Origin of the sequence: Kitasatospora sp. NPDC058444 (assembly GCF_042721415.1) — a bacterium.
Taxonomy (GTDB): domain Bacteria; phylum Actinomycetota; class Actinomycetes; order Streptomycetales; family Streptomycetaceae; genus Kitasatospora.
Genome location: NZ_JBHXLL010000001.1, coordinates 506,324 through 562,460, shown reverse-complemented (window position 1 = coordinate 562,460; position 56,137 = coordinate 506,324). Strand labels below are relative to the sequence as shown.

49 protein-coding genes (1 of these 49 only partly in view) are annotated in these 56,137 nt (G+C 74.1%); 22 read left to right on the top strand and 27 right to left on the bottom strand.

The genetic code is table 11. From position 1 onward, the window contains the following. From ACFWP2_RS02565 to ACFWP2_RS02545, 5 genes are all read left to right on the top strand, one after another. On the top strand, positions 1–1,150 hold a 1,150-nt coding region (locus tag ACFWP2_RS02565), incomplete at its 5' end, for a sulfate adenylyltransferase subunit 1 (protein WP_380447465.1). 246 nt (positions 1,151–1,396) lie between these two features. Beyond that, positions 1,397–2,560: an aliphatic sulfonate ABC transporter substrate-binding protein gene (locus ACFWP2_RS02560; protein ID WP_380447463.1), complete on the top strand. Its 1,164-nt coding sequence runs from the start codon at positions 1,397–1,399 to the stop codon at positions 2,558–2,560. Positions 2,561–2,777: 217 nt separating this feature from the next. Further along, a complete protein-coding gene (locus ACFWP2_RS02555) occupies positions 2,778–3,581 on the top strand; it encodes an ABC transporter ATP-binding protein (RefSeq protein WP_380447518.1) in 804 nt (267 codons plus the stop codon). Next, the gene (locus tag ACFWP2_RS02550) at positions 3,568–4,485 is read left to right on the top strand and encodes an ABC transporter permease (RefSeq protein ID WP_380447461.1); all 918 of its coding nucleotides are present in this window, start codon (positions 3,568–3,570) and stop codon (positions 4,483–4,485) included. The genes ACFWP2_RS02555 and ACFWP2_RS02550 overlap by 14 nt, the downstream gene beginning before the upstream one ends. 10 nt (positions 4,486–4,495) lie before the next feature. Continuing rightward, positions 4,496–5,230 carry a sirohydrochlorin chelatase gene (locus ACFWP2_RS02545; RefSeq protein ID WP_380447459.1) on the top strand — a complete coding sequence of 245 codons (735 nt, stop codon included), beginning with the start codon at positions 4,496–4,498 and terminating at the stop codon, positions 5,228–5,230. Between the two features lie 47 nt (positions 5,231–5,277). Here the strand turns inward: ACFWP2_RS02545 and ACFWP2_RS02540 are convergent, their stop codons facing one another. The 5 genes from ACFWP2_RS02540 to ACFWP2_RS02520 all read right to left on the bottom strand — a co-directional run bounded on the left by ACFWP2_RS02540 (position 5,278) and on the right by ACFWP2_RS02520 (position 11,883). Further along, complete coding sequence (locus tag ACFWP2_RS02540) at positions 5,278–6,048, bottom strand: ricin-type beta-trefoil lectin domain protein (protein ID WP_380447457.1); 771 nt, start codon at positions 6,046–6,048, stop codon at positions 5,278–5,280. A gap of 323 nt (positions 6,049–6,371) precedes the next feature. Beyond that, positions 6,372–7,085, bottom strand: a complete 714-nt coding sequence (locus ACFWP2_RS02535; RefSeq protein WP_380447455.1) for a ricin-type beta-trefoil lectin domain protein — start codon at positions 7,083–7,085, stop codon at positions 6,372–6,374. Positions 7,086–7,433: 348 nt separating this feature from the next. After that, positions 7,434–9,107, bottom strand: a complete 1,674-nt coding sequence (locus ACFWP2_RS02530) for a DEAD/DEAH box helicase (protein ID WP_380447453.1) — start codon at positions 9,105–9,107, stop codon at positions 7,434–7,436. Between the two features lie 160 nt (positions 9,108–9,267). Then, positions 9,268–9,474: a cold-shock protein gene (locus ACFWP2_RS02525; protein WP_030060364.1), complete on the bottom strand. Its 207-nt coding sequence runs from the start codon at positions 9,472–9,474 to the stop codon at positions 9,268–9,270. Positions 9,475–9,768: 294 nt separating this feature from the next. Beyond that, positions 9,769–11,883: an MMPL family transporter gene (locus ACFWP2_RS02520; RefSeq protein WP_380447451.1), complete on the bottom strand. Its 2,115-nt coding sequence runs from the start codon at positions 11,881–11,883 to the stop codon at positions 9,769–9,771. Between the two features lie 636 nt (positions 11,884–12,519). On the opposite strand from ACFWP2_RS02520, the gene ACFWP2_RS02515 reads away from it, so the two are divergent. From ACFWP2_RS02515 to ACFWP2_RS02505, 3 genes are all read left to right on the top strand, one after another. Further along, the gene (locus ACFWP2_RS02515) at positions 12,520–14,754 is read left to right on the top strand and encodes an MMPL family transporter (RefSeq protein WP_380447516.1); all 2,235 of its coding nucleotides are present in this window, start codon (positions 12,520–12,522) and stop codon (positions 14,752–14,754) included. A gap of 262 nt (positions 14,755–15,016) precedes the next feature. Continuing rightward, positions 15,017–15,910, top strand: coding sequence for a phosphotransferase enzyme family protein (locus tag ACFWP2_RS02510; protein ID WP_380447449.1), 894 nt, complete (start codon positions 15,017–15,019; stop codon positions 15,908–15,910). Between the two features lie 173 nt (positions 15,911–16,083). Beyond that, a complete protein-coding gene (locus ACFWP2_RS02505) occupies positions 16,084–17,157 on the top strand; it encodes a polysaccharide deacetylase family protein (protein ID WP_380447447.1) in 1,074 nt (357 codons plus the stop codon). A gap of 82 nt (positions 17,158–17,239) precedes the next feature. Here the strand turns inward: ACFWP2_RS02505 and ACFWP2_RS02500 are convergent, their stop codons facing one another. The 3 genes from ACFWP2_RS02500 to ACFWP2_RS02490 form a co-directional block, all read right to left on the bottom strand. Next, the gene (locus ACFWP2_RS02500; RefSeq protein ID WP_380447445.1) at positions 17,240–17,365 is read right to left on the bottom strand and encodes a hypothetical protein; all 126 of its coding nucleotides are present in this window, start codon (positions 17,363–17,365) and stop codon (positions 17,240–17,242) included. After that, positions 17,362–18,063 carry an exonuclease domain-containing protein gene (locus tag ACFWP2_RS02495; protein WP_380447443.1) on the bottom strand — a complete coding sequence of 234 codons (702 nt, stop codon included), beginning with the start codon at positions 18,061–18,063 and terminating at the stop codon, positions 17,362–17,364. Before ACFWP2_RS02495 ends, ACFWP2_RS02500 begins: the two co-directional genes overlap by 4 nt. 284 nt (positions 18,064–18,347) lie before the next feature. After that, on the bottom strand, positions 18,348–19,538 hold the full coding sequence (locus tag ACFWP2_RS02490; protein ID WP_380447514.1) for an SAV2148 family HEPN domain-containing protein: 1,191 nt from the start codon (positions 19,536–19,538) through the stop codon (positions 18,348–18,350). Positions 19,539–20,102: 564 nt separating this feature from the next. Between ACFWP2_RS02490 and glgX the strand changes: the two genes are divergently transcribed. The 3 genes from glgX (at position 20,103) to treZ (ending at position 26,735) form a co-directional block, all read left to right on the top strand. Next, positions 20,103–22,226: a glycogen debranching protein GlgX gene (gene glgX, locus ACFWP2_RS02485; RefSeq protein WP_380447441.1), complete on the top strand. Its 2,124-nt coding sequence runs from the start codon at positions 20,103–20,105 to the stop codon at positions 22,224–22,226. Between the two features lie 166 nt (positions 22,227–22,392). Continuing rightward, the gene (gene treY, locus ACFWP2_RS02480) at positions 22,393–24,942 is read left to right on the top strand and encodes a malto-oligosyltrehalose synthase (RefSeq protein ID WP_380447439.1); all 2,550 of its coding nucleotides are present in this window, start codon (positions 22,393–22,395) and stop codon (positions 24,940–24,942) included. Further along, a complete protein-coding gene (gene treZ, locus ACFWP2_RS02475; RefSeq protein WP_380447437.1) occupies positions 24,942–26,735 on the top strand; it encodes a malto-oligosyltrehalose trehalohydrolase in 1,794 nt (597 codons plus the stop codon). Before treY ends, treZ begins: the two co-directional genes overlap by 1 nt. A 17-nt stretch (positions 26,736–26,752) precedes the next feature. Here treZ and ACFWP2_RS02470 read toward each other — a convergent pair whose 3' ends face one another. After that, positions 26,753–27,646: a transketolase family protein gene (locus ACFWP2_RS02470; protein ID WP_380447435.1), complete on the bottom strand. Its 894-nt coding sequence runs from the start codon at positions 27,644–27,646 to the stop codon at positions 26,753–26,755. Between the two features lie 143 nt (positions 27,647–27,789). After that, a complete protein-coding gene (locus tag ACFWP2_RS02465; protein ID WP_380447433.1) occupies positions 27,790–28,506 on the bottom strand; it encodes a thiamine pyrophosphate-dependent enzyme in 717 nt (238 codons plus the stop codon). A 57-nt stretch (positions 28,507–28,563) separates the two neighbouring features. Between ACFWP2_RS02465 and soxR the strand changes: the two genes are divergently transcribed. Continuing rightward, positions 28,564–29,202 (top strand): redox-sensitive transcriptional activator SoxR, encoded by a 639-nt coding sequence (gene soxR / locus ACFWP2_RS02460; RefSeq protein WP_380447431.1) that lies wholly within the window; start codon positions 28,564–28,566, stop codon positions 29,200–29,202. A gap of 43 nt (positions 29,203–29,245) precedes the next feature. Further along, positions 29,246–30,211, top strand: a complete 966-nt coding sequence (locus ACFWP2_RS02455) for a phosphotransferase family protein (protein ID WP_380447429.1) — start codon at positions 29,246–29,248, stop codon at positions 30,209–30,211. Here ACFWP2_RS02455 and ACFWP2_RS02450 read toward each other — a convergent pair. The 4 genes from ACFWP2_RS02450 to ACFWP2_RS02435 form a co-directional block, all read right to left on the bottom strand. Next, a complete protein-coding gene (locus tag ACFWP2_RS02450) occupies positions 30,208–30,729 on the bottom strand; it encodes a GNAT family N-acetyltransferase (RefSeq protein ID WP_380447427.1) in 522 nt (173 codons plus the stop codon). The genes ACFWP2_RS02455 and ACFWP2_RS02450 overlap by 4 nt on opposite strands. 35 nt (positions 30,730–30,764) lie before the next feature. Beyond that, positions 30,765–31,295, bottom strand: coding sequence for a GNAT family N-acetyltransferase (locus tag ACFWP2_RS02445; protein ID WP_380447425.1), 531 nt, complete (start codon positions 31,293–31,295; stop codon positions 30,765–30,767). Between the two features lie 157 nt (positions 31,296–31,452). Then, on the bottom strand, positions 31,453–32,076 hold the full coding sequence (locus tag ACFWP2_RS02440; protein WP_380447423.1) for a formylglycine-generating enzyme family protein: 624 nt from the start codon (positions 32,074–32,076) through the stop codon (positions 31,453–31,455). Positions 32,077–32,150: 74 nt separating this feature from the next. Continuing rightward, a complete protein-coding gene (locus tag ACFWP2_RS02435) occupies positions 32,151–32,606 on the bottom strand; it encodes a hypothetical protein (protein WP_380447421.1) in 456 nt (151 codons plus the stop codon). A gap of 180 nt (positions 32,607–32,786) precedes the next feature. Here ACFWP2_RS02435 and ACFWP2_RS02430 point away from each other — a divergent pair, with 180 nt between their 5' ends. Continuing rightward, positions 32,787–33,362, top strand: a complete 576-nt coding sequence (locus tag ACFWP2_RS02430) for a helix-turn-helix domain-containing protein (RefSeq protein WP_380447419.1) — start codon at positions 32,787–32,789, stop codon at positions 33,360–33,362. A gap of 117 nt (positions 33,363–33,479) precedes the next feature. Here ACFWP2_RS02430 and ACFWP2_RS02425 read toward each other — a convergent pair whose 3' ends face one another. From ACFWP2_RS02425 to ACFWP2_RS02410, 4 genes are all read right to left on the bottom strand, one after another. Next, positions 33,480–34,400 (bottom strand): dihydrodipicolinate synthase family protein, encoded by a 921-nt coding sequence (locus ACFWP2_RS02425; protein ID WP_380447417.1) that lies wholly within the window; start codon positions 34,398–34,400, stop codon positions 33,480–33,482. Position 34,401: 1 nt separating this feature from the next. Beyond that, positions 34,402–35,202: an aldolase gene (locus ACFWP2_RS02420; protein WP_380447415.1), complete on the bottom strand. Its 801-nt coding sequence runs from the start codon at positions 35,200–35,202 to the stop codon at positions 34,402–34,404. A gap of 229 nt (positions 35,203–35,431) precedes the next feature. Beyond that, positions 35,432–37,522 carry a HelD family protein gene (locus tag ACFWP2_RS02415; RefSeq protein WP_380447413.1) on the bottom strand — a complete coding sequence of 697 codons (2,091 nt, stop codon included), beginning with the start codon at positions 37,520–37,522 and terminating at the stop codon, positions 35,432–35,434. A gap of 355 nt (positions 37,523–37,877) precedes the next feature. After that, positions 37,878–38,369 (bottom strand): MarR family transcriptional regulator, encoded by a 492-nt coding sequence (locus ACFWP2_RS02410; RefSeq protein WP_380447411.1) that lies wholly within the window; start codon positions 38,367–38,369, stop codon positions 37,878–37,880. Positions 38,370–38,475: 106 nt separating this feature from the next. Here ACFWP2_RS02410 and ACFWP2_RS02405 point away from each other — a divergent pair, with 106 nt between their 5' ends. Further along, a complete protein-coding gene (locus tag ACFWP2_RS02405; RefSeq protein WP_380447409.1) occupies positions 38,476–38,859 on the top strand; it encodes a 4-oxalocrotonate tautomerase family protein in 384 nt (127 codons plus the stop codon). Between the two features lie 484 nt (positions 38,860–39,343). Further along, positions 39,344–40,111 carry a hypothetical protein gene (locus ACFWP2_RS02400; protein WP_380447407.1) on the top strand — a complete coding sequence of 256 codons (768 nt, stop codon included), beginning with the start codon at positions 39,344–39,346 and terminating at the stop codon, positions 40,109–40,111. A gap of 155 nt (positions 40,112–40,266) precedes the next feature. On the opposite strand, the gene ACFWP2_RS02395 is transcribed toward ACFWP2_RS02400, so the two are convergent. Together ACFWP2_RS02395 and ACFWP2_RS02390 are read right to left on the bottom strand one after the other, a co-directional pair. Then, positions 40,267–40,830, bottom strand: coding sequence for a GNAT family N-acetyltransferase (locus ACFWP2_RS02395; RefSeq protein ID WP_380447405.1), 564 nt, complete (start codon positions 40,828–40,830; stop codon positions 40,267–40,269). Positions 40,831–40,895: 65 nt separating this feature from the next. Beyond that, complete coding sequence (locus tag ACFWP2_RS02390; RefSeq protein ID WP_380447403.1) at positions 40,896–41,795, bottom strand: LysR family transcriptional regulator; 900 nt, start codon at positions 41,793–41,795, stop codon at positions 40,896–40,898. 70 nt (positions 41,796–41,865) lie between these two features. On the opposite strand from ACFWP2_RS02390, the gene ACFWP2_RS02385 reads away from it, so the two are divergent. Beyond that, positions 41,866–42,639 carry a hypothetical protein gene (locus ACFWP2_RS02385; RefSeq protein WP_380447401.1) on the top strand — a complete coding sequence of 258 codons (774 nt, stop codon included), beginning with the start codon at positions 41,866–41,868 and terminating at the stop codon, positions 42,637–42,639. Positions 42,640–42,646: 7 nt separating this feature from the next. Here ACFWP2_RS02385 and ACFWP2_RS02380 read toward each other — a convergent pair whose 3' ends face one another. Next, the gene (locus tag ACFWP2_RS02380) at positions 42,647–43,201 is read right to left on the bottom strand and encodes a GNAT family N-acetyltransferase (RefSeq protein WP_380447399.1); all 555 of its coding nucleotides are present in this window, start codon (positions 43,199–43,201) and stop codon (positions 42,647–42,649) included. 102 nt (positions 43,202–43,303) lie between these two features. On the opposite strand from ACFWP2_RS02380, the gene ACFWP2_RS02375 reads away from it, so the two are divergent. Then, the gene (locus ACFWP2_RS02375) at positions 43,304–44,587 is read left to right on the top strand and encodes a sensor histidine kinase (RefSeq protein WP_380447397.1); all 1,284 of its coding nucleotides are present in this window, start codon (positions 43,304–43,306) and stop codon (positions 44,585–44,587) included. Between the two features lie 88 nt (positions 44,588–44,675). Here the strand turns inward: ACFWP2_RS02375 and coaE are convergent, their stop codons facing one another. Together coaE and ACFWP2_RS02365 are read right to left on the bottom strand one after the other, a co-directional pair. Continuing rightward, the gene (gene coaE / locus ACFWP2_RS02370; RefSeq protein WP_380447395.1) at positions 44,676–45,275 is read right to left on the bottom strand and encodes a dephospho-CoA kinase; all 600 of its coding nucleotides are present in this window, start codon (positions 45,273–45,275) and stop codon (positions 44,676–44,678) included. Positions 45,276–45,365: 90 nt separating this feature from the next. After that, a complete protein-coding gene (locus tag ACFWP2_RS02365) occupies positions 45,366–46,007 on the bottom strand; it encodes an MBL fold metallo-hydrolase (RefSeq protein WP_380447393.1) in 642 nt (213 codons plus the stop codon). Positions 46,008–46,069: 62 nt separating this feature from the next. Here ACFWP2_RS02365 and ACFWP2_RS02360 point away from each other — a divergent pair, with 62 nt between their 5' ends. Together ACFWP2_RS02360 and zapE are read left to right on the top strand one after the other, a co-directional pair. Beyond that, entirely contained in the window at positions 46,070–46,501 is a 432-nt protein-coding gene (locus tag ACFWP2_RS02360) for a MarR family winged helix-turn-helix transcriptional regulator (RefSeq protein WP_380447391.1), read from the top strand. 55 nt (positions 46,502–46,556) lie between these two features. Continuing rightward, positions 46,557–47,666: a cell division protein ZapE gene (gene zapE, locus ACFWP2_RS02355; protein WP_380447389.1), complete on the top strand. Its 1,110-nt coding sequence runs from the start codon at positions 46,557–46,559 to the stop codon at positions 47,664–47,666. Here zapE and ACFWP2_RS02350 read toward each other — a convergent pair. Further along, positions 47,663–49,900: an MMPL family transporter gene (locus tag ACFWP2_RS02350; RefSeq protein ID WP_380447387.1), complete on the bottom strand. Its 2,238-nt coding sequence runs from the start codon at positions 49,898–49,900 to the stop codon at positions 47,663–47,665. The genes zapE and ACFWP2_RS02350 overlap by 4 nt on opposite strands. Before the next feature lie 212 nt (positions 49,901–50,112). After that, positions 50,113–51,603 (bottom strand): 30S ribosomal protein S1, encoded by a 1,491-nt coding sequence (gene rpsA / locus ACFWP2_RS02345; protein ID WP_316520647.1) that lies wholly within the window; start codon positions 51,601–51,603, stop codon positions 50,113–50,115. A gap of 415 nt (positions 51,604–52,018) precedes the next feature. On the opposite strand from rpsA, the gene ACFWP2_RS02340 reads away from it, so the two are divergent. Continuing rightward, a complete protein-coding gene (locus tag ACFWP2_RS02340; RefSeq protein ID WP_380447385.1) occupies positions 52,019–52,903 on the top strand; it encodes a class I SAM-dependent methyltransferase in 885 nt (294 codons plus the stop codon). Positions 52,904–52,911: 8 nt separating this feature from the next. Beyond that, a complete protein-coding gene (hrpB, locus tag ACFWP2_RS02335) occupies positions 52,912–55,434 on the top strand; it encodes an ATP-dependent helicase HrpB (protein ID WP_380447383.1) in 2,523 nt (840 codons plus the stop codon). Position 55,435: 1 nt separating this feature from the next. Here hrpB and ACFWP2_RS02330 read toward each other — a convergent pair whose 3' ends face one another. Together ACFWP2_RS02330 and ACFWP2_RS02325 are read right to left on the bottom strand one after the other, a co-directional pair. Continuing rightward, positions 55,436–55,582 (bottom strand): hypothetical protein, encoded by a 147-nt coding sequence (locus tag ACFWP2_RS02330; protein ID WP_380447381.1) that lies wholly within the window; start codon positions 55,580–55,582, stop codon positions 55,436–55,438. 129 nt (positions 55,583–55,711) lie between these two features. Further along, positions 55,712–56,137, bottom strand: partial view of an NUDIX hydrolase gene (locus tag ACFWP2_RS02325; protein ID WP_380447379.1) — the 3' portion only. 42 nt of this gene lie beyond the right edge of the window; 426 of the gene's 468 nt are visible here — the last part of the coding sequence; the start codon falls outside the window, past its right edge; the stop codon is at positions 55,712–55,714.

Sequence of the window (56,137 nt, the reverse complement as noted above, 5' to 3'; positions counted from 1 at the left end):
CACGCCCGACCTGGCACTGCTCACCGACGGCCTGCGCGCCGAACGCGAACAGGGCATCACCATCGACGTCGCCTACCGCTACTTCGCCACCCCCCGGCGCCGCTTCATCCTCGCCGACACCCCCGGCCACGTGCAGTACACCCGCAACATGGTCACCGGCGCCTCCACCGCCGAACTCGCCGTCGTCCTCGTCGACGCCCGCAACGGCATCGTCGAGCAGACCCGCCGCCACGCCGCCGTCGCCGCCCTGCTGCGGGTGCCGCACGTCGTCCTCGCCGTCAACAAGATGGACCTGGTCGACCACGCCGAGCCCGTCTTCGCCGCCATCGCCGCCGAGTTCACCGCCTACGCGGCCTCGCTCGGCGTCAAGGACGTCCTCGCGATCCCGATCTCCGCCCTCGCCGGGGACAACGTCGTCGAACCCTCCGCGCACATGGACTGGTACGGCGGCCCCACCCTCCTGGAACACCTGGAGACCGTCCCCGTCGGCACCGACCCCGGCGCCGAACCCGCACGCTTCCCCGTCCAGTACGTCATCCGCCCCCAGACCGAGGAACACCCCGACTACCGCGGCTACGCCGGCCAACTCGCCTCCGGCGTCCTACGCGTCGGCGACCCCGTCACCGTCCTGCCCACCGGCCACACCACCACCGTCACCGGGATCGACGCACTCGGCCGCGAGGCGGAACTCGCCTGGGCCCCGCAGTCCGTGACCGTCCGCCTGGCCGACGACCTCGACATCTCGCGCGGCGACCTCATCGCCGCCGGCCCCGCCCCCGTCCCCACCAAGGACATCGAGGCCACCGTCAGCCACCTCAACGAGCGCCCGCTGCGCGCCGGGGACAAGGTGCTGCTCAAGCACACCACCCGCACCGTCCGCGCGCTCGTCAAGGAGATCTCCTACCGCATCGACATCGACACCCTGGAACAGCGCTCCGGCGCCGACGGGCTCAATGTCAACGACATCGGCCACGTCGTCCTGCGTACCGCCGAGCCGCTCGCCCTCGACCCGTACACCGACAACCGCCGCACCGGATCGTTCCTGCTGATCGACCCGGCCGACGGCACCACCCTCACCGCCGGCATGGCGGGCGAGGCCTTCGACACCGTACCCACCACCGGCACACCCGACGAGGAGGACTGGGTCTGATGCCCAGCGAGGCGTTCTCGGGCATGGACAAGGAAGGCGGCCGCATCGGCAGCGGCGTCCTCGGCAGCGGCCAGGGCGGCCTGACCCGATGTGCGGGCCGACAGGGCTGAGTACGCCCTGTCACCGGGCTGTCTTCCCCCCACAGTCGCCCGGCTTGCCCCGGCACACCGCTGCCGCGCGCACCACCTTCCCGTACCTTCCGCCCGGGACCGCCTCCTGACGGTCCGTCCGCGAACAGGACTCACCATGGCACCGAACCAGGCACCTTCGCATACCCAGGCCCGCCCCGGCGCCGGCCGGATCAGACGCACCGCGGCGGCCGCCGCGGCCGGTCTGACCGCCGTCGCCCTGCTGTCCGCCTGCGGCTACGGTTCCAAGGCGGACGACAAGTCCTCCGACGCCAAGGCCAACGCCGCTGCCACCGCCGGGAATTCCGGCGCGAAGCTGTCCGCCGACACGGTGAGGATCGGCTACTTCGCCAACCTCACCCACGGCACCCCGCTGGTCGGCCTCCAGGAAGGCATATTCCAGAAGGAACTCGGCTCCACCCAGGTCAAGGCCCAGGTCTTCAATGCCGGGCCGGCCGAGATCGAGGCGCTGAACGCCGGGTCCATCGACATCGGCTGGATCGGCCCCTCCCCCGCGATCAACGGCTACACCAAGTCCGACGGCCAGTCCCTGAAGATCATCGGCGGTTCCGCCTCCGGCGGCGTCAAGCTGGTCGTCAACCCGGACAAGATCGCCTCCCTGGACGACCTCAAGGGCAAGAAGATCGCCACCCCCCAGCTGGGCAACACCCAGGACGTGGCGCTGCTCAACTACCTCGCGGGCAAGGGCTACAAGGTCGACGCGGCCTCCGGCGCCGGTGACGTCTCGGTGGTGCGCACCGACAACAAGGTCACCCCCGACGCCTACAAGTCCGGCTCCATCGACGGTGCCTGGGTGCCCGAGCCCACCGCCTCCAAGCTGGTCACGCTCGGCGCGAAGGTCCTGCTCAACGAGAAGGACGTCTGGCCGGACAAGAAGTTCGTGATCACCAACATCATCGTCTCGCAGAAGTTCCTCAAGGAACACCCGGACGTGGTGGAGGCCGTGCTGCGCGGCTCGGTGAAGACCAACGCCTTCATCAAGGCCGACTCCGACAAGGCCAAGGCCGACGCCAACGAGGCGATCAAGAAGGAGGCCGGCAACTCCCTGGAGCCGGCGATCCTCGACCCGGCCTGGGCCGACATCGACTTCCTGGACGACCCGCTGGCGAACACCCTCCAGGCCGAGGCCGACCACGCCGTCACCGCCGGGCTCCTCAAGAAGCCCAACCTGAACGGCATCTACGACCTCACCCTGCTGAACAAGGTCCTCGCCGCCCAGGGGCAGCCGACCGTCGCGGACGCCGGGCTCGGCGCCAAGTAGCGCCCGCGGCACCGCCGTTCGTCCCGACTCCGCGGTCCGGCCCCGCCCGCCCGGTCGATCCCCGATCGATGCCCACCGGGACGGGCGGGGCCCGGGCCCCGGCCCCGCCCCGCAGGCCCCACAGGCCTCGCAGGCCCCGCAGGCCCCGCAGACCTCTCCCTCCTGGCCCGTCCTCGGGCAGGAGGGGCCCATGACCACTCACGCAGGAGGTGCCCGGATGACCCCGGCACTGACCACCTCGGCGGACGCCCCCGGCGTCGACGCCCAGGGCGGCGCGCCCGCCGTCCGGATCTCGCACGTGCACAAGTCCTTCGGCCGCCCCGGCGCCCAGACCCACGTCCTGGACGACATCACCCTCGACGTCGCCCCCGGCGAGTTCGTCACCCTGCTCGGCGCCTCCGGCTGCGGCAAGTCCACCCTGCTCAACCTCGTCGCCGGCCTCGACCGGCCCACCGCCGGCACCATCGAGGTGCCCGGCGGGCGGCCCGCCCTGATGTTCCAGGAACACGCCCTGTTCCCCTGGCTCACCGCCGGCAAGAACATCGAACTCGCCCTGAAGCTGGCCGGCGTCGCCCGCCCCGAGCGCCGCGCCGAGGCCGAGCGCCTCCTCGAACTCGTCCGCCTGGGCGGCGCCTACGACAAGCGCGTCCACGAGCTGTCCGGCGGCATGCGCCAGCGCGTCGCCATGGCCCGAGCCCTCGCCCAGGGCAGCGAGGTCCTGCTCATGGACGAGCCGTTCGCCGCCCTCGACGCCATCACCCGCGACGTCCTCCACGACGAGATCACCCGCATCTGGGCCGAACGCCGGCTCTCCGTCCTCTTCGTCACCCACAACGTCCGCGAAGCCGTCCGGCTCGCCCAGCGCGTCGTCCTGCTCTCCTCCCGCCCCGGGCGCGTCGCCCGCGAATGGCAGATCGACCTGCCCCAGCCGCGCCGCATCGAATCCGCCGGCGTCGCCGACCTGTCCATCGAGATCACCGAAGAACTGCGTGGGGAGATCCGTCGCCATGGCCAGCACTGACACCACCCCGGTCCTCGACAAGCACGACAGAGCCGGGCAGAGCGCGAGCGACACCGTCGACGTCGGCGCGGGCCTGGACGCCCTCGACGCCGTCACCGCGCAGCGCGGTTCGCTCGGCGAGGCACTGCGCGGCAAGGCGCTGCCGCCGCTGATCGGCGTCCTCGTCGTGCTCGCGCTGTGGCAGGGCGCGTACAGCCTGGAGCTCACCTCCTCCTACAAGCTGCCCAGCCCCGCCGACGTCTGGCGCTCCGCCCAGGACCTCTGGTACCAGGGCACCCTGCTCTCCATCATCTGGACCAGCGTCTGGCGCGGCCTGTCCGGCTTCCTCCTCGCCGTGGTCATCGGCACCCCCATCGGCCTGGTCGTCGCCCGCGTCAAGCCCGTGCGCACCGCCATCGGCCCGGTCCTGCAGGGCCTGCAGTCCCTGCCCTCCGTCGCGTGGGTGCCCGCCGCCGTCATCTGGCTCGGCATCAACGACTCGATGATGTACGCCGTCATCCTGCTGGGCGCCGTGCCCTCCATCGCCAACGGCCTGGTCGCCGGCATCGACCAGGTCCCCCCGCTGTTCCTGCGGGCCGGGCGCACCCTCGGCGCCACCGGCCTCACCGGCGCCCGCCACGTCCTCATCCCCGCCGCCCTGCCCGGCTACCTCGCCGGCCTCAAGCAGGGCTGGGCCTTCTCCTGGCGCTCCCTGATGGCCGCCGAACTCGTCGCCTCCTCCCCCGACCTCGGCCGGGGCCTGGGCCGGTTCCTGGAGGACCAGCGCGAGTTCTCCGACATGTCCGGCGTCCTGCTCGGCATCATCCTCATCCTGTTCGTCGGCATCGCCATCGAACTCCTCGTCTTCACCCCCGTCGAACGCCGCGTCCTGCGCAACCGCGGCCTGCTGGCCACGAGCAAGTGAGGCACCGCTGATGCCCGCCCTCCTCCTGATCGCCCACGGCAGCCGCGACCCGCGCCACGCCGCGACGGTGGCCGCGCTCGTGGAGGAGGTGCGGGCGCAGCGGCCCGGCATCGAGATCGCCACCGCTTACCTGGACCACTGCGCGCCGCGGATCCCGCAGGTGGTCGGGCGGCTGACGGACGCGGTGGCGGTGCCGCTGCTGCTCAACCGGGCGTTCCACGCCAAGCACGACATCCCGGCCGCGCTGCGCGCCGCCGGCGCCCGGCTGCCGGTCGCGGACGTGCTCGGCCCCTCCGCCCCGCTGCTCGCCGCGCTGGACCGCCGGCTCGCCGAGGCCGGTCTGGCGGTCGGCTCGGCCGCCGTCCGGGCCCGGACCGGCGTCGTGCTGGCGGCGGCCGGCTCCTCCGACCCGGCCGCCGACGCGGCGACCCGCGCGGTCGCCGCCGAGTGGCGCCGTACCCGCGGCTGGGCGGCCGTCGAGGTCGCCTACGCCTCCGCCGCGGGCCCGCGCGTGCCCGACGCCCTGGCCGCCCTGCGCGCCGCGGGCGCCGGACGCACCGCCGTCGCCCCCTACCTGCTGGCCCCGGGCCTGCTCCCCGACCGCATCGCGGCCGCCGCCGAGGAGGCCGGGGCGGACGTCCTGGCCGGCGTCCTCGGTCCCGCCCCCGAGGTGGCCGCCCTCCTCCTGGAACGCCACGACGCGGCCCGCCGGACCGCCGAGGCGGCCCCGGCCCTCACCGCCTGAGCGTCACGAGGCCTTGCGGTGCCGGTACTCGGCCACCGCGGCGGGTGTCAGACGGGCAGGTGCCAGACCTGGTTGACGGCGGTGGCGCCGAAGCAGTCCCAGATCTGCAGGACCGCGCCGTTCTCACTGGAGACGCCCCGGACGTCCAGGCAGCGGCCCGACTGCGGGTTGACCAGCGAACCGTCCGAACGGGCCTGCCACTTCTGGGCACCGCTGCCGTTGCACTCCCAGGTCCGCACCAGCGTGCCGTTGCCGGTGCGCCCGCCCTCGACGTCCAGGCAGTTGCCGACCGCCCGCACGGTGCCGTCGGTGCCGACCTTCCAGGTCTGGTTCACGTTGCCCAGGCAGTCCCAGATCTGGGTCTGGGTGCCGTTGGCGGTGCTGCCGCCGCGCACGTCCAGGCACTTGCCCGCGATCCCGGTGATCCGACCGACCGGCCCGGCCGGTACCGCCGGACCGAACTGGATCCAGCCCAGACCCGGCGTCAACGGGTACCGGCACGAGGCGGAGGAACCGGTGCCGCTGCCGGTGACCCAGTTGCCGACCGACGACTCGTAGATGGGGACGTGCCAGGTCCAGTCGTAGCCCCTGCAGTCGACCCCGACGCGCCAGGTCTGCATCGGGTCGATGCCCGTACAGGTGCCGACCGGGTTCAGGGGGGCGTCGTCGACGGTGCAGCTCCCGACGCCGCCCGGGCCCGGGACGGTGCTGTTCGTCGTGCTCCGGGTCGTGCTCTCGGCGGCACCGGCGGCGGGCGCGGTCAGCGCGGCGGCACCGGCGAGCAGTGCGGTGGCGAACAGGGCGGCGGTACGACGCATGGGAGAGTCCTTCCGGGGAGGGTGAACCGGGCAACCCGCATGTGAAGCACTCGTGGAATCAATGTGATCTTCATGTGGGCCGCGCGAAAGCTTCGGGCAGGTCGCGTCCACGGTCAACGGGGCGGGGTGAAGATCACGCCACCGGTCCGCCCACGCACGGGGCGGGTACGGTACGGGCCCGGAACGACCCGGGCAGGTCGGGCACGCCGCCGATCCGGCCGGATCGCGTACGGCCCGGCCCCCGGGTGAACGGGGGCCGGGCCGCGGGCGGGCGGTGCCGGGTCAGAGGCGGCGGACCGGAAGGGCCGGACCGGGGACGGCCGTCAGACCGGGAGGACCCACTTCTGGTTCTCGGCGCCGTTGCAGTCCCAGATGCCCAGCTGGTTGCCGTTGGCGGTGGAGAAGCCGAGGTCGTCCAGGCAGCGGCCGGACTGCGGGTTCAGCAGCGAGCCGTCGGCCCGGGCCTGCCACTGCTGGGCGCCGGTGCCGTTGCAGTCGTAGATCTGCACCTTGGTGGCGTTGCCGGTGTTCCCGCCCGAGACGTCCAGGCACTTGCCGAGGGCGCGGATCGTGCCGTCGACGCCGATCCGCCACTTCTGCGCGACCGTGCCGTTGCAGTCGTAGATCTGGACGGCGGTGCCGTTGCCGGTGTTGGCGCCCTTCACGTCGACGCACTTGCTCGCGTAGCCGGTGATCTGGCCGGTCGGGCCGGCCGGCGGCGTGGCGCCGAGGACGACGCGCGGGAACATCACGCTGTCGCCGATCATGCAGGAGGCGGAGACGGTGCCGTCGCCCATCGCCAGGCCGCCGATGGCGGGGCGGGAGAACTGCATGGTGTGGGTGGAGTCCCAGTAGAGGCAGCTGGCCGTCACGGTCCAGGTCTGCATCGGGTCGAGGCCGCTACAGGTGCCGACGGCGCTCCAGGCGCCGGCGTAGGCGCTGCAGGCGGGGGCGGCCTGGGCCGCGGTGGCCGGTGCGACCAGCGCGGCGGCCCCGGCGAGCAGGGCGGTGGTCAGTACGGCGGTGGTTCGGCGCATGGGAGGGTCGTCCTTCCGGATCGGGGGATCGCGTCGACTCACCGTCCACGCCCGTCTGGTGACGGCGCGTCGGACGGTTGGTCGCGGGAAAGACTCGGGGGTGCGCGGTCGGCCGTCAACCGGCAGGTCACCGGCATCTGCCGGATGCGGCGGGGCTGAGCAGGGCCGTCGGCCCGAGCGGCAGTTTCGCCGGGAGCGCGCGGCCGGGCCGGAGGAGGGCCGTGCGGGGAGAGCGCCGAGGAGGCACGGCGAAGCAGGGCGGCCGGAACGCGAACGGCCCGGCTCCCCCCTGGCGGGGGAGCCGGGCCGTCGTCGGAGCGGACGGGCCGTCGTCGGGCCGGAAGGGCGTCAGTCCGCCTTGCGGCGCTGGCGGCCGGTGCCGTAGTTGGAGCCGGACTTGGAGCCGCTGCCGGGCTTGGCGCGGCCCGAGGAGCGGCCGATGAAACCGGCCGCCTGCGGGCGGTCGCCCTGGGCGGCGGCGCCCATGCGCTGCTTGGGGCGGGGGCGGCGCGGGTTGCCGTTCATGTCGACGTCGGCGGGCAGCGCGGAGCGCTTGCCCGGCCGGCGGCGCGGGGCACCGGTCTTGGCCCCGGCGGGCTTGCCGGCGCCGGCCTCGGCCGCCGCGCCGGCGGCCTGGTTCGCGACGACTGGCACGGCCAGCGTCACCGCGACGCCGCTGGGCGTGCGGGCGCCGGTGATCCGGGCCAGGTCGGCGTCGCCCGGGCGGATCTTGGTGACGGTCGGACGGATGCCGGCGACCGTCATCAGCCGGTTGACCTCGCGGCGCTGCTCGGGCAGCACCAGGGTGACGACCGTCCCGGACTCGCCGGCGCGGGCGGTGCGGCCGCCGCGGTGCAGGTAGTCCTTGTGGTCGACCGGCGGGTCCACGTTGACGACCAGGTCCAGGCCGTCGATGTGGATGCCGCGGGCGGCGACGTTGGTGGCGATCAGCGCGGTGACGTGGCCGTCCCGGAACTGGTCCAGGACCCGGTTGCGCTGCGGCTGGGACTTGCCGCCGTGCAGGGCGGCGGCCTTCACGCCGTTGGCGAGCAGCTGCTTGGCCAGCCGGTCGGCGCCGTGCTTGGTGTGCACGAACATGATCACGCGGCCGTCGCGGGAGGCGATGTGCGCGGTGGCGGAGGCCTTGTCGGTCTGCTCCAGCTGGAGGACGTGGTGGTCCATGGTGCTGACGGCGCCGGCCGAGGGGTCGACCGAGTGGGTCACCGGGTCGGTCAGGAAGCGCTTGACCAGCCGGTCGACGTTGCGGTCCAGGGTGGCGGAGAACAGCATCCGCTGCCCGCCCTCGGCGACCTGCTCCAGCAGCTTGCTGACCTGCGGCAGGAAGCCCATGTCGGCCATCTGGTCGGCCTCGTCGAGGACCGTGATCGCGACGTCGGAGAGGTTGACGTCACCGCGCCCGATCAGGTCGTCCAGCCGGCCCGGGGTGGCCACCAGCACCTCGGTGCCGCGGCGCACCGCGTTGGCCTGCCGGTTGATCGACATGCCGCCGACGACGGTGGTGATCCGCAGGTTGACGGCGGTGGCGTACGGGGTGAGCGCGTCGGTGACCTGCTGGGCCAGCTCGCGGGTGGGCACCAGGACGAGCGCCAGCGGGTACCGGGCGTCGGCGCGCCGGCCGGCGGTACGGGCGAGCAGCGGCAGGCCGAAGGCCAGGGTCTTGCCGGAGCCGGTGCGGCCACGGCCGAGCACGTCGCGCCCGGCGATCGAGTCGGGCAGCGTGGCGGCCTGGATCGGGAAGGGCTCGGTGACGCCCTCACGGGTGAGCGCGGCGAGGATCCCCTTGGGGAGGTCGAGCTCGGCGAAGGAGGCCGCCGGGGGCCGGGCCGGGGTGCCCTGGACCACGGTGAACTCGGTGGCCTCGGGGACGGCGGCGGGGCGGCCCTGCTTGGGGGCTGCGCCGCGGCCGCGCGGCTTGCGCGGGCGGTCGCCGCCGGCGGTGCGGCGGGCCTGGTCGGTGGTGCGGGGGCCGCGGTCGCGCGGCGGGCGGGCAGGGGTGGTCACGGGATCTCCGTCCGTCGGTCGGCAGCCCGGGGTACGGGCTGGGTCGGCCGTCGGAGGAAAGAGTGCGCCGCCCCGGCCGTACGGCGGCATGAGCGGGGGCCCGCACCGTGCGGTGCGGGCCCCCGCTTCGCGATGATCGCGAGTCAGCGTGGAGCTGACGTCAGCCGATGATCTGGATGTTCTCGGCCTGCGGGCCCTTCTGGCCCTGGGTGACGTCGAACTCGACCTTCTGGCCCTCGAACAGCTCACGGAAGCCCTGAGCCTGGATGTTCGAGTAGTGGGCGAACACGTCGGCGCCGCCGCCATCCTGCTCGATGAAGCCGAAGCCCTTTTCGCTGTTGAACCACTTCACGGTGCCGGTAGCCATAACCGTCTCCTCTAACTGGGGCATCAGGGACCCACACCTCGTGAGTCCCCAAGTAGCCGCGATCCCCATCCGGAGACTGAAACACCGGACAAAACAAATGCGCCTGTCGGTTGGAACCAGCAGGCGCACACCACGTTCATGGGAACCAAAACTGCAACTGCTTCGACTGTAGCACGGTGGAACCGGGGTTGACCGGGGATTTTCCGCCTCGGAGATCACGTTTGGCGGCTCCGGGAAAGGGGCAGCGGCGCCCCGCCGAAGCGGGACGCCGCCTTGCCTCACGGGCCGGTCGGATCAGCGCCGGCCGGCCGGCTCCGGCACGCCGTGCGGGTCGGCCAGCGGGGCCGGGCCGTGGCCGTGTCCGTGGCCCGGGTCGGCGCCGTGGCCGGGCCACCAGGCCTTGTTGCCGATCAGCGCGGTGAGCGCCGGGGTGAAGAACATCGCCATCACGAAGGCGGCCAGGATGATGCCGAAGGCCATCGCGAAGCCGAACTCCAGCATGAAGATGTTGCCCGCGAGCATGAAGGTCGCGAAGGACGCCGCCAGGATGAAGCCGGCCGCCGCGACGGTCGGGCCGCCGTGGCGCAGCGCCTCGCGCGCCGCGTCACGCGGGCTGCGACCCTCCCGGGCCTCCTCGCGGAGGCGGGCGATGATCAGGATGTTGTAGTCGGTGCCGATCGCCACCACGAAGAGGTAGATGAGGATCGGCAGCATGAACATCAGGCCGGTCTCTCCGCCGATGTTCTGGAAGAGCAGCGTGGTGCTGCCGAGGGTGGCGGTGAAGCCGAGGCCCACCGAGGCCATCAGGTACCAGGGGGCGACCACGCTGCGCAGTTGCAGGGCGAGGATGAGCAGGATCAGCAGACCCGCGATCGGGAAGACCAACTTGTAGTCGTGGGTCATCGCGAGGTTGATGTCCTTGTAGACGGCGGTCAGGCCGCCGACCTTCGCCGAGGTCCCGGCCGGCGCCTGGCCGTGCGCGACCTCCCGGAGCTGCGTGAGAGTGTCGATCGCCTCGTTGCTGTCCGGCTTGTGGGTCAGCATGACGGTGAAGTCGGCCGTCACGCCGTCGGCGCTGAGCTGGGGCTTCGGCGCGGCCTGGGCCACTCCGGACACCCCGCCGAGCTTGGCGGCGTAGGACTCGAACGCCGCCGGGTCGAGCTTGGCGCCGCTGGTGTTGGTCAGGAAGACGTGGGTCGGGTCGGCCGCGCCGGCGGAGAAGCCGTTGATCATCTTGTCCTGGACGACCATCGACTCCTTCTCCTTGGGCATGGAGCTGCCCGCCAGGTCGAAGGTGCCGTTGTAGCTCAGGGCGCCGGCGGACAGCGCCAGCAGCACGCCGCCGGAGGCGAGCGCGACCGCGGCCGGGCGCTTCTGCACGATCCGGCCGAGCGCGGCGAAGCGCGCGTCGTTCGGCTCCCGCATCCACTTCTTGCCGGGCCAGAACACGGCACGGGCCGGGATGACCGCGAGCAGGGCGGGGGCCAGGGTGAGCGAGGCGAAAGCGGTGACCACGACGGCGATGGCCAGTGCGGGGCCGAGGGCCTTGAACATGCCCAGGCTGGAGAGGATCAGCACGGCGAACGCGACGGTGACCGCGCCGGCGGCCGAGGCGATCGCCTCGCCGACCCGGCCGACCGCGTTGGCCACGGCCTCCTTGCGGTCGTCACCGGCCCGCAGCCGCTCGCGGTAGCGGAACGCCAGGAAGAGGAAGTAGTCCGTGCCGACACCGAGCACGACGACGATCAGGATCGCCGAGAGGATCGGGGTGGTCTCGAGGCCGAAGGCCTTGGTGGCGTAGTTGATCAGGCCGTTGGAGGTCGGCATGGCGACCACGAGCGAGACCAGGAGCGGCAGGAGGCCGGCCAGGATGCTGCGGAAGATCAACCCGACGATGATCGCGACCAGGACGATCGTCGCCATCCCGATGAGGGCGTCGGCCGAGCCGGAGGCCTCCTGCTGGTCCAGCGACTGCGCGGCGGCGCCGCCGAGCTGGAACTTGACGTTGCTGCCCGAGGCGAGCGCCTTGCCCTCCTCGCGGAGGTGCTTGGCGACGTCGCCGAACGCCTTGGGGTCCTGCTGCTTGGTCTTGTCGATGGCTATCGGGGCGAGCGCGTACTTGCCGTCCTTGGACGTGGTCTGCTCGCCGACCGGGATGATCTTCTCGACGGCCTCGATCTTCTTGTCCGTGAGGCCCTGGACGATCCTGGCCATCGCGGCCTTGTCGTCCTCGTTCAGCGCGCCGCCGTCGTTGCGCTCGAAGAGCGCCAGCGCGGACGGGGTGAAGCTGGCCGGGAACGCCTGCTCCTGGAGCTGCGCCGCCTGGATGGACTCGTAGTGCTTGGGCAGGAACGCGGACTCGTCCGTCTGCGAGGTGACCTTGGGTGCCGTCGCGACGATGGCGATCATCGCGACCACCCACGCGGCGATGACCCACCACGCGCGGCGAACGACGAATTGTCCTAGTCGGTGGAACATGCTCGTGATGCCTCCTGGGCATGGTTCACCGCAGCCCTTGGGGGACGGGACGCTGGGCAACGGCAAGGCCGGCTCGGGGAGAGCCCCATGGGCACTCCCTTGCCGGTCGGCAGGTAAGTGGATCTGGGGCATCATCCTACGGGCACTTGCTTGCCGCCCGGCAAGCAGTTTTCGCGTGCTTCAACCCCCGTGGGCCGCCCCGAAGCGGCCCCGACCCAGTTTCCCCTGCCCGCGACCCCGTCGACCTCGTGCTCCGGGTGGAGTCTTCTCCCCCTCAGGGTGGAGGAGCATCCCCTACCCCCCAGGAGGAGATCTCGGGGTCCGGGGGTAGGGAAAACCCCACCGCGGCCCCCGGGAGAGCACCAGGAAACGGCCACCCGCCAGCCGGATTACCCGTCAACTCCCGCTTCCCTACTGTCGATCGGGACGCCGGACCGCACCCGGCGCACGCAGGCCGGCGGCACCCGACCCAGGGCCGCCGCTCCCGTCCGGCGCCGACCGCCGCTCTCCCAGGGGGGAAGAACCACCGTGAAGCCCGTGAAGTCCAGACTCGGCCCGGCGGCCGCGATGGGTGCCTGGAGCGCCCGGCACCGCAAGACCGCCGTGTTCGGCTGGCTGCTCTTCGTCGTCCTGGCCGCCGCGCTCGGCACCGCCCACGGCAGCACGAAGATCACCGACGCCGAGCAGGTCCCCGGGCAGGTCTCCCGGGCCGCACGGATCCTCGACGAGGCCGGGCTGCAGAGCCCGGCGAGCGAGACCGTCCTGGTCCAGAGCGCCACCCGAAGCGCCGACGACCCGGAGTTCCACGCCGCCGTCGGCCAGGTGGTCGCCGCCGTGAACGGCACCGGCGAGGCCGCCGAGGTCCGCTCGCCGTACGACACCAAGGCGGTCTCCGCGGACGGCCACTCCGCGCTCGTGACGCTGACGCTCAAGGGCGACCGCGCGCAGGCGCCCGACCACGTCCAGCCGGTGCTGGACGCGGTGGCCGGCGTGCAGCGGCAGCACACCGAGCTGACCGTGGTCCAGCTCGGCGACGCCAGCTCCGGCAAGTGGATGCAGGACCAGCTCAAGAACGACTTCGCCCGCGCCGAGTGGACCGCCGTGCCGCTCGCCCTCGGCATCCTGCTGGTCGCCTTCGGCGCGCTGGTCGCCGCCGTGCTGCCGGTGGTGCTCGCGCTCACCGCCTTCGTCGCCGCCGCCGGACTGGTCGCCCTCGGCAGCGGGTTCCTGCACACCAGCGGCGACGCCTCCTCGGTGATGCTGCTGGTCGGCCTCGCCGTCGGCGTCGACTACTGCCTCTTCTACCTGCGCCGCGAGCGCGAGGAGCGGGCCGCCGGGCGCGACGCCGCCACCGCGCTGGCCGTGGCCGCCGCCACCAGCGGGCGGGCGGTGCTGGTCTCCGGCGTCACCGTGGTGGTCGCCATGGCCGGGATGTTCCTCACCGGGATCGCCACCTTCAAGGCGATGGCCTTCGCCACCATCGTGGTCGTGATCACCGCCGTGCTCGGCTCGCTCACCGTGCTGCCCGCGCTGCTGTCGCTGCTCGGCGACCGGGTCGAGAAGGGCCGGGTGCCGCTCCTCGCCAAGCTGCGCCGGCCGGGCGCCGCACAGGACGGCGGACGGATCTGGAACGCGGTGCTGACCCCGGTGCTGCGCCGACCGCTGGCCGCCACCGTGCTCGCCTGCGCCTTCCTGCTGGCCCTGGCCGCACCGCTGCTCACCATGCACACCGCGAAGCTGACCTTCCAGCAGCAGCTGCCCCGGGGCAACGCCCTGGTCGCCGTCTCGCAGAGGATCGAGGCCGCCTTCCCCGGCAGCCCCGCCCCCGCCACCGTGGTGATCAAGGCCGCCGACATCGACTCCCCCGCGATGACCGCCGCGATCGCCGAGCTCAAGGCCCGGGCGCTGTCCGGCGGGCGGATGCACGGCCCGGTCGAGGTCGCCGTGCACCCCGACCGGAACGTGGCCACCGTCGACATCCCGCTCAACGGCTCCGGCAACGACACCACCAGCAACGAGGCCCTGAGGAGCCTGCGCGAGGACCTGGTGCCCGCCACCGTGCTCAAGGTGCCCGGCACCGAGGCACCCGTCACCGGCCAGACCGCGAGCTCGTACGACTTCAACCGCAAGATGACCGACTCGATGCCGCTGGTCTTCGGCTTCGTGGTGGTCCTCGCCTTCCTGCTGATGCTCACCTCCTTCCGCTCCCCGGTCGTCGCCCTCACCGCCGTGGTGCTCAACCTGCTCTCGGTCGGTGCCGCGTACGGGGTGCTGACGCTGGTCTTCCAGCACGGCATGGGCGCCTCGCTGCTGGGCACCGCCGGGGTCGGCGCGGTGGAGTCCTGGGTGCCGCTGTTCCTCTTCGTGATCCTCTTCGGGCTCTCGATGGACTACCACGTCTTCGTGGTCTCCCGGATCAAGGAGGGCCACGACCGCGGCCTGCCGACCCGGGCCGCGATCGCCCACGGCATCCGCTCCACGGCCGGGGTGGTCACCAGCGCCGCGGTGATCATGGTGGCGGTGTTCTCGGTCTTCGGCTCGCTGTCCATGCAGGTGATGAAGCAGATGGGCGTGGGCCTGGCGGTCGCGGTGCTGATCGACGCCACGGTGATCCGCGGGGTGCTGCTGCCCTCGGTGATGACCCTGCTGGGCGAGCGCAACTGGTACCTGCCGCGCTGGCTGAACCGGCTGCCGGACCTCTCGCACGGCGATCCCCTCCCGCCGGTCGGCGCCGGCCCGGCCCCGCACGACCGGCCGACCGCCCCGGCGGAGGGGGCGCGCCACCGCCGGGCCGAGGCCTGACGCTCCCCGACCCGCCGGCGTCCTCGACCCGCTCGACGCGCCGGTCCGTCCGACCCGCCGACCCGCTCGACCTGCTGGTCCGTCCGACCCGCCGACCCGCTCGACCTGCTGGTCCGTCCGACCCGCCGACCCGCTCGACCCGCCGGCCTGTCCGACCCGCCCGACGCCGGGCCCCGCAGCGCGCGGGGCCCGGCGTCCGTGCGTCATGATGATCACCGTCCGGGATTCCCCGGATGAACGCCGGCGGAACGGAACACCAGTCATGATCCCCTTCGACGAGGGCCGCGCCCGGGTGCTGCTCGCCCGGGCCTGCGAGTCGGCCGGGCTGGCCGCCCCCGACGGGGCCACGCTGCTCGCGCTCGGCGAGAACGCCGTCTTCGACCTCGGCGACCCGGCCGTGGTCGCCAAGGTGGGCCGCGGCCCCGAGCTCTACGACCGGGCGCACCGCGAGCTGGCCCTCGCCCACTGGCTGGCCGGGCAGGACGTCCCGGTGGTCCGCCCGTACGACGCGGTGGCGCCCGAGCCGCAGCTGGCCGACGGCCACCCGGTCACCTTCTGGCACCGGCTCGCGCCCGCCGTCCGGCCCGCCCGCCCGGTCGACCTCGCCCCGCTGCTGCGCGCCCTGCACGGGCTGCCGTTGCCGCCCTTCACCCTCGGCCGGCGCGACCTGCTGGCCCCGGTCGAGCGCTGGCTGGCCTCCGCCGAGGGCCATGTGGACCCGGTGGACGTCGCCTTCCTGCGCCACCGCCGGGACGCCTTCGCGGCCGCCCTGCCCGACCTCGTCCCGCAGCTGCACCCCGGGGTGATCCACGGCGACGCGCTGCCGCGCAACGTCCACATCGGCCCGGACGGGCCGGTGCTGCTCGACCTGGAGTTCATGGCGAACGACCTGCGCGAGCACGACCTGGTGGTCCTCGCCCTCAGCCAGGACCGCTACGGCGTGCCCGTCGAGGAGTACCGCGCGTTCACCGAGGCGTATGGCTGGGACGTGCGCGAGTGGCCCGGCTTCACGGTGCTGCGCGGCGCCCGGGAGACCGCCAGCGCCTCCTGGGTGGCGCAGCAGGCGGCCAGCAACCCGGCCGCGCTGAAGGAGTTCCGGCGCCGGGTCGACTCGCTGCGGGACGGGGCCACCGAGGTGCGCTGGTACCCCTTCTGACGGCCCTCCCCGATACCCGTGGCGGGGCACGGCCGCCAGCGGGGCGAGTGTGAGAAGACTCTTACGGCGGGTCGGTCCGGTCCGCAACCGAGGAACGTACGATCGGCGTCCTGTCGGACAGTCGTCCTGACTCGAGAGACCGGCACCGCACTCGCACCTCAGGAGCCGCCGCCATGCACCGGACCGCCCCACGCCCCCTCGCCCCGACCCGAACGTCCCGATCCCGGCGCCGGCTGCTCGTGGGCTGCGTCACGGTGGCCGCCGCCCTGGGGCTGGCCGCGTGCGGGACGGCCGGCGGGGCGCTCCGGCCGCCGAGCGCCGCGGCGCCGTCGCAGGCGCCGTCGCAGGCGCCGTCGCCGACGCAGTCCCCGGCCACCGCCCAGCCGGGCGGGACGGCGGCGACCACCATCGCGCCGGCGCCCGGATCGGACGCCGTGCCGCCCGGCGCGGGCTCCCCGGCCGCCTCCGCACCGGCGGTGCCGGCGGTGCCCGCGAAGCCGACGCCGAAGCCGTCCACGGCCACGGGCTCCCCCGTCTCGGCCGCGCCCACCGCGCCGGCCACCCCGGCCGTACCGGCCGCCCCGAGCATCCCGAGCGCCCCGGCCGCCGACCCGTCCTCGCCCGCGGCGCCGCCCCCGCACACCGGGGCGGGCACCGTGATCGGCTCCACCGCCTCCGGCGGCCGCACCGTCGCGCTCACCTTCGACGACGGCCCGGGCCCGGCCACCGGCCAGATCCTCGACCTGCTCGCCCAGTACCACGCCAAGGCCACGTTCTGCCAGATCGGTCAGAACGCCGCCGCCAACCCCGCCATGGTCAAGCGCGTCCTGGCCGCCGGGCACCGGCTCTGCGACCACAGCGTCCACCACCCGCAGCCGTTCGCGAAGCTCCCGCACGACCGGGCCGTGGACGAGATCACCACCGCCCGGAACATGATCGTCCAGGCCGGCGGCCCCGGCACCGAGGTCGGCTGGTTCCGCGCCCCGGGCGGCGGCTTCAACGCCGACAACGAGCACATCACCGCGGGCCTCGGGATGTCCTCGCTCGGCTGGTCCGTGGACCCGCGCGACTGGGCGCGTCCGGGGACGCCGGCGATCGTCGCGGCCGTGCAGAAGCAGCTCAAGCCCGGCGGCGTGGTCCTGATGCACGACGGCGGCGGCGACCGCGGCCAGACCGTGGCCGCGCTCAAGCAACTGCTGCCCTGGCTGGTCGCCGAGGGCTACACCTTCGACTTCCCTGCCGCGTAAGGCTGTTGGGGGCGCGGCCCGCGTCCGCGGCTCCAGCTCCCGCCCCCAGCCCCCCGACCCCCGTCCCGCCGCCGGGCGGAGGTCAGCGGACGCGCAGCCGGTGGACCTGCCGGGAACCGCCCTCCGGGCCCGACTCGGCGGCGACGGCGAGGGCGAGGGCGAGGAAGCCGGGCAGGCCTGCGGGGCGGGCGGGCCGGACGGTCGTCACCGGGCGGGCCAGCGCGGGTCGACCACCGCCTGCGGGTCCTTGCCGCGGCGCAGCCAGGCCTGGAGGCCCTCGGCCCACTGCCGGTACCAGTCGATCTGCCGCCGGTGCAGTTCGGCGGGCTCCACCGACCCCACCTCGGCCGGGTAGCGCCCGGCCAGCGCGACGGCGACCCGGACGGCGGCGAGCGCGTCACTGCCCGCCTCGTGGGCGTCCGTCAGCTCCACCCCGTACAGCTCGCAGACCCGCTGCAGGGTGCGCGAGCCCTTGCGGTACTTGTCCACGGCCCGGTCGATCACCAGCGCGTCCAGCACCGGCCCGACCGGGCGGCCCAGGCGCTCGGCGAGCGTCGCCAGCCCGTGCCGGCGCAGTTCGGCGTCGAGCAGCGACAGGTCGAACGGCGCGTTGAACGCCACCACCGGCCGCCCGGCGGCGATCCGCTCGCAGAGCGCGGCGGCTATCTCCTCCACCGCCTCCTTCGCCGGTCTGCCCTTGCCCCGCGCCACCTCGTCCCCGATCCCGTGGATCGCCTCCGCCTCGGCGGGTATCGGCACCCCGGGGTCGAGCAGCCAGTGCGCGGCCCCCACCCGGGCGGCCCCGACCGTGTCCACGAGCGCGGCCGTGACGATGCGGTCCACGGCCGGGTCGGTGCCCGTGGTCTCCAGGTCGAAGCCGACCAGTGGCTGCTGCCACCAGCTCATCAGGTGTGTCCTTCCGTCCTGCCTCTCGAAACAGCCCCTATCATCACCCGGCCCACCGACAACCCGGTCCTGGGGGCGGCCGGCGGCCCGGTCCGGACGGGCCCTCGGGCGGGCCTGACGCTTCGCGTCGGATCAGGGCACGGCGTCGGGGTGCGTGCCTCGCAAGGCGGAGGAGGGGGCAGTGGGGGCACCTCCCGTCCGAAGGCCGGGGCGCGTCGCTAACCCGGCGGGAATTGCGGGAATCGTCAGACGCGCCCTATGCCACGCCGGTGAGCCGCCGGGCCTCAGGACACCGGCCGGGAGTCGGCCCAGACGCCCTCGAACTCCTCGCGGTAGACCTCCAGCAGTCCCGGCTCGGTGCCGCCGGGCTGCTGGCCGGCGCCGCCGCGCAGGACCAGGGCCGGGGACTCCATGCCGCGGGCGCGGCGCAGGTAGGGCTGGATGACGCCGAGGTCGCGGCCCTGTCGGCGGCCGCCCGCCTGGCCGGCCGTGCGGGGGCCCTCGACCAGGTAGGCGGTGAAGCGCGGGGTTTCGTCGAAGACCCGGATCTCGAAGCCACCCTGGTCCCGCAGCCGGGCCCGGACCCGCCGCACGTGCATGATGTTCATTTCGATGGAGCGCGACAACTCGTTGCGCCCGAGGCCGAGTTCGCGTTCGCGTCGGCGCACCGCGCTGCTCGCCGGGTTGAGGAAGAGCAGTCGCACCCGGCAGCCTTCGCCGGCCAGGCGCACCAGGCGCTTGCCAGTGTAGTTCTGGCAGAGCATGCCGAGGCCGATGCCGAGCGCGTCGAGGCGCCGGGCGCCGTCCAGCAGGTCCTCGACGGGCAGGTCGCGCTGGAGCCGGACCCGGTCGGCGTGCACGGCGACGACGTCCGCGTACCGGCCGGCCACCAGGGACTCGACCACGTCGGCGGGCACCCCGCCGGCGCCGCCGTCCAGGACGGCCAGCAGGCGGGCGGCGGCCCGCTCGGTCTGGGCCAGCACGGTCTGGGTGAGCACCCGGTTGCGGGAGACCACGTGCCGGGCCACTTCCAGCTCGTCGAGCGCGAGTTCGATCTCGCGCCGGTCGGCCAGGTACGGCTCGAAGCAGGGCCAGTGCTGCACCATCAGCTCGCGCAGCTGGGGCAGGGTGAGGAAGACCAGCGGGTCGTCGTCGGCCGGGTCGAGCAGGTAGCCCTTGCGGCGGCTGACCTCGCGCACGGCCCCGGCCCGGTGCGCCCACTCCTCGCCGGCCGGTCCGGCGGCGGCGGTGACCCAGTCCTCGCCGTGGGCGGGGGCGTAGATCGGGTGGAGCACCTCGTCGACCAGGGCGCGCAGCCGCTGTTCGACCAGGTTGAGCCAGACGTAGGCGCGGCCGGACAGCCGGACCCGCTGGTAGGCGTCCTCCCATTCGCCGGCCGACCAGGCCAGTGCGGGTATCTCGACCGGGCCGCCCTGGGCGGGCACCAGGGCCCGGCCGGTCAGGGTGGGACGCATGACCACCGTGGGCGCCTCGCTGCGGGCCGCGCCCCGGTCGGGGCCGTCGGGCCCGGAGCCACGGCCGCCGGCGGGGAACACCATGCGCCACCTCATCTGGTCGTGCGGCCGGCCCCCGCGGGCGCGGGGGTCGTCGAAATCCTGTCGGCCCGTGAAGCCCGTCGGCCCGTGAAAGCCTGCCGTTCCGCGCGGGCCTGTCGGTCCGTCGGACGCCTGCCGGTCGGCCCCGGGCGGCCGGACGATCAAGGGTACTGCCCGCCGAGAGCCGATCGCAGCCGGATGCCCGGGGCCCTCCCGCCCCACCGGAAGCACTCTTCACACGAATGCCCGACGGATGCTCGTTCGGCCCAACCCGGGCCGGATCTCCCGGCCCCCGGGGGAGGGCTCGGGGAGTATGCCCTGTGCCGCGCGTCCACGGCGGCCGTGCCGTGCGTCACGGCGCACGCTCGCGCACATGCACGGCCGCCCGGCCGGGAAGAGAGCGTCCGGGCCCGGGCAGGCGGCCCGCTCCGCAGTCGGAGTGCACGTCAGTTTCCGTCGGCAGCAAGGAAGTTGAGGAGTGTCATGCAGGTCTGGCCCGGTACGCCCTACCCGCTCGGCGCCACCTACGACGGGGCCGGCACCAACTTCGCGGTGTTCTCCGAGAGCGCCGACCGGATCGAGCTGTGCCTGATCGCCGAGGACGGCTCCGAGACGGCCGTCGAACTGCGCGAGACGGACGCCTTCGTCCGGCACGCCTACCTCCCGGGCGTCCAGCCGGGCCAGCGCTACGGCTTCCGCGTGCACGGCCCGTACAACCCGGGCCTGGGCCAGCGGCACAACAGCGCCAAGCTGCTGCTGGATCCGTACGCCAAGGCGATGAGCGGGCACATCGACTGGGACGAGTCGGTCTACGGCTACCACTTCGGCGCCCCCGAGCGCCGCAACGACCTGGACTCCGCCCCGCACACGATGCACTCGGTGGTGATCAACCCGTACTTCGACTGGGGCACCGACCGGCCGCCGCGCACCGACTACCACCGCACCGTCATCTACGAGGCCCACGTCAAGGGCCTGACCCGGCTTCACCCGGGCATCCCCGAGGAGATCCGCGGAACGTACGCGGGCCTGGCCCACCCGGCGGTGATCGAACACCTGGCCAAGCTGGGTGTCACCGCGATCGAGCTGATGCCGGTGCACCAGTTCGTCCGCGACCACCGGCTGCGGGACCTCGGCCTGGCCAACTACTGGGGCTACAACACCGTCGGCTTCTTCGCCCCGCACTCCTCCTACTCCTCCACCGGCGACCGCGGCCAGCAGGTGCAGGAGTTCAAGTCCATGGTCAAGGCGCTGCACGCGGCCGGGATCGAGGTGATCCTGGACGTCGTCTACAACCACACCGCCGAGGGCAACCACCTGGGGCCGACGCTGTCGCTGCGCGGCCTGGACAACGTCTCCTACTACCGCCTCGCCCGGGACCAGCGCTTCTACGAGGACACCACCGGCACCGGCAACAGCCTGCTGATGCGCAGCCCGCACGTGCTCCAGCTGATCATGGACTCGCTGCGCTACTGGGTCACCGAGATGCACGTGGACGGCTTCCGCTTCGACCTCGCCGCCACCCTCGCCCGGCAGTTCCACGAGGTGGACCGGCTCTCCTCCTTCTTCGACCTGGTCCAGCAGGACCCGGTGGTCTCCCAGGCCAAGCTGATCGCCGAGCCCTGGGACCTCGGCGAGGGCGGCTACCAGGTGGGCAACTTCCCCCCGCTGTGGACGGAGTGGAACGGCATGTACCGGGACACCGTGCGGGACCTGTGGCGCGGCGAGAACGCCACCCTCGCCGAGTTCGGCTCCCGGCTCACCGGCTCCTCCGACCTCTACCAGGACGACGGCCGCCGCCCGATCGCCTCCATCAACTTCGTGACCTGCCACGACGGTTTCACCCTGCGCGACCTGGTCTCGTACAACGAGAAGCACAACCAGGCCAACGGCGAGGACAACCGGGACGGCGAGTCCTTCAACCGCTCCTGGAACTGCGGCGTCGAGGGGCCCGGCGCCGACCCGGCCGTCGAGGAGCTGCGGGAGCGCCAGCAGCGCAACTTCATCGCCACCCTGATGCTCTCCCAGGGCGTGCCGATGCTCTCGCACGGCGACGAGCTCTGCCGCACCCAGCGGGGCAACAACAACGCCTACTGCCAGGACAACGAACTCACCTGGGTGCACTGGCCCGAGGGCGACGGGCCGCAGGCGCGGCTGCTGGAGTTCACCCAGGGGATGATCTGGCTGCGCCGCGACCACCCGGTGTTCCGGCGGCGGCGCTTCTTCCACGGGCGGCCGGTGTCCGCCTCCGGCGGCTTCGACGACCTCACCGACATCGCCTGGTTCACCCCGACCGGGGAGGAGATGACCAAGCGCAACTGGGGCGCCAGCTACGCCAAGTCGCTGACCGTCTTCCTCAACGGCCACGCGATCTCCGAACCGGACCGGCGCGGCGGGCGGATCGTCGACGACTCCTTCCTGCTGATGTTCAACGCCCACTTCGAGCCGCTGGAGTTCACCGTGCCCGCCGGCCACGGGCGGGAGTGGCAGGTCGTGGTCGACACCGCCCGGCCCCGTCTGCCCGCCCCGGGCACGGGCGCCCGGGTCAAGGCCGGGGACGCCCTGTGGCTCACCGACCGCTCGCTGATGGTGCTGCAACGGCCCGCGTAGGGCGGCTCCCGGAACGGCCCCGGAACGGCGCACGAAACGGCGCACTGAACGGCCCCCGGAACGTCGCGCGAAACGTCGCGCGGGGCCTTCGGACGGCCGGGGCCGGTCACCTGTTCGGGCCAGCAGCGGGTCTTGGCGGCGGCCTCCCCCGGGTACCTATGGAGCTATGACCCCCGCCGCCGAGCCCGCGCAGCCCCGCCCGGCCGCCGCCGTCCCCTCGTCGTCGTACCGCCTCCAGCTCCAGCCCGGCTTCACCCTCCGCGACGCCACCGCCGCCGTCCCCTACCTGGCCGCCCTCGGCGTCTCCCACCTGCACCTGTCCCCGCTGCTGGAGGCCGTCCCCGGCTCCACCCACGGCTACGACACCGTCGACCACACCCGGATCAGCGAACAGCTCGGCGGCGAGCCGGCCCTGCGCGAGCTGGCCGCCGCCGCACACCGCCACGGCCTGCGGCTGATCGCCGACGTGGTGCCCAACCACATGGCCGTGCCCGCCCCCGAACGGCTCAACCGGCCGCTGTGGCAGGTGCTGCGCGACGGCCCCGACTCGCCGTACGCCCGCTGGTTCGACATCGACTGGACCGCCCAGGAGGGCCCCACCGACGCCCCCGGGCGCGGCCGGGTGCTGCTGCCGCTGCTCGGCGACCGGCTCGGCGCCGTCCTGGACCAGCTCACCGTGGACGCCGGAGTGCTGCGCTACCACGAGCACGAGCTGCCGCTGCGCCCCGGCACCGAGGAACTGGCGCTGCCCGAGCTGCTCGGCCGCCAGTGGTACCGGCTCGCCTGGTGGCGGCTGGCCCGCACCGAGCTCAACTACCGGCGCTTCTTCACCGTCAACGAGCTGATCGCCCTGCGGGCCGAGGATCCGGAGGTGTTCGCCGCCACCCACGCCGTCCTGCTCGGACTGCACGCCGACGGCGTCCTGGACGGCTTCCGGATCGACCACCCGGACGGGCTGGCCGACCCGCGCGGCTACCTGCGGCGCCTCGCGGCGGCCACCGGCGGGACGGCGGGGACCACCGGCGGGACGGCGGGGACCACCGGCGGGACGGCGGGGACCACCGGCGGGACGGCGGGGACCACCGGCGGGACGGCGGGGAGCACCGGCGGGGCGTACGTCGTGGTCGAGAAGATCCTCACCGGCGAGGAGCGGCTGCCCGAGGACTGGCCGGTGGCCGGCACCACCGGCTACGACGCGCTGCGCCGGATCGACGGCGTGCTCACCGACCACGCGGGCGCCTGCCGCCTCGCCGGGGCGTACGAGTCCTTCCGGCGCGGCGGCCCGATCCGGGACCTCTGCGCGGACCCACACCCCGCCGTCGCCGAAGCCCGGCGCGGGCGCGCCGACATGGCCGGGCCGGACGGCGAACTCGCCGCCGAGGTCGACCGGCTGGTGCGGATAGCGCTGCGGATCGGCGCCGCCGAGCCCGCGCACGCCGACCACGCGCCGGGGCAGCTGCGCGCGGCGCTCGGCCGGCTGCTCACCGGCTACCCGGCGTACCGGCCGTACGCCCGGCCCGGCGAGGCGGTCCCGGCCGCCGCCACCCGGCAGCTGCGGGCGGCCCTGGACGGCTCCGAGGACCCGACCGACCGGCTGGTGGCCGCGCTCGCGCTCGGCGAGCTGGGCCGCGGCGCGGACAAGGACGAGTTCTGCACGCGCTTCGCCCAGACCGCCGCCGCGGTGGCCGCCAAGGGCGTCGAGGACACCGCCTTCTACCGCTGGAACGCCCTGCCCGGCCTCAACGAGGTCGGCGGCGAACCCGCCCGGCCCGGGCTGCACCCCGCGGACTTCCACGACTGGTGCCGCTACCTGGAGCGCACCTGGCCGCACAGCATGACGGTGCTCTCCACCCACGACACCAAGCGCAGCGCCGACGCCCGGGCCCGGCTCGCCGTGCTCGCCGAGCGGCCGGACGCCTGGGCCGCCGAGGCCGCCGCCTGGTCCACCGCCGCGGGCCCGGCCGCGCCGGATCTCGACCGGGACGCCGACTGGCTGCTGTGGCACACCCTGGTCGCCGCCTGGCCGATCGACCCGGACCGGCTGGTCGCCGCCCTGCTCAAGGCCGCCCGCGAAGCCAAGCTGCACACCTCCTGGACCACCCCCGACCCCGGCTACGAGCGGGCGCTGGAGCGGCGCGCCCGCTCGGTCCACGCCAACCCCGGGCTGCTCCCCCGCATTGAGGGCGCCGTCCACGCCCTCGCCCCGCACGCCCGCGCCAACACCCTGGCCGCCGCGCTGCTGCACCTCACCGTGCCGGGCGTGCCGGACCTCTACCAGGGCAGCGAGGAGCCGCTGTACACCCTGGTGGACCCGGACAACCGGGGCGTGGTGGACTTCGGCGCGCTCGCGGTGCGGCTCACCGACGCGGCCGCGCCGCGCCCCGGCGACCTCGCCCGGGAGAAGCTGCACCTCACCACCACCGCGCTGCACCTGCGCCGCGCCCGCCCGCTCGGCCCGTACCGGCCGCTGCACGCCGCGGGCCCCGCCGCCGACCACCTGCTGGCCTTCACCCGGGGCGAGGACGTGGTCACCGCCGTCACCCGGCTGCCGTACGGGCTGGAGCGGGCGGGCGGCTGGCGCGACACCGTGCTGGAGCTGCCGGCCGGCGGGCCGTGGACGGACGAGCCGACCGGGCGGAGCTTCCCGGCGGGCGCGGTGCCGGTGGCGCGGCTGCTGGCGGACCTGCCGGTGGCCCTGCTGACGAGGAGGGGCTGATGCCGAGCTACCAGGTGTGGGCACCGAACGCCGGTTCCCGGGTGCGGGTCGAGGTCAACGGCTTCGGCTACGACCTGGCCCGCTGCCCCGACCGGGACGGCTGGTGGTCCGGCGAGGCCCCGGCGGGCGACTACGCCTTCCGGCTGGACGACGGCCCGCCGCTGCCCGACCCGCGCTCGCCCCGGCAGCCGCACGGACCGGACGGGCCCAGCCGCGCGGTGGACCACGCCGCGTTCCCCTGGTCCCCGTGGCCACCGACCGGCCGGGGCGGCCGGGCGCTGCCCGGCGCGGTGCTGTACGAGCTGCACGTGGGCACCTTCACCGCCCGCGGCACCTTCGACGCCGCCGCCGAACGCCTGGACCACCTGGTCGAGTTGGGCGTGGACTTCGTCGAGCTGATGCCGGTCTGCCCGTTCCCCGGCCGGCACGGCTGGGGCTACGACGGGGTCTCGCTCTGGGCCGTCCACGAGCCCTACGGCGGGCCCGAGGGGCTCAAGCGCTTCGTGGACGCCGCCCACGGCAAGGGCCTCGGGGTGGTGCTCGACGTGGTGCACAACCACCTCGGCCCGTCCGGCAACCACCTTCCCGCGTACGGCCCGTACTTCACCGACCGGCACCACACCCCGTGGGGCTCGGCGGTCAACCTGGACGCGCCCGGCTCGGACGAGGTGCGGGCCTACCTGATCGGCAGCGCGCTGGCCTGGCTGCGCGACTACCGGATCGACGGGCTGCGACTGGACGCCGTGCACGCCCTCGCGGACGGCCGGGCCGTCCACTTCCTGGAGGAACTCTCCTCAGAGGTACGGAAGTTGGCGGTCGCCACCAACCGGCCGCTGTTCCTCGTCGCCGAGTCCGACCTCAACACCCCGGCCACCACCACCCCGCCCGAGGCGGGCGGACAGGGCCTCGCCGCGCAGTGGAGCGACGACTTCCACCACGCCCTGCACTGCGCGCTCACCGGCGAATCCCAGGGCTACTACGGGGACTTCGCGCACCAGCCGCTCGCCGCCCTCGCCAAGACGCTCACCCGGGGGTTCTTCCACGACGGCACCTGGTCCTCCTTCCGCGGCCGCCACCACGGACGCCCGTTCACCCCGTCCGGCGACGGCCACCGGCTGCTCGGCTACCTCCAGAACCACGACCAGGTCGGCAACCGGGCGCTCGGGGACCGCGTCTCCACCAGCCTCTCCCCCGGCCGGCTCGCCTGCGGCGCGGCGCTGGTGCTCACCTCGCCGTTCACCCCGATGCTCTTCATGGGCGAGGAGTGGGGCGCCGCCACCCCCTGGCAGTACTTCACCGACCACACCGACCCGGACCTCGCCGAGGCCGTCCGGCGGGGCCGGCGGCGGGAGTTCGCCGAGCACGGCTGGGCCGCCGAGGCCGTCCCCGACCCGCAGGAGCCGGCCACCGTGCTGCGCTCGGTCCTCGACTGGACCGAGATCCGGCGCGCCCCGCACGCCGAACTGCTCGCCTGGTACCGGACGTTGATCCGGCTGCGGCGCGAGCGCCCGGAGCTGTCCGACCCCGACCTCGGCGCGGTGCGGGTGGACTTCGACGAGGCGGCGGGCCGGCTGGTGGTGCACCGGGGGCCGTACCGGATCGCCGTCAACCTCGGGCCGGGCGAGGCCGCGCTGCCACTCGGGGCCACCGGGCGCGAGGTGGTGGCGGCCTTCGGGGCGGCGGCGCTGGAGGGGGCCGCGGCGCCGGAGGGAGCGGCGGCACAGGGCGCGGCGGTGACGGAGGGGGCAGCGGTGCGGCTGGCGGCGGACGCGGTCGCGATCGTGCGGGTCTGAACCACCGGCCACCCGAACTACCAGAGGAAGGTGCCGATCCGCTCCCGCAGCGCCGGGGCGTCCAGGCCGTAGGCGGCCAGGTGCTCCGCGATCGAACCGTAGTGCCGGTGCTCCTCGCGCGGCACGCCCAGGCCCAGCACCCGGTGCGAGCGGTCGGCGAGCGCCGCGTGCGCCTCGTTCGCGGAGGTGCCCGCCAGGTACGGCTCGACCAGCACCACGTCCGCCCGGTCGCCGAGTGCCGCCCGCAGCCCGGCGGCGTCGAAGGGACGCACCGACGCCGCGTACAGCACGGTGACGTCCAGGCCCTCGGTGGCCGCGAGCACCGCGTCCAGCATCGGCCCGACGGCGAGCACGGCCCCGCGCGAGCCCGTCCGGAGGGTGGTGAAGCGGCCCGGCTCGACCGGCACCGCGGCCGCGTTCCGGTGCGCCGAGAGGCGGACGTACACGTTGCGGTCGCCGTCCGCGTAAGCGTGGCGCAGCAGCTGCTCGGCCTCGTCCGGGTGGCCGGGGACGTGGACCGTCCAGTCCGGCAGGGTGTCCAGCAGGGCGACGTCGCCCGGGGACATGTGGGTGCGGCCGCCGGACGGCCAGTCGTACGAGCCGGCCGCGCTCACCAGCACGGCGCCGACGCCCTGGTGGACGAGGTCCAGCTTGACCTGTTCGAAGGGCCGCTCGATCAGGAAGCTGGCGAAGGTGTGGGCGATCGGCCGCATCCCGGTGAGCGCCAGGCCGCCCGCCGCGCCGATCAGCAGCTGCTCGCGGATCCCGACGTTGACCACCCGGTCGGGGTGGTGCCGCTGCGCCGGTGCGAAGGCGGCCGCCGTGATGTCGGCGAGCACCAGGGCCAGCCGGGGGTCCTCGTCCAGCAGGCGGGTGGTCACGGCCACGAAGCGCTCGCGCATGGTGTCCATCGGGGAGGTTCCTTTCGGCGGTGCGGGTACAACGGGTGCGGGTTCAGCGGGTGCGGGCTCGACGGGTGCGGGCTCGACGGACGGGAGTTCGGCCGGCGGGAGTTCGGCCGGCGGGAGTTCGGCGGGTGCGGGCGGCCGGGCGCTCAGTGGTTCTCCTTGGGCTCGACCCGGGCGACCACCGCGTGCGGGCGGCCCGGGTGCTCCGCGGTGTACGCGCGGTACAGCGCCTCGTGGTCGCGGCCGTCCACCGTCGCCGTCGACCAGCCCTCGGCCGCGAAGCGACCGGCGATGCCGCCCTGCCAGCCGTGCGTGGCCGAGGAGTTGTCGATCACCACCACGTGCAGCCGGTCCAGACCGTAGGCCCCGGCGAAGGCCACCGCCTCGGCGTTGGAGCCCTCGTCGAACTCCGCGTCGCCGACCAGCACCCACACCGCCGGGTCGGTCAGGCCCTGGGCCCGCAGCCCGAGCGCGGTGCCGACGGCCAGCGGCAGTCCGTGCCCGAGCGAGCCGGAGGCGATCTCCACGCCGGGGACCAGCGTGCGGTCCGGGTGGTGGCCGAGCGGCGAGTCGTAGCCGCCGAAGCCCGGCAGCACCGCGGGGTCGAGGAACCCCTTGGCCGCCAGCACGGCGTAGTACGCCATCGGGCCGTGGCCCTTGGAGAGCAGGAAGCGGTCGCGGTCCTGGGCGTCGGCGGTCGCCGGGGTCACCCGCAGCACCCGGTCGTACAGCACCCAGAGCGCGTCCAGGGTGGAGGTCGCGGCGGGACCGTGCTTCTCGTCGCCGGTCATCAGGCCCATCAGCGCGGGCAGGTCCTCGAAGCGGGTGCCGGTGGCGGTCGTGGCGGTCGCGTTCGTCGTCATGGCCCCGATCGTGCAACTTAAAGTCGACTTGAGGTCAAGCGACTACAGTGGCTACCCATGACCGCCCACCCAGACGGCCGCCGCACCCCCGGGCCGCACCACAGCGACCTGCTCACCATCGGCCAACTCGCCGACCGCAGCGGCCTCGCCGCCTCCGCGCTGCGCTACTACGAGAGCCTCGGCCTGATCCACGCCACCCGCACCGCCGGCGGCCAGCGCCGCTACACCCGCAGCACGCTGCGCCGGATCGCCTTCGTCCGCGCCGCCCAGCGGGTCGGCCTCTCCCTGGACGAGGCGAAGGTCGCCCTCGACCGCCTCCCCGAACGCCCGGCCCCCAACCGTGCCGAATGGGACCGGGTGGCCGAGTCCTGGCAGGACCGGATCGACGAGCAGATCGCCGAACTCCAGCGGCTCAAGGCCAAGCTCACCGGCTGCATCGGCTGCGGCTGCCTCTCGCTGTCCCGCTGCGCCCTCTACAACGCCGCCGACCGCGCCGGCGAGGCCGGCCCGGGCGCCCGCTACCTGCTCGCCCCCGAGCAGGAGGGCGCCCCCGAGCCGGACGGCGGCAGCGTCCCGGACGGCGGCCCTGACCCGGACGGCGGCCCTGACCCGGACGGCGGCCCTGACCCGGACGGCGGCGCCGAGCCGCCACCCCCGGCCGCCGGACCCTGCGGGACGCGGCGGAACGGGCCCTGAAATCCCTTTGCGCCGGGCGTGCTCCCCTGCCTAGGGTGCGCCCGTGCTGCCCTTGGTGCTGACGGACGAGGAGTGGGAGGCGGTCGTCCCCGACGAGACGGTGATGCGCCCCGGCGCCGAGGCGCTCTGCGCCCGGCTGGGCGTCGGGGGCCTGCCCCTGGAGCGCTTCGCGGAGGGCTCCGTCCCGGTCTACGCGGTCGGCGACGCGCTCGTGCTCAAGCTGTTCCCGGCCGCCAGCGCCCGGGACGGCATCGTCGAGGAGCGCGTGCTCACCCGACTGGACGGCGCCCTGCCGATCCCCACCCCGGCCGCCCACGCGGCCGGCGAGTACGTCAACGGCTGGCGCCACATCCTGATGTCCCGCCTGCCCGGCGAGGGCCTCGCCCCGGCCTGGCCGCGCGTCCCGCGGCCCGACCGCGAGCGGATCGCGCGCGAGTGCGGCGAGGCGCTCGCCGCCCTGCACGCCCTCGACCCCGAGCCGCTCGCCGACACCCTTGGCCCCGGCGACTGGCAGGCCTTCCTGGCCCGCCAACGGGCGGGCGCGGTGGCCCGCCAGCGCGAGCGCGGGCTGGCGGAGGACTGGCTGGAGCAGATCCCGGACTTCCTCGCCGTCGCCCCGCTGCCCACCGAACCGCTGCCCGCCGAACCGCTGCCCACCGAACCGCTCCCCGCCGCCGAACGCGCCCTGCTGCACACCGAGTTCATGCGCGAGCACCTGCTCACCGATCCGGCCGGCGGCTGGCGTCTCACCGGCCTGATCGACTTCGAGCCCGCGATGATCGGCGACCCGGCCTACGACCTGGTCGCCGTCGGACTCTTCACCACCCGGGCCGACCCGCACCTGCTCGGCCTCCTGCTGGACGCCTACGGCCGCCGCTTCGAGCCCGGGCTGCTGATGGCGTACACCCTGCTCCACGTGTACAGCAATCTGCCGTGGTACCTAAGGGAGTTGAGGCCCTCGGCGCGGACGCTGGACGCCCTCGCCGAGGAGTGGTTCGGAACCACCTAGGGTCTGGGGTCGGTGCGCAGCAGGCTGTAGCGGACGACGTCGCGCCACTCACCGGCCCGGAAGGTCACCGCGCGCTGCACGCCCTCCCGGGTGAAGCCGAGCTTCTCCAGGACTCGCTGCTCGGCCAGGTTCTCCGCCTCGGTGTCCGCCTCCACCCGCATCACCGGTGAGTGCGCGAACAGGTAGTCCACCAGCAGCCGTTGGGCTCTGGTGCCGATCCCGCGACCGCGCACGCCCGGCAGCAGCTGCACGCCGATGCTCCAGTACGGGGCGGACGGCCGCACCCCGTTGCGGTTGGCGGCGACGAAGCCGCCGAACTCGCCGTCGACCACGACCGCGAGCATCCACTGCCCCTCCTCCAGCAGCCCGCTCTCCACCCACCGGCGGCGGTAGCGCCCCGCGTCCCGCCAGCCGTACCACTGGAACTCACCCAGTGTCTCCGGGTCGTTCACCAGCTCCTCGATCACGGACAGGTCGGCCTCGGCTATCGGGCGCAGGGAGACTGCTTCATCACTCATGCAGGCGCCAACGCCCGAGCGGACGCGGCGGTTCCTCAACCGAGCGGCGGACGCGGGTCGGTGCGCAGCAGGCTGTAGAGAACGACGTCGCGCCATTCACCGGCCCGGAAGAGCTGAGCGCGTTTCACGCCCTCGCGGACGAATCCGAGCTTTTCCAGGACGCGCTGCTCGGCCGCGTTGGCGGATTCGGTCTCCGCCTCCAGCCGCATCACCGGGGAATGCGCGAAAAGGTGGTCGACGAACAGCCGTTGGGCCCGGGTGCCGATGCCCCGGCCGCGCGCGCCGGGCAGCAGCTGCGCACCCATGCTCCAGTGCCAGCCCGTCGGCGCCACGACCTCCCGCATGGCGGCGGCATAGCCGCAGAACTCCCCGTCCACGGCGATGGCGAGCGTCCACTGCTCGTCCGTGAGCAGCCCGTTCTCGGCCCAGACCCGGCGGATCCGGTCCGGCTGCCGCCAGCCGAACCACAGGTGCTCGCCCATGACGTCGGGGTCGTTCAGCAGGGACAGGAAGTGCGGGAGGTCGGCTTCGGCCAACGGGCGCAGGGTGACGTTTTCTTCGCTCATGCCGGCGACAACGCGGATTCCGTCCTGACGGTTCCTCAATTCGCCGAAGAATTATGCCCGGGGTTCCCGTTGGTCCGCGATTTACCGCGCCGCCCATTCCTTTACTGCGCCGGACCGCCGTTTACCGCGCCGGACGGCCCTTTCACCGCGGCCGTGCTCATGCGGCGACGATCGAGCGGGCGAGCCGGAACCCCACGTCGTCGATCCGCAGGGTGGGGTGGCTGCGGCGTCGGACGGAGGCGCGGCAGCTCCAGTGCTCGTCGAACCAGCCGCCGCCGCGCAGGACGCGGTAGTCGCCGTACACCTCGGGGTCGTAGCGGTCCCAGCACCATTCCCAGACGTTGCCGAGCAGGTCGTACAGCCCGTGGGCGTTCGGGCGCAGTTCGCCCACCTCGTGGGGGCGTTCGCCCGAGTTGCCGCGGTACCAGGCGATCTCGTCCAGCGGGCCGTAGCGCGGGCCGTCCGTGCCGGCGCGGCAGGCGTGTTCCCATTCGGCCTCGGTGGGCAGTCGGTAGCCGTCGGCGGCGCGGTCCCAGGAGACCTCCTCGTCGTCCACCGCGTAGGCGGGTGCGAGGCCCTCGCGCCGGGACAGCTCGTTGCAGTGCCGGACGGCGTCCAGCCAGGAGACGCTGTGCGCGGGTCGGCGGTCGCCGGTCGCGCCCTCGTACTGCTCCCGGGTCACCGGACAGGCCGCCAGCCGGAACGGGGCGACGTCGACGGCCCAACTGTGCCGGGTGCGACGGTCGGAGAGGGTGACGCGGCCGGACGGAACAGTGATCATCCGGCGATCCTAGGGGGTGGCCGGTCGCGGGCCCGGCGGGAATCGTCGGACGCGCCCCCGGGGCCTGCGCCGGTTCAGCTGGTCGGCGGCAGCGTGATGGCGACGCCCGCGAGCGCCATCCAGCCGACCAGCGCGAACGCTCCGGCGGCCCAGGCGAAACGGGCCGTCGCGCGGCCCCGTTCCCGGCCCCTGGCCCGCTGGAACCCGGCGCTCAGGCCGGCGATCGCGGTGACCGGCAGGGCGAGGAAGGCCAGGTAGACGGTCCCGTACCAGAACGGGATCGCGAAGATCATCCCCAGGAACGCGAACGGGGCCGACACCAGCGCGACCACGACGCCGGCCACCGTGCAGGCGACGCGCAGCCGCTTCGGGTCGGAGAAGAACGGCGGCACGAAACAGGCCACGGTGCACAGCAGCGCGGGCAGGACGAGGAGCGCCCCCACCGTCCCGTACCCCATCACCAGGAGGCTCGTCGGCAGCAGGAACGCCCCGGCCCCCAATCCGGACAGCCACCGGGCACTGACCGGCACCGCACCCATGCTTCCCCCCGCGTTCCCCGCATGCAGTTCCGTTCGAACGCGTCGGAAGCTAGCACGCGGCGGCGCGGTGCCGCACCGGGCGGTCGTGGCCGCCCGGGCGGCCACGCGGCCAGGCGGCCAGGCAACCGGACCGATAATGGACCGGACGATTCCGTGAGTGAGAGGTGGCGCATGGCCGGCAGGTTGCGGGTGCTGAGGAAGCAGAACCGGCTCAGCCTGGAGGCACTCGCCGAGCAGGTCGGCGTCACCAAGAGCTACCTCTCCAAGGTCGAGCGCGGCATCAGCGACCCGTCGATCTCGACGGCGCTCAAGCTGGCCCACGCCCTCAACGTCGACGTCGGCCGGCTCTTCTCGGACGAGGTGGAGCCGGAGCTGGTCACCGTCGTCCGGGCCGGCGAGCGCACCCCCGTCGGCTCCGGGGCGGGTTCCGGCGCCTCCCGTTACGAGGGCATCGCGACCGGGCTGAGCGGCAAGCGGATGGTGCCGTTCGTGATGTACCCGCCGATCGAGCCGGTGGACTCGCCGTTCAAGACGCACACGGGTGAGGAGTTCTTCTTCGTCCACGCGGGCACCGCCGTGCTGGAGTTCCCCGAGCGGAGCGTCGAACTCGGCCCCGGGGACAGCGTGTACTTCAACTCGGCGCTGCCCCACCGCTGCCGGAGCACCGGGTCGGAGCCGGCCGAGATCCTCGTGGTCATCCACGACGACCCGGACGGCTCCTCGGAACGGGTTCCCACACTGCCCTGACGCGGGCCCCGACGAGCCCGCGGCCGACGTCAGGCGCGCATCGGGCCCGCATCAGGCGCACATCAGGCCCGCGTCAGGCCCGCATCAGGCGCACGTCAGGCCCGCGTCAGGCCGGTGTCAGGCCTTCGGCACCGCGTCGGCCGCCAGGGCGACCCCCGCCGCGGACAGCAGCGCGGCCAGCCGCGCCGTCCCCGCCCCGTCCAGCGGCAGCAACGGGCGCCGCGGCTCGCCGACGTCCAGGCCGCACAGCGCCAGGCCCGCCTTCACCGTGGTCGGCAGCCCCCCGTCGAGCAGGAACCGCAGCACCGGCAGCTGCCGGTAGAACACCCGGCGGGCCGTGTCCAGGTCCCCGCCGCGCACCGCCCGGTAGAGATCGAGGGTGAGGTCGGGGACGAGGCAGGGTGCCGCCGTGCACCAGCCGGCCGCGCCGGCCGCGAACGCCTCCAGGGCCAGCGGGTTGGAGCCGTTGTAGAACGGCAGGGCGCCGTCGGACAGCTGGGTGAGCCGGTGCATCCGCTGGATGTCGCCGCTGCTCTCCTTGACCATGGTGATGTTCTCCACCTGGTCGACCAGCCGGTGCATGAGTTCCGGGCCGAGGTCGACCCCGGCGGTGGCGGGGTTGTTGTAGATCATCAGCGGGATGCCGATCGCGTCGGCGATCTCGGTGTAGTGCCGGGTGATCTCGCGTTCGTCCAGCCGCCAGTACGAGAGCGGCAGCACCATCACCACGTCGGCGCCGGCCCGTTCGGCGAACCGGGCGCGGCGGACGGCGCTGCGGGTGGTGAGGTCGGCGATGCCGACGACGGTGGGCACCCGGCCGGCGACGGCCGCCACCGAGGCCTCGGCGGCGGTGTACCACTCCTGGTCGTCGAGGTAGGCGCTCTCGCCGGTGGAGCCGAGCGGGGCGATGGCGTGGCAGCCGGAGCGGACCAGCCGGTCGATCAGCTCGGTGAGCCGGGCGAGGTCCGGGCCGCCGTCGGCGGCGGAGAACGGGGTCACCGGGTAGGCGATGATCCCTTCGAGGGTGGTGGCGGCCATGTCAGGAGTCCTTCCGGGTGACGAGGGCGTCGCCGTGGCCGGCCCGCAGGGCGCGGCGGGCGTAGTAGGCGAAGTTGGCCTGGCCGCGCTTGGGGGTGGAGATCCAGTCGTGCGCCTCCCGGGCGAGCAGGCCGGGGATCTCCTGGATCTTCCCGGCGGCGGCGGCGAGGAGCTGGAGCTCGGCGGCCCGCTCGAAGAGCAGGGCCAGGGTGCACGCCTCCTCGACGGTCCCGGTGGCGACCAGCTGGCCGTGGTGGGCGAGCAGGAGGGCGCGCTTGTCGCCGAGGGCGGCGGAGATGATCTCGCCCTCCTCGTTGCCGACCGGGATGCCGGGCCACTTCTCCAGGAACGCGCAGTCGTCGTACAGCGGGCACATGTCCATGTGCGAGACGACCAGCGGGGTCTCCAGCATCGAGAGCGCGGAGATGTGCAGCGGGTGGGTGTGGATGACGCAGTTGACGTCCGGGCGGGCCCGGTAGACCCAGCTGTGGAACCGGTTGGCCGGGTTGGCCATCCCCTCGCCCTCCAGGACGTGGAGGTCCTCGTCGACGAGGAGCAGGTTGTCCTCGGTGATCTCGTCGAAGCCCAGGCCCAGGCGCTGGGTGTAGTAGGTGCCGGGGCGTTCGGCCCGGGCGGTGATCTGGCCGGCCAGCCCGGAGTCGTGGCCGGCGTCGAACAGGATGCGGCAGGTCAGGGCCAGTTTCTGGCGCACCGTCCAGTCGTTGTCGGGGATCGCGGTCCGCATCCGGTGATGGGCCAGGTTCACCAGGTCGGTCTTGTCCGTCTCGAACGTGTCGGCCATGGCCGTGGTTCTCCTTCGCTCTGCGCGGCAGGGGACCCCTCAGGGGACATCTCGGGGGGACACGTCATTCACTTTAGGACACCTTGTGTCCTCACGTCGACGGTTCACCCCTGCCCGTCCACCGGGCGCGCCTCACCCGACCGCGCGACCACGGACGCAGGCCCGTCCCGTCCCGCCCCCGCGCACGGAAAGTCGGACGGGCCGACTTCCCGTGCGCGGAGGACGCCCGCTACGCCCCGGCCTCCCGGACGGTGACCGTGCACAGCCGCTTGGTGGCGCGGGTCAGGGCGACGTACAGATCCCGCTCGCCCGCGGGCCGGGCCGCGACGATCCCGGCCGGGTCGACCACCACGGCCTCGTCGAACTCCAGGCCGCGCGCCTCCGACGCCGGGACCAGCCGGGCGTACCGCTCGACCCCCGCGGCCGCCAGCTCCGCCACCCGGCCGTCCGCGCAGACCACGCCGAGCAGCTCGCCCGGATGCGCGGCGGCCTGCGCCCGCAGCTCGCGGACCAGCTCGCCGACCAGCCGCTCCGGCGCCACCGCGACGGACCGGGGCTCGTCACCGCGGCGGATCGACCGGACCGGCGGCTGGCCCGGGGCGATCCGGCCGAGCAGCTCCCCGGTGGTGGCCAGGATCTCCTGCGTGGTCCGGTAGCTGACGGTCAGCGTCCGCAGATCGAAGCGGCCGCCGAGGTGCGGCGCGAGCGCCTCGTTCCAGTCCCGGGCCGTCGCCGCCGGACCCGCCTGCGCGAAGTCGCCGACCAGCGTCATCGACCGGCCCGGGCACCGGCGCACGACCATCCGCCACTGCATGGCCGTCAGCTCCTGCGCCTCGTCGACGACGACGTGCCCGAAGGCCTGCCCGGGCGGCCCGTCGACCAGGCTCGCCGCCTCGTCGAGCAGCGGCACGTCGGCGTCGGCCCACGGAGCGCCGGGGGTGCGCAGCAGCGACGCCCGCTCCTCGTCCGTGAGGTGCGGCAGGTACGCGGCCAGTGCCCCGGCGTCGGCGAGCAGGGCGTCGACCACCCCGCCGGGCACGAGCCGCGGCCAGAGCTCCTCGACCGCCCGGTCCACGTGCGCGTCGTCCAGGAGCGCGGCCCGGACGGCGTCGAAGTCGAACTCGTCGGCCCCCGTGGCGGGTCGGTCGTCGACGCCGAGGTTGCGCAGGTCCCGGGCCGCCATCCGGTCGAAGTCGACACCGGTGAGCTGCGCGACCTCGGCGTCGATCCGCTCCAGCGTCTCCGCCATGCCGCGGGCCAGCGCGCCGGTCAGGGCGTCCACCAGCAGCTCCAGGAACAGCCCGCGCGCCCGGTTGTGGGCGAGGCCGCTCGCCCGCGCCGCCTCCCGCGCCCCGGCGACCTCCCCCTCCCCCAGCCGGACCCACTCCTGCCCGACCCGGACGGTGAAGTCCCCGTCCGGGGCCTGCCGCGCGCGGACCGACCCGGCCAGCGCGTCGGCCAGTTCGGCACCGCCCTTGAGGCGCGCCGCCCCGAACCCGTCCACGGCCCCCGGCCGGACGCCGGCCAGCTCCTCGCACGTCGCCAGGACGACCTCGTTCTCCCCGAGCGAGGGCAGCACCTGGGAGATGTAGTCGAGGAAGCGCGCGTTCGGCCCCAGCACCAGCACGCCGCGCTCGGCCGCCTTCGGGAACGCGTACAGCACGTACGCGGCGCGGTGCAGCGCCACCACCGTCTTCCCGGTGCCCGGGCCGCCCTGCACCACCGTCACCCCGCGGTGCGAGGAGCGGACGATCGCGTCCTGCTCGGTCTGGAGCGTGGCGACCGCCGTCCCCATCCGGCCCGTTCGCCGCTCCCGCAGCGCCGCCGCCAACGGGCCGTCGCCGACGACGTCCCCGGCGGCCGGCTCCGAGCCGTCCAGCAGTTCGTCGCTCACCCCGACCACCGTGCGGCCCGTCAGGCTCAGATGACGGCGCCGCCGCAGCCCCAGGGGGTGGACCGGCGTCGCCTCGTAGAAGGCCCGCGCCGCCTCCGCCCGCCAGTCCACCAGCACCGGCAGCTCGTCCTCGTCCCGCTGCAGCCCCAGCCGCCCGATCCGCAGCACCGTCCCGTCCGCCAGGTCGATCCGGCCGAAGACCAGCCCGCCCTCGGCGCCCTCCAGCCGGCGCACCTCACCCGCCAGCCGCCCGGCCGCCACCTCCCGCTCGTACACCTCGCCCGCGCTGTCCGCCGCCGACGCGAGCACCCGCCCCAGCTGCACCCGCGCCCCAGCGAGCCGCCCGTCGAACAGCTCGCCGATGACGGACACCTGCACCTGCTCCAACTCCACCTGCTGCGCGGCGTTGTCGTGGATCTGCGACAAGGAAGCGTCTCCTCTCGGTTCGACCCGCCACTATGCAGAGGGAACCCGGGGAAGTAAATGTTGACTTGTCCGGCACGGATGTGGCCTGCCGCTCCCGGCCCGGCACTTTTCCGGAGGAATTCCGCGACGCCCGCCCGGACCCCCTCCCGGCTCGGCGCGCTGGAGGGCCGCCTGGCGTACTCGCCGGACGAACTCCGCTCCCTTTTCCGTGAGTTCACCCCGCTGGAGATCCGCCCGATGGCGGCCCACGGCCCCGAATCGGCGCTGTTCGGCGTGCCCTTCCTCCTCACGGCGCTCTTCAGGCGGACACCCGGGCACTGACCGGCCTCCCGGACCCCTCCTCGGCGCGCCGCCGTCAGTCCCGTTCCCGCCCCACCGCGGCCTCGTACGCCAGCAGCGTGTCCACCACCAGGCGCCGCTGCGCCGCGTCGAGCGGCCCGAGGGCCGTGCGCCAGGCGGCGGCCCCCGGGGCGAGCCAGGCCTCGATGGCGGGCAGCCGGGCCGGGGTGATCGCGACGATGCGGCGCCGGCGGTCGGCCTCGTCCTCGCGGCGTTCGAGGATGCCCTGCCGGCTGAGGTCGCCGACCATCAGGCTGACCGTGGTGGGGGCGACCTCCAGCCGGGCGGCGAGGTCGTTGACGCCCATCGGCCCGTCCAGCAGCAGGCAGGCCAGCAGGGACAGGTGACGGGGAGCCAGCGCGAGGCCGCGCAGCGGCTCGGGGACGGGGATCCGCTTGGCCCGACCGACCAGCCGGGGCATCAGCAGCAGCATCGACCGCACGGCGTCGTCGAGCTCCTCGCCGGTCGACGCCTGCGCGTTCCGCCGCTCTCCCTCGGGCGTTGACATCGCCCACCCCTCTCCAATTACCTTTGATACCAAAGCTGTTTTGCGCGCAAAGCGAACCGCCGAGCCCATGGTACGAACGACGAACCGAGCCGAACGGAGCTCCACCATGCCGCACCTGAGCCTGCACATCCGCGAGGAATCCCTCGACCCCGAGGTCGAGCGGGCGCTCATCGCCGGCCTCACCGAGGCCGTCACCTCGGTCTTCGGCGAGCGGGTCCGCCCCCTGGTCGCGGTCGAGCTGATCGGGGTCCCCCAGCGCCGCCGGGGCATCGGCGGAGTGCCGACCGACGAGGTCGCGCCGGTGGTCGTCCTGAGCATGCGGGAGACGGCCTACCACCTGCCGCAGGTCCCCGAGGCGCCCGCACGGCTGGTCGCGGCGGCCACCGGGGCGATCACCGGCGTGCTCGGCGAGGCCGCCGGACGGCAGACCGTGGTCACCCTCGACGGCGTCCCGGCGGGCCGCTCCGGCATCGGCGGCCAGGTCGCCTGACCCGGCCGACGCGTCCGGAGCCGGCCGCCCACGCCTCCGGCTCCGGAGCCGTCGCACGTACCCCCACCAGCCAGGATGCGCCCCTACGGCCCGCGCGCGGCTGCGGCCGCACGCCCCGGGGACCGCTCGCGCCCCGTACACCGCCCCCGCCACGGGCGATCACCTTCGCCCCACGGACCCCACGGGCCCCAAGGGGAATCCGGGCCTCCGGCCGGAACCCGGCTTTGCGACCGGCGGCCCGGTGGCATAGGTTTCGACCGCCGTCGACACACCATCGACCCTGACCGCCCATCAATCACAGGGCGGGCAGCGGGGCGAGGAGTCAGGCGGCCGCATGCACAGGGGAGGAGCTGCCATGCCGCACGCCCGCGACCACGGGTCGACCGGGCGGCGAGGACGGACGGACGGCGCCGCGCACCAGCGGCCCACGGCCGATGCGCGCCCGACCCCGACCAACGCCACCGGACATCCGAGGAACCGTCAGTTGCGCACCACCAGAGTCGTCACCGCCACCGCCGCAGCCCTCGTCTGCCTGGGCGCGCTCAGCGCCTGCGGGCCGGACAACGGCAGCCAGGACGCCACCCCTGCCCTCCCCGCCGCCACCACCGGGCCCAGTGTCAACCCCAACAAGCCCACCGGGTCCGACAAGGGCATCCCGGACAAGGCCTGGATGGACACCAAGAGCATCCCGATGGACGAGAGTTACCACTACACGCCGCTGGCGGCCAACGCCAAGCAGCTCTCCGGCCCGGTCCAGTTCAAGGGCATGGAGCTGTGCCGCGCCGCGATCACCAAGGACGACGAGCCGCTGTTCACCGGCACCGCCGCCGCGCGGGCCTCGGTCGGCTTCGGCGGGGACCGCTGGACGGCCCAGCAGACCCTGCTGTTCCACGGTGACCCGACCCACAGCAGCGGTACCAAGCAGAGCACCAACCTGGCCGAGGGGCATCTGACGGAGGCGCTCAAGTCCTGCGCCAAGACCGCGCCCGGCGCCACCGTGAAGGTCGACAGCGCCCCGGACGCGCCCTACTTCGCCGCCGTCCTGACCGTCCCGCAGGCCGACGGCGGCACCGTCACCCTGCACGAGTACGTGGTCAGCGACGGCGGTGTGGTCAGCGAGCTGGCCGTCTGGGCCACCACCAAGGCCGGCGCCCAGCCCAAGGACGCCTGGAAGGCCCCCGAGGACAAGTACGTCGGCACCGGCATGACCGCGCCGATGTGCGAGGCCCTCCCGGGCTGCGACGGGCACTGACACCCGACGGGCACCGACGCCCACCGGGCACTGACTCCCACCGGGCACCGGCGCCCTCGGCACCTCACAGACGGCCGCCCGGCCCGTCCGGAACAGGGGACCGGACGGGCCGGGCGGCTGCTTCACGCCCGCCGAGCGGCCTGCCGGCCCGCCGGTCAGCCCCTCGGGACCGCCAGCTCGATCTCCCGGCCGCCCCCGCCGCCGGGCACCGGCAGCGCCACGCCGGTGGCCTCGAAGCCGGCCTTCCGGTACATCGCCTCGGCGCGGGGGTTGTCCTCGTGGACGAACAGCCGCACCCGCTCGATCCGGGGCTCGGGGAGCGACCACGCCCACTCCTGGACGGTCCGGATCAGGTCGAGCGCGAGCCCGGTGCCGCGCGCCTCCGGCCGGACGTAGACGCCGACCACGTGCACCTGGTCGACCTCGACGACGTCGCCCTCCAGGGCCCCGTCGCCGCCGGCCCGCTCGACCAGCCCGGTCATGGAGCCGAGCCAGCGCCCGTCCTCGGTCTGCGCGATGAACTGCGCCACGTGCGGGTCGGTCGCCGCCCGGGTGGTGCGGTCCTGCCAGAACTCGTCGGGCCTGGCGGCGGCCTGTTCGTACGTCTCCAGGAAGGCCACGGCCGCGACCGGGTCCCGCAGCGCGTCCAGGCGGATGTCCCTGAGCGGCTGCCAGTCCTCGGTCCGCACGCGCCTGATGATGGTGGTACTGGTGTTCATCGCGTGATGATGTCATCGCCACCGGTGGCCCGCGCAACCGAGATTCGGCGCCGCCGGCGGGCTCCTCAGGCCCGGGACCGCACCAGCAGCCGTGCCAGCAGCGCCGCCGGCCCCTCCGGCAGGCTGCCGTGGACGAGTTCGGTGCGGTGCACCAGCCGGGGCTCGGCGATCGGCGCGTACCCGACGCCGGGCGCCGCCGCGAGGACCGGCTCGGGCAGCAGGGTGAGCCCGTGCCCGGCCGCCACCAGCGCGAGCAGTCCGTGCACGTCGGTGCCCTGGTAGCGGGTCGCGGGCCGGAAGCCGTCGGCGCCCGTGGCCGCGCGCAGCCGGGCCGCCGTCGGGGTGAGGTCGGGGGCGTCCAGCCAGCGGGCGGCGGAGAGGTCGGCGAGCGCGAGGCCGCCGCGACCGGCCAGCGGGTGGCCGACGGGCAGCGCGACGGCGACCGGCCGCTCGGCCACCGCGACGGTGCGCAGCGGGCCGACGTCCGGCAGCGGCAGCGGGTCGCTGGGCGCGGCCAGTCCGTCGATCAGGGCGAGGTCGACCTCGCCGGTGGCCACCTCGGCGGGCAGCACGTCCTGGGCGAGGACCCGGACCACCGGCTCCGTCCGCGGATGGGCCCGGCGCACCTCGCCGAGCGCGCGCCCCAGTTCCGCTCCGACCGCCAGCGGGGTGGCCCCGACCACCAGCCGGGCGCTCGGGGCGCCGGCCAGGCGCGCGACGTCGGCGCGCGCCGCCTCCAGCCGGACCAGCAGCGGTGCGGCGTGCTCCAGCAGCCGCCTCCCGGCCCCGGTCGGGCCGACCGGCCGACGGGCCAGCAGCGGCGTCCCGAGGTCCGCCTCCAGCGCGGCGATCTGCTGGGAGACCGCGGACTGGGTGTAGCCGAGCTCCCGCGCCGCCTCCGAGAAGGAGGCGAGGCGGGCGACGGTGACGAAGGTGCGCAGCTGCTGCGGGTCCACGGCGGGCATCAACCGATCTGATCGATACTTAAGGAATCATCGTTGGCGCTGATCTCGGGTGCGGGGCCAGGATAGCCGCATGACCTACCTGACCCCCCGGATCGCCCTGGTCGGCGACCGCTCCCCCGCCGTCCGCTCGCACGCCCGGATCCCGGGCCTGCTGGACGCCCTCGCCGAGCACGACCACCTCGTCCTGGACGCCTACTGGATCCCGACCGGGGACGCCGCGGCACCCGGCGCCCTGGACGGCTTCGACGCGCTCTGGCTGCTGCCCGGCAGCCCGTACCGCAGCGAGGCGGGGGCTCTGGCCGCCGCCCGGACCGCCCGCGAACGCGGCATCCCCTTCCTCGGCACCTGCGCCGGGTTCCAGCACGCGGTGCTGGAGTACGCCCGGAACGTCTGCGGCCTGGCCGGTGCCGCCCACGGCGAGCAGCAGCCGGACGCGGAGCAGCAGGTGATCGCCCCGCTGGCCTGCTCGCTGGTCGGCCACGAGGGTGCCGTCGAGATCACCCCGGGGAGCCTCGCCGAGCGGGTCCTCGGCGCCACCCGCACCGTGGAGCGCTACCACTGCGCGTACGGCCTCGACGGCGCCTACCTGGACCGGCTGACCGCGCACGGCCTGCGGTTCAGCGGTGTGGACGCCTCGGGCGAGGTGCGCGTCCTGGAGTTGCCCGGCCACCCGTTCTTCCTGGCCTCGCTGTTCCAGCCCGAGCTGTCCGGCGACGGCACCCGGGCGCACCCCATGGTCCGCGCCCTGGCCGCCGCCGCCGTGGCGCACGCGGACCCCACGGCGGCGGCGTCGAGCCCCCGGCCCGACGCCGCGGCGGCCCCGGCCCCGGCCGTGGCGGTCTGAGCCCGCCTCACATCGGCAGCGACCGCAGTCGCACCGGCCCCTCCGGCCATCCGGCCCCCTCCGCCAGCGGCGCCCACATGGTGCGCAGCGGCATCTCCACCAGCCGGCCCTCCGGCTGCTCCACCGTCACCCCTTCCGCCACCTCCCGGAACCCGAGCCCCCGGTAGAACGGGGCCAGCGGCGGGCGGCAGAACAGCAGCGCGTACCGGTGGCCGAGCGTGCGCGCGTGGTCGAGGGCGGCCCCGACCACGGCCCGCGCGAGGCCGCCGTGGCGCCGGTCGGGCGCGACGCAGACCCCGCCGACGCCCATGGCGGCCAGGTCGGTGCCGCCCACGGTGAGGGGCAGCGGCAGCAGCCCGGTGTGGGCGACGAGGCGGCCGTCGGCGGCCCGCGCACCGAAGTGGATCTCCTTGGGCAGGAAGGTCAGCCCGGTGTAGGCGACGCCGTACGGGTCCTCCCCCGGGCCGAGGATCTCCTCCTGTTCGGCGCGGCCGTACCGGGCGAGCCGTTCCACCACCGGCGGCCCGACCAGGTGCGGTTCGGGCGAGAAACGATCATCCATCCCGCCATGCTCTCCCCCCGCCTGGACCTTTCACCAGTCCCTTCCCAGCCACTCGACCGGCCGACCGGTCCGGCGCCGCGCCGGTGTGGAAGCATGCCCCTCATGCAGCAGCCCACCGGCCAGTCGTCCGCCGACCAGTCGGCCGCCGACCTCGCACCGCTGCCCGACCTCGCACCGCTGCCCGGCCCGCTGCTGCGCCTGCCCCGCCCGGTCCGCGCCCTCGCGCCGACCGCCCTGGTGCTGCTGGTCCTCGTCCCGCTCGCCGCCAAGGACCCGGACGTCGGCCCGACCGCCTCGCCGGGCACCAACGCGGGCCTGATGGCGATCGGCGCGCTCGCGCTGGCCCTGCGGCGCCGCCATCCGGCGGCGGTCGCCGCGGTCACCCTGCTGAGCGGCCAGCTCCCGCTGGCCGTCGCCCTCTACGGGCTGGCCGCGCGGCGCGGCCGCACCGCGCCGGTGTACGTCCTGGCGGCGCTGGCCGGGCTGCGGCTGCTCGTCCCGTTCGACCTCGGGGACGTCGGCGCCCCGTCCGAACTCGCCAATCTGATCGAGGACCCGCTGGTCTTCGGCGCCGTGCCGCTCGCCCTCGGGCTGACCTCCCACCAGCGCGCCCGCACCGTCGCCGTGCTGGCCGAGCGCAACCGGCTGCTCGGTGAACGCAACCGGCTGCTGGAGGAGGCCCGCCGGCACGCCGAGGAGCGCGCGGTGGCCGCCGAACGTGCCCGGCTCGCCCGGGAGATGCACGACGTGGTGTCCAACCGGGTCTCGCTGATCACCCTGCACGCGGGCGCCGGGCAGGTCGCCCGGGCCGAGGACCCGGCCGCCGTCCGGGAGACCCTCGGGCTGATCCGCGCCCTCGGCCTCCAGGCGCTCACCGAACTGCGCGGCCTGCTGGGCGTGCTGACCCCCTCCGCCGAGCAGGCGCCCTCGCTGCGCGGGCTGCCCGCCCTGGTCGAGGAGTCCCGGCTGGCCGGACTGGCGGTCGGGCTGACCGTCAGCGGACCTGACGAGGGGCTGCCCGCTCCCGGGCCCGCCGTGCAGTACGCCGCCTACCGGATCGTCCAGGAGGCGCTGACCAACGCGCACAAGCACGCCCCGGCCGCCGAGGTGGCCGTCACCGTCGAGGTCGCCCCGGACGGGCTGCGCCTGGCGGTGGTCAACTCCCCCGCCGACGACGGGGACGGCGGGGACGGCGCGGACGGCGCGGACGGCGGGGACGGCGGGGCCGCCGGGGGGCGGACGGAAGACCCGGAACTGCCCTCCGGCGGCCACGGCCTGCGCGGCATGCACACCCGGGCCGACGACCTCGGCGGCACCCTGCACGCCGGTCCGACCCCCGAGGGCGGCTTCGCCGTGCGGGCCCGGCTGCCGCTCGGCACCGCCTGAGTGGCGGCACCGGCCGAGCAGCGAGCACCGGTCGGTCGGTGTTCACCGACGGTACGGCGGTGCCGGCGGTGGTCGGGCCGCGCCGGCCTCAGGCCGCCGCGCGCCGCGCCAGCTCCGACCAGACCTCGTCCACCCGCGCTTCCAGCTCCGCCAGGCCGCCGCCGTTGTCGATCACCAGGTTCGCGATCGCCAGTCGTTCCTCCCGGGTGGCCTGCGCGGCCATCCGGGCCCGGGCCTCCTCCTCGGCCATCCCGCGCAGCCGCACCAGCCGGTCCACCCGCACCTCGTCGGCCGCGTCCACCACGACGACCAGGTCGTACAGCGGCGCCAGGTGGTTCTCCGCCAGCAGCGGCACGTCGTGGACCACGACCGCGTCCGGCGCGGCCGCCGCCTCCAGTTCGGCGGCCCGGTCCCGCACCAGCGGGTGGACGATCGCGTTCAGCGCCTTCAGCCGCTCCGGGTCGGCGAACACCACCGCCCCGAGCGCCGGACGGTCCAGCGTGCCGTCCTCCCGCAGCACCTGCGGTCCGAACTCGGCGACCACGGCCGCCAGGCCGTCCGTCCCGGGGGCGACCACCTCGCGGGCGATCACGTCCGAGTCCACGATCACCGCGCCGCGCGCGGCGAACAGCCGGGACACCTCGCTCTTGCCCGCGCCGATGCCACCCGTCAGTCCGATCTTCAGCATGGCGTCAGGCTACCGGCGTGGCACCGGGCCCGTCAGCACGGGCCGCCGGCCGGGAACGCCGTCCGCAGGGGCCACCGGCGGGGAGCCCCGTCAGCCCAGTTCCAGGCTCTCGCCCTCCCCCAGCACCGTCAGCTCCGCGCCGGTGCCCGGCCCCTCGGGCCCGACCAGCCGGGTCTGCACCGCGAACCCGATCGGGCTGAGCACCGCCTCGTGCACCGGCACGGCCTGGCGCGGCCCGGCCTCCCGGACGTAGTCGATCACCTCCGAGGCCTTGCTCCAGGGCGCCGCGAGCGGCAGCAGCAGGGTGTCCACGGCGTGCGGCGGCACGGTGAACGCGTCACCGGGGTGGAACAGCCGTCCGTCGAAGAGGAAGCCGATGTTCCGAACCCGCGGGATGTCCGGGTGGATCTGCGCGTGCCACTCGCCGTGCACCGAGACGCCGAGCCCGCCGATCTCGAAGGCGTCGCCCTCGCCGACCACGGAGATCCGCTGCGCCACGCCATCCAGCCGGCCGGCGACGGCCCCGTTGGTCCACACCCGCAGCGCCGGGTCGGCCTCCAGCGCGGCGCGCAGCCGGGACTCCTCGAAGTGGTCCATGTGCTCGTGAGTGATCAGGACGGCGTCCGCCCCGGCCAGCGCGGCGGGGTCGGTGAACGCTCCCGGATCGACGACGACGGTGGCCCCGCCGTGCTCGACGCGTACGCAGGCGTGTCCGAACTTGGTGATTCGCATGGCCAGAACCATACAGCAAGGCTGTACAGCATGGCTGCACAAAATCCCGGTAGACTGCCCCCATGCCCAGCGAAGACCCTCACCCGGACACCCTGGAACTCGCCGCCGACCTGCGCGCCGCCCTCGGCACCCTGGTCCGCTCCCTGCGCACCGGCGACGAACTGCCGCAGAACCAGGCCGCCGTCCTCGGCCTGCTGGTCCGCGACGAGCTCTCCTGCACGGTCGCCGAGCTCGCCGCACTCCAGCGGGTCCGCCACCAGTCGATGGCCCGCACCGTCGCCCTGATGACCGAGGCCGGACTGGTCACCCAGCAGCCCCACCCCACCGACGGCCGCAAACTGCTGATCGCCGCCACCGCGGCCGGCCGCACCGCCCTGCTCGACCAGCGCACCCGCCGCGAACACCGGATCGCCGCCGCCATCGAGTCCCGCCTCAGCCCCGAGGAGCGGCAGCAGCTGCGCACCGCCGTCCACCTCCTCGAGCGCCTGCACTGATCGGTGAACTCCCCGCCCGCGCCACACCTCTGACCCCCTGCTAGGGTCCGACCACGTGACGGACAGGGCAGCACAGCAGGACCAGGCCATGCGCGGGCACTTCCACCGCGCCGCCCAGCAGCACGGCTTCACCCTCTCCCCGGCCCAGCACGCGGCGGTCGAACGACTCGGCCGGCTCGCGGGCGAACTGGCCCGCCCCGGCTGGCGGTTGCGCCGCCCACCGCGCCACCTCTACCTCTGGGGCCCGGTCGGCCGAGGCAAGAGCTGGCTCGTCGACACCTTCCTCGACGGCCTGGCCACCCCGCACAAGCGCCGCCTGCACTTCCACGACTTCTTCGGCCGACTGCACGAGGGCGTCGCCCACCACGACGCCGCCGCACACCCGGGAGCCGCCGTCGACCACGCCGTGGACGAGCTGCTCGACGGCTGCCGGATCCTGGTCTTCGACGAGTTCCACGCCCACGACGCCGGCGACGCGATGCTCGTCGCCCGCCTCTTCCACACCCTGCTGGACCGCCGGATCACCCTGGTCACCACGTCCAACTACCCGCCCGCCGGCCTGATGCCCGACCCCCTCTACCACCACCTCTTCGAGCCGACGATCGCGCTCATCGAGGAACGGATGGACGTCCTCGACGTCTCCGGCCCGGTCGACTTCCGCCGCGAGCCCCGCCCCCAGGGCCTCGGACCGCGCTTCGCCACCGGCGCCCTGCTGCGCCCGGGCCAGGAGGCGGCGGCCGGCCTGACCCCGCCCGGCCCCGGGGAGGCCGCCCCGGTGACCGCCCACCACCGCGGCCTGACCGCCCGCGCCGTCCGCTCCGACCTGGTCTGGTTCGGCTTCGACGAGCTGTGCGAGGGCCGCACCGCCCCGCCCGACTACCTCGCGCTCGCCGAGCGCTTCCGCACGCTCGTCCTGGCCGACGTCCCCGCGCTCGTCGACGCCACGGGGGACGCCCGCCAGCGGTTCGCCAACCTGGTGGACGTCTGCTGCGACCGTGACGTCCGCCTCGTCCTGATCGGCGCCGACCCGATGGCCGGACTGACGCCCGGCTCCCCGATCCAGCGCGACCTGGACCGCACCGCCAGCCGCCTCGCCCTCCTCCGGTCCCCCGCCGAGGCGACCGTCCGGGAGGCCGCCGGGAAGAGCGTCGGGGAGACCGCCTAGGCCTCCGACCCCACCAGGTCCTTGGCCGACGGCTTCGCGCCCGCCGGCTTCGCGCCCGCCGGGCGCGGCACCGGGATCGCCGCCGGCTCGATCTCCGGCAGGTCGACGTGCTCGCTCAGCCCGAACCGCCGGTGCAGCCGCCGCAGCGGGGCGGGCGCCCACCAGTTGAACTCGCCGAACAGGCTCATCGCCGCGGGCACCAGCAGGCACCGCACCAGGGTGGCGTCCACCGCGACGGCGACGGCCAGCGCGATGCCCATCTGCTTGACCATGAGCATGTCCCCGAGCGCGAACCCGGCGAAGACGATCACCATCAGCAGCGCCGCCGAGGTGATGATCCGACCGCTGCGCTGCACGCCCAGCTCCACCGCCCGGACGCAGTCGTGCCCGCGCAGGGTCAGCTCCCTGATCCGGGAGAGCAGGAACACCTCGTAGTCCATCGACAGCCCGAAGGCGAAGGCGAAGACCAGCACCGGGATGAAGGTCTCCAGCCCCCCGGTCGGGCTGAAGCCGAGCAGCCCGCTGAACCAGCCGTCCTGGAAGACCAGGGTGAGCGCGCCGAGCGAGGCGCCCAGCGAGAGCAGGTTCATCAGCAGCGCCTTGACCGGCATCACCACCGAGCCGGTCATCAGGAAGAGCAGCACCAGGGTGCCGGCCGCGACCAGGCCCAGCGCCCACGGTCCGCGCGAGAGCAGCTCGTCCTGGAAGTCCACCACCGAGGCCGCGCCGCCGGTGACGTAGGTGGTCAGTCCGCCGCGGTCGGCCCGCAGCTCCTCCACCACCTGCTTGGCCTGCCCGCCCTGCGGGTCCCCGTGCACCAGCACGTCGATCGTGGAGACCGCGTCGCTCACCGGCGACACCGCCCGCACCCCGCTCACCCCGGGCAGCTTGGCGACCACGTCGTCCGCGTACGCCTGCGCCACCGACGCCCCGCCCTCGACCACCACGGTGATCGGCGCGGCCGAGGCCTGCGGGAAGCGCTGGTCGATCGTCTCGGCGACCTGCCGCCCGGCCGAGGAGGTGGGCAGCACCGCGGCGCCGGAGCTGCGCATGTCGGCGTGGAGGAACGGCGCGCCGGCCGCCATCAGCAGCGCCACCGAGGCGAGGGTGACCGCCACCGCCCGCTTGCGCACCCGGCGCACGGTCCGGCTGAAGAACCCCTCGTCCGCGACGGGCGCGGCGGGCGACTTGATCCGCGCGCCGGCGAAGCCGAGCAGGGCCGGGATCAGGGTGAGCGCGGCGGCGACGGCGATCACCACCACGCTCACCCCGGCGGCCGCGACCGCGCCGAGCACCGGGCTGGTGAAGACGAACAGGCCGGAGAGCGCGACGGCGACGGTGAGCCCGGAGAAGGCCACGGTGCGTCCGGCGGTCGCGGCGGTGCGTTCGACGGCGGCGGCGATGTCCGCGCCGAGGCCGCGTTCCTCGCGGAAACGATTCACCATGAGCAGCGCGTAGTCGATCGAGAGCCCGAGCCCCAGCACCGTGGCGATCGGCAGCACGCTGGTGTCGATGTCCATGATCCGGCTGAAACCGAACATGGCCAGCAGCGCGCCGCCCACCGAGGCGACCGCCCCGATCACCGGCAGCGAGGCCGCCGCCAGCCCGCCGAAGACCAGCACCATGACGATCAGCGTGAGCGGCAGCGTCACCAGCTCGCCGAACCGGGTGTCCTTCTCGGTCTGCTGCTTGACCTCCTGCTGGAGCACCAGGTCCCCGCCGACCGTGACGTGGGCGCCGCCCGCCCCATTCAGCGCGCCGAGCCGCTCGGTGACGGCGTCGGTCTGGGCGGTGCTCGCGGTGTCGGCCATCCGTACGGTGACCAGGCTCGCCGTTCCGTCGGCGGAGCGCAACGCGGCCGACGCCGGGCCGGGGCCGTACGCGTCCTGCGCGGAGGAGACCCCGGGCAGGGCGGCGATCTCGGCGGTGGCCTTCTCGACCACGGCCTTCACGGCCGGATCGTCCACCGGCCTGCCGTCCACCACGGCGGTGACGGTGCCCTTGGCCGGGTCGGCCGCGGTGACCACCGCGCTGCCCCGGTCGGCCTCGGCGCTGGCCGAGGAGGCCCCGGCCACCGAGCCCTCGAAGACCCGTCCCCCGATCAGGACACCGACCACCAGGACGACGGCCCACAGGCCGAGCACCCAGCGGCGGTGGCGGAAACAGAACCGGCCGAGGGCCGCGAGCCGACCGCCGACCACAGCGGTGGGGACGGCGGAAGAGGGGTTGCGCATGAAGGAGCCTTTCGGGCAGCTTCCCCTCAATGTAGGTGCAACCGGAACTTCGGCCTAGAGAAGGGCAATGAGCCCCATCTCACACTTTTCTTCACATAAAGAACACATCAGTTGTACAGCGCATGAATCAGCGCGGAAAACGAAATGGGCCCCACCCGGAAATTCCGGGTGGGGCCCACCGTCTAGCTATCGGCTAGCGGGAAGCGAGAGCCTCAGCTCTGGCCGCCGGCCAGCTTCTCGCGCAGGGCGGCCAGGGCCTCGTCGGAGGCCAGGGCGCCCGAGCCCTCGTCGCTGCTGGACGAGTAGGAGCCACCGGCGGCAGCGGCGACGGCGTCGCCACCCTCCTCGGCAGCCTGGGCGTCGGCCTCGCGGCTCTTGATGACCTGGGCCTGGTGCTGCTCGAAACGGGTCTGCGCCTCGGCGTACTGGCGCTCCCACTCCTCGCGCTGCTTCTCGAAGCCGGGCAGCCAGTCGTTCGCCTCGGGGTCGAAGCCCTCCGGGTAGATGTAGTTGCCCTGGTCGTCGTACGAGGCGGCCATGCCGTACAGGGTCGGGTCGAACTCGACCTCGGCCGGGTTGGCACCCAGGGCCTCGTTGGCCTGCTTCAGCGACAGGCTGATGCGGCGACGCTCGAGGTCGATGTCGATGACCTTGACGAAGATCTCGTCGCCGACCTGGACGACCTGCTCCGGGATCTCGACGTGGCGCTCGGCCAGCTCGGAGATGTGGACCAGACCCTCGATGCCCTCGTCCACGCGGACGAACGCACCGAACGGAACCAGCTTGGTGACCTTACCCGGAACGACCTGGCCGATCTGGTGGGTACGGGCGAACTGCTGCCACGGGTCCTCCTGGGTCGCCTTCAGCGACAGGGAGACACGCTCGCGGTCCATGTCGACGTCGAGAACCTCGACGGTGACCTCCTGGCCGACCTCGACAACCTCGGACGGGTGGTCGATGTGCTTCCAGGACAGCTCGGAGACGTGCACCAGGCCGTCGACGCCACCCAGGTCCACGAAGGCACCGAAGTTGACGATCGAGGAGACGACGCCGGAGCGCACCTGGCCCTTCTGCAGGGTGGTGAGGAAGGTCTGGCGGACCTCGCTCTGGGTCTGCTCCAGCCAGGCACGGCGGGACAGGACCACGTTGTTGCGGTTCTTGTCCAGCTCGATGATCTTGGCCTCGAGCTCCTTGCCCACGTAGGGCTGGAGGTCGCGGACGCGACGCATCTCGACCAGCGAGGCCGGCAGGAAGCCACGGAGGCCGATGTCGAGGATGAGACCACCCTTGACGACCTCGATGACGGTACCGGTGACGATGCCGTCCTCTTCCTTGATCTTCTCGATCGTGCCCCAGGCACGCTCGTACTGAGCGCGCTTCTTGGACAGGATGAGACGACCCTCCTTGTCCTCCTTCTGGAGAACCAGGGCCTCGATGTTGTCACCCACGGCGACGACCTCGTGCGGGTCAACGTCGTGCTTGATCGAGAGCTCGCGGGACGGGATGACGCCCTCGGTCTTGTAACCGATGTCGAGGAGGACCTCGTCACGGTCGACCTTCACGATGACGCCCTCGACGATGTCGCCATCGTTGAAGTACTTGATGGTCTCGTCGATGGCGGCGAGGAAGGCCTCCGCGTCGCCGATGTCGTTGACCGCGACCTGCGGGGTGGTGCTGAGGGAGGAGTCGGTGGGGCTCGTCATTAGGAAAAGGGCTCCGGTACGGACATGAAAGTCGTAGGTAATGCCACGCGGAGGGCCCGTATCGCTCCCACCGAAAGCCGGACAGCCAAGAACACGGCACACCGATACACCCGTGGAAACGAGAAACCGGCGTCCGTCTTGCGACCGTGGGGTCTTCGACAGATGCGAGCGCGACCTGCTCCGTCCGAGGCGCGCAGGCCCGCAGCGCAACTTGTAGCATACGGGGACGGCCAGGCACGGTCAATGCCGAAGGACGGCAAGACGGTGGAGCCCGGTACGGATCAGGCCATATCCTCCGAATGCGCGCCTCGCGGCGTCACCCGAAGGGGCCACGTCCCCGGATGCCACCGCCAGGATCCGGACCCTGACGGGCCGGTTCGCGGCAGCGGCGCTTCCGCATTCCATACCCTACGCGATGGGCATTGTCACCGTGGCCACCACCCCCCAGTCGGACCTGCACGATCTTGACACCTCCCCCGCGCGGGTCGAGGAAGCCGAGGAGGACGGCGACGACGCGCTCCGCCGCGAGGCCGGCACCGGGGAGAGCAGCCGGGCCAGCCGGCACTGGTGGGACCGCAACGCCGACGAGTACCAGGACGAGCACGGCGAGTTCCTCGGCGACGACCGCTTCACCTGGTGCCCCGAGGGCCTGGACGAGGCCGACGCCCGCCTGCTCGGCGAGGTGGCCGGCCGGGACGTCCTGGAGATCGGCGCCGGCGCCGCCCAGTGCTCCCGCTGGCTCGCCGCCCAGGGCGCCCGGCCGGTCGCCCTGGACATCTCCTACCGCCAGCTCCAGCACTCCCGCCGGATCGACCTCGGCCGCGGCACCGCCCCCGTCGCCGTCGTCCAGGCCGACGCCGCCGTGCTGCCCTTCGCCGACGCCTCCTTCGACCTCGCCTGCTCCGCCTACGGCGCCGTCCCGTTCAGCGCCGACACCGCCGCCCTGATGAGCGAGGTCCACCGGGTGCTGCGGCCCGGCGGGCGCTGGGTGTTCTCGGTGACCCACCCGATCCGCTGGGCCTTCCCGGACGAGCCCGGCGTGGAGGGCCTCACCGCGGTGTCCTCCTACTTCGACCGCACCCCGTACGTCGAGCAGGACGACCAGGGCCGCGCCACCTACGTCGAACACCACCGCACCCTCGGCGACCGGGTCCGCGAACTCGTCGCCGCCGGCTTCCGGCTGGTGGACCTGGTCGAGCCCGAGTGGCCGGCCCGACTGGAACAGGAGTGGGGCGGCTGGTCCCCGCTGCGCGGGCGGCTGATCCCCGGCACGGCGATCTTCGTCACCGAGCGGGGCTGAGCCGTTCCATGAACCCGGCCTTGCGTCCCGCCTGGCGCGACCTGCCCGTCCGCACCGCCCTGCCCGCCCTGCACCGCGCGCTGGACGACCACGGCACCGCCGTCCTCGCCGCGCCGCCCGGCACCGGCAAGACGACGCTCGTACCGCTCGCCCTGGCCGGGCTGCTCGATGACGGCCGGCCGGTCCGGCGGGTGCTGGTCGCCGAGCCGCGCCGGCTCGCCGTCCGGGCCGCCGCCCGGCGGATGGCCTGGCTGCTCGGCTCGTCCGTGGGCCGCGAGGTCGGGTACACCGTGCGCGGCGAACGGCGCGCCGGCCCGGAGACGGTGGTCGAGGTCGTCACCACCGGCGTGCTGCTCCAGCGCCTCCAGCGCGACCAGGAACTGCCCGGCGTGGACGTGGTGGTGCTGGACGAGTGCCACGAACGGCACCTCGACGCCGACACCGCCCTCGCCTTCCTGCTCGACGTCCGGGCGGCACTGCGCCCCGAACTCCGGCTGGTCTGCGCCTCGGCCACCTCCGACACCGAGGCCTGGGCCGAACTGCTCGGCGGCGCCCCGGTGGTCGAGGCACACGGGGTGTCCCACCCGGTGGAGACGGTCTGGGCGCCGCCGCCGCGCGCCGTCCGGCCCGCCCACGGCACCCGGGTCGACGCCGCCCTGCTCGACCACGTCGCGGCGACGGTACGGCGTGCTCTGAGCGAACGCGAAGGCGACGTGCTCTGCTTCCTGCCCGGCGTCGGCGAGATCGCGCGGGTCGCCGGACAGCTGGGCGGCGTCCCCGCCGAGGTGCTGCAACTGCACGGCCGCGCCCCGCAGACCGTGCAGGACGCCGCCCTCACCCCGTCCGCCGAACGGCGGGTCGTGCTCACCACCGCCGTCGCCGAGTCCTCGCTCACCGTGCCGGGCGTCCGCGTCGTGGTCGACGCCGGGCTGGCCCGCGAACCCCGCACCGACCACGCCCGCGGACTCGCCGGGCTGGTCACCGTCCGGGCCTCCCTCGCCGCCGCCCGCCAGCGCGCCGGACGAGCGGGGCGCGAGGCCCCCGGCACCGTCTACCGCTGCTGGAACGAGGCCGAGGACGCCCTCGCCGCCCGCTTCCCCACCCCCGAGATCGCGCTCGCCGACCTCACCCCGTTCGCCCTCCAGGCCGCCTGCTGGGGCGACCCGGACGCCACCGGCCTCGCCCTGCCCGACGCCCCGCCCGCGGGAGCCATGGCCGCCGCCCGGCAGACCCTGCTCGCCCTCGGGGCGGTCTCCTCGGACGGGCGGGCCACCCCGCGGGGCATCCGGCTCTCCCGCACCGGGCTGCACCCCCGACTCGCCCGCGCCCTGGTCGACGGCGCGCCGGCGGTCGGCGCCCGGCGGGCGGCCGAGGTGGTCGCGCTGCTGTCCGAGGAGCCGCCACGGGCGCTGGGCGACGACCTCGGCGCGGTGTGGCGGACGGTCCGGTCCTCCCGTGACCCTTACGCCGGGCGCTGGCGCGACGAAGTCCGCCGCCTGCTCCGCGCCACCTCCGACGAACCTGCCAGCGCGTTGCCCGACGCCACCGCCGTCGGACTCGTCGTCGCCCTCGCCTTCCCCGAACGGATCGCCCGCGCCCGCGTCGAACGGCCCGCCCCCGGCGAGCGCAGCCCCTACCTGATGGCGAGCGGGACCGCCGCCGAACTCGCCCCGGGCACGGCGCTCGGTGCTCTGCCCTGGCTCGCCGTCGCCGTCGCCGACCGCCCGGCCGGCTCCCACTCGGCCCGCATCCTGCACGCCGCGGCACTGGACGAAGACACCGCGCTGCTCGCCGGTGCGGCGCTGCTCGACGGTCGCGCCGAAGTCCACTGGGACACCCGGCGGGGCGAAGTCGTCTCCCGCCGCGTGGAGGCGCTGGGCGCCATCGCACTCACCGAGAAACCGCTGAACCGCCCCGACCCCTCACTCGTCCGCGCCGCCCTCCTGGAAGGCCTGGCCCGCGAGGGCGTCAGCACGCTGCTGACGTTCCCGTCCAACCTGCGGGAGCGCCTGGCCTTCCTCCACACGGCCCTCGGCGACCCGTGGCCCGACGTCTCCGACGAGGCTCTCCTCGAACGAGCGGAGGAGTGGCTGGAGCCCGAGCTGTCCCGCGCCCGCCGCCGCACCGACCTCGCGAGGATCGACACCACGTCCGCCCTCCAGCGGCTCCTCCCCTGGGCCACCGGCGAGGCCGGCCGCCTCGACGAGCTCGCCCCCGAGCGCATCACCGTGCCGTCAGGATCGAAGATACGAGTCGACTACACCACCGAACGCCCGGTGCTGGCAGTCAAGTTGCAGGAACTCTTCGGCTGGGCAGCGGCCCCCGCCCTGGCCGGAGGCAGGGTCCCCCTGACCATCCACCTGCTCTCCCCCGCCGGCCGCCCCGCCGCCGTCACCGGCGATCTGGAGAGCTTCTGGCGCGAGGGCTACCGCGCCGTCCGAGCCGATCTCAGGGGCCGCTACCCCCGCCACCCCTGGCCCGAAGACCCGACCACGGCAGAGCCCACCCGCCGCACCAACACCCGGAAATAGGTCAGTCGCGTCGATTTGGTCGAGTCGCGGAGAAGAGGACGAGCGCCAGGATCACGCCGGTGAAGAGGATCAGGAACCTCCGGAAGCCCTCCGAGCTGGCGGGCAGCCAGCCCTGCAACAGCCCGATCAGCAGCACGATGTCGAGCACGACCGCTATTGCGTACCCTGGTCGCTTCACTGTCGATCCCCCTCCCGGATTCCGTTCGCACCGTACCCGCTCAGGGCGCCTTCCGGGAGACCCAGGCTCATTTGGCGATACGTCAGGTTCTGCTGGCAGCTAGCGCACCACGGGGATCGCCCCGGAGCGCCAGTCGGCCAGCCGCTTGCGGATGCTCGCCACCATCGCCAGACCGTCCGTCTCCGCCGGAGTGAACCAAGCCACCTCGTGGGACTCGTCGGACACCCGCAACTCCCCGCCGACCGGGCGTCCAAGGAGGCAGATGGAGAACTCCTGGCGGACCTCGCCGTCGTCGTAGGCGAAGACGTGACCGGGGTCGGTGTAGGTGCCGACGATCCCGGTGATCTCCACCTCGATGCCGGTCTCCTCGCGCGTCTCACGGACGCCGCACCCGGCGAGCGACTCGCCGATCTCCATCTTCCCGCCGGGCAGGGCCCACATCCCGTTGTCGGTACGCCGCTGGAGCAGGACACGGCCCGCACCGTCGACCACGACCACGGACGCGGCCGGGACCAACGAGTTCGC

Coding starts and splice junctions, on each gene's coding strand:
- ACFWP2_RS02395 (WP_380447405.1), bottom strand. CDS start 40,830: ATGAACACCAGTACCACCATCATCAGGCGCGTGCGGACCGAGGACTGG.
- ACFWP2_RS02550 (WP_380447461.1), top strand. CDS start 3,568: ATGGCCAGCACTGACACCACCCCGGTCCTCGACAAGCACGACAGAGCC.
- ACFWP2_RS02350 (WP_380447387.1), bottom strand. CDS start 49,900: ATGCGCAACCCCTCTTCCGCCGTCCCCACCGCTGTGGTCGGCGGTCGG.
- treY (WP_380447439.1), top strand. CDS start 22,393: ATGACCCCCGCCGCCGAGCCCGCGCAGCCCCGCCCGGCCGCCGCCGTC.
- ACFWP2_RS02470 (WP_380447435.1), bottom strand. CDS start 27,646: ATGGACACCATGCGCGAGCGCTTCGTGGCCGTGACCACCCGCCTGCTG.
- ACFWP2_RS02450 (WP_380447427.1), bottom strand. CDS start 30,729: ATGAGTGATGAAGCAGTCTCCCTGCGCCCGATAGCCGAGGCCGACCTG.
- ACFWP2_RS02445 (WP_380447425.1), bottom strand. CDS start 31,295: ATGAGCGAAGAAAACGTCACCCTGCGCCCGTTGGCCGAAGCCGACCTC.
- ACFWP2_RS02555 (WP_380447518.1), top strand. CDS start 2,778: ATGACCCCGGCACTGACCACCTCGGCGGACGCCCCCGGCGTCGACGCC.
- ACFWP2_RS02495 (WP_380447443.1), bottom strand. CDS start 18,063: ATGAGCTGGTGGCAGCAGCCACTGGTCGGCTTCGACCTGGAGACCACG.
- ACFWP2_RS02375 (WP_380447397.1), top strand. CDS start 43,304: ATGCAGCAGCCCACCGGCCAGTCGTCCGCCGACCAGTCGGCCGCCGAC.
- ACFWP2_RS02425 (WP_380447417.1), bottom strand. CDS start 34,400: ATGGCCGCCACCACCCTCGAAGGGATCATCGCCTACCCGGTGACCCCG.
- ACFWP2_RS02465 (WP_380447433.1), bottom strand. CDS start 28,506: ATGACGACGAACGCGACCGCCACGACCGCCACCGGCACCCGCTTCGAG.
- ACFWP2_RS02535 (WP_380447455.1), bottom strand. CDS start 7,085: ATGCGCCGAACCACCGCCGTACTGACCACCGCCCTGCTCGCCGGGGCC.
- rpsA (WP_316520647.1), bottom strand. CDS start 51,603: ATGACGAGCCCCACCGACTCCTCCCTCAGCACCACCCCGCAGGTCGCG.
- ACFWP2_RS02510 (WP_380447449.1), top strand. CDS start 15,017: ATGATCCCCTTCGACGAGGGCCGCGCCCGGGTGCTGCTCGCCCGGGCC.
- ACFWP2_RS02540 (WP_380447457.1), bottom strand. CDS start 6,048: ATGCGTCGTACCGCCGCCCTGTTCGCCACCGCACTGCTCGCCGGTGCC.
- ACFWP2_RS02560 (WP_380447463.1), top strand. CDS start 1,397: ATGGCACCGAACCAGGCACCTTCGCATACCCAGGCCCGCCCCGGCGCC.
- treZ (WP_380447437.1), top strand. CDS start 24,942: ATGCCGAGCTACCAGGTGTGGGCACCGAACGCCGGTTCCCGGGTGCGG.
- ACFWP2_RS02365 (WP_380447393.1), bottom strand. CDS start 46,007: ATGCGAATCACCAAGTTCGGACACGCCTGCGTACGCGTCGAGCACGGC.
- ACFWP2_RS02545 (WP_380447459.1), top strand. CDS start 4,496: ATGCCCGCCCTCCTCCTGATCGCCCACGGCAGCCGCGACCCGCGCCAC.
- ACFWP2_RS02360 (WP_380447391.1), top strand. CDS start 46,070: ATGCCCAGCGAAGACCCTCACCCGGACACCCTGGAACTCGCCGCCGAC.
- ACFWP2_RS02515 (WP_380447516.1), top strand. CDS start 12,520: ATGGGTGCCTGGAGCGCCCGGCACCGCAAGACCGCCGTGTTCGGCTGG.
- ACFWP2_RS02490 (WP_380447514.1), bottom strand. CDS start 19,538: ATGCGTCCCACCCTGACCGGCCGGGCCCTGGTGCCCGCCCAGGGCGGC.
- soxR (WP_380447431.1), top strand. CDS start 28,564: ATGACCGCCCACCCAGACGGCCGCCGCACCCCCGGGCCGCACCACAGC.
- ACFWP2_RS02430 (WP_380447419.1), top strand. CDS start 32,787: ATGGCCGGCAGGTTGCGGGTGCTGAGGAAGCAGAACCGGCTCAGCCTG.
- ACFWP2_RS02385 (WP_380447401.1), top strand. CDS start 41,866: ATGACCTACCTGACCCCCCGGATCGCCCTGGTCGGCGACCGCTCCCCC.
- coaE (WP_380447395.1), bottom strand. CDS start 45,275: ATGCTGAAGATCGGACTGACGGGTGGCATCGGCGCGGGCAAGAGCGAG.
- ACFWP2_RS02405 (WP_380447409.1), top strand. CDS start 38,476: ATGCCGCACCTGAGCCTGCACATCCGCGAGGAATCCCTCGACCCCGAG.
- ACFWP2_RS02505 (WP_380447447.1), top strand. CDS start 16,084: ATGCACCGGACCGCCCCACGCCCCCTCGCCCCGACCCGAACGTCCCGA.
- ACFWP2_RS02520 (WP_380447451.1), bottom strand. CDS start 11,883: ATGATCGCCATCGTCGCGACGGCACCCAAGGTCACCTCGCAGACGGAC.
- ACFWP2_RS02380 (WP_380447399.1), bottom strand. CDS start 43,201: ATGGATGATCGTTTCTCGCCCGAACCGCACCTGGTCGGGCCGCCGGTG.
- ACFWP2_RS02340 (WP_380447385.1), top strand. CDS start 52,019: ATGGGCATTGTCACCGTGGCCACCACCCCCCAGTCGGACCTGCACGAT.
- ACFWP2_RS02440 (WP_380447423.1), bottom strand. CDS start 32,076: ATGATCACTGTTCCGTCCGGCCGCGTCACCCTCTCCGACCGTCGCACC.
- ACFWP2_RS02525 (WP_030060364.1), bottom strand. CDS start 9,474: ATGGCTACCGGCACCGTGAAGTGGTTCAACAGCGAAAAGGGCTTCGGC.
- glgX (WP_380447441.1), top strand. CDS start 20,103: ATGCAGGTCTGGCCCGGTACGCCCTACCCGCTCGGCGCCACCTACGAC.
- ACFWP2_RS02420 (WP_380447415.1), bottom strand. CDS start 35,202: ATGGCCGACACGTTCGAGACGGACAAGACCGACCTGGTGAACCTGGCC.
- ACFWP2_RS02410 (WP_380447411.1), bottom strand. CDS start 38,369: ATGTCAACGCCCGAGGGAGAGCGGCGGAACGCGCAGGCGTCGACCGGC.
- hrpB (WP_380447383.1), top strand. CDS start 52,912: ATGAACCCGGCCTTGCGTCCCGCCTGGCGCGACCTGCCCGTCCGCACC.
- ACFWP2_RS02390 (WP_380447403.1), bottom strand. CDS start 41,795: ATGCCCGCCGTGGACCCGCAGCAGCTGCGCACCTTCGTCACCGTCGCC.